This window comes from Streptomyces sp. KLMMK (assembly GCF_036961605.1).
Lineage (GTDB): Bacteria > Actinomycetota > Actinomycetes > Streptomycetales > Streptomycetaceae > Streptomyces > Streptomyces telluris.
On record NZ_JBAMDC010000021.1, the window covers coordinates 1 to 53,184 of the forward strand.

36 protein-coding genes are annotated in these 53,184 nt (G+C 71.8%); 31 read left to right on the forward strand and 5 right to left on the reverse strand.

The window, feature by feature from the left end:
• Positions 1-170: 170 nt before the first annotated feature.
• From V7793_RS06535 to V7793_RS06550, 4 genes are all read right to left on the reverse strand, one after another.
• The gene (locus V7793_RS06535) at positions 171-1,202 is read right to left on the reverse strand and encodes a TauD/TfdA family dioxygenase (protein ID WP_335581948.1); all 1,032 of its coding nucleotides are present in this window, start codon (positions 1,200-1,202) and stop codon (positions 171-173) included.
• Complete coding sequence (ddaH, locus tag V7793_RS06540) at positions 1,199-2,047, reverse strand: dimethylargininase (protein ID WP_335581949.1); 849 nt, start codon at positions 2,045-2,047, stop codon at positions 1,199-1,201. The genes V7793_RS06535 and ddaH overlap by 4 nt, the downstream gene beginning before the upstream one ends.
• Positions 2,048-2,116: 69 nt before the next feature.
• Positions 2,117-2,329: an MbtH family protein gene (locus V7793_RS06545; RefSeq protein WP_335581950.1), complete on the reverse strand. Its 213-nt coding sequence runs from the start codon at positions 2,327-2,329 to the stop codon at positions 2,117-2,119.
• A gap of 121 nt (positions 2,330-2,450) precedes the next feature.
• Positions 2,451-2,732 carry a hypothetical protein gene (locus tag V7793_RS06550; RefSeq protein WP_335581951.1) on the reverse strand — a complete coding sequence of 94 codons (282 nt, stop codon included), beginning with the start codon at positions 2,730-2,732 and terminating at the stop codon, positions 2,451-2,453.
• Positions 2,733-3,115: 383 nt separating this feature from the next.
• Between V7793_RS06550 and V7793_RS06555 the strand changes: the two genes are divergently transcribed.
• The 3 genes from V7793_RS06555 to V7793_RS06565 all read left to right on the forward strand — a co-directional run bounded on the left by V7793_RS06555 (position 3,116) and on the right by V7793_RS06565 (position 4,815).
• Positions 3,116-3,532: a hypothetical protein gene (locus V7793_RS06555; RefSeq protein ID WP_335581952.1), complete on the forward strand. Its 417-nt coding sequence runs from the start codon at positions 3,116-3,118 to the stop codon at positions 3,530-3,532.
• 5 nt (positions 3,533-3,537) lie between these two features.
• Complete coding sequence (locus V7793_RS06560; protein WP_335581953.1) at positions 3,538-4,083, forward strand: helix-turn-helix transcriptional regulator; 546 nt, start codon at positions 3,538-3,540, stop codon at positions 4,081-4,083.
• 108 nt (positions 4,084-4,191) lie between these two features.
• Entirely contained in the window at positions 4,192-4,815 is a 624-nt protein-coding gene (locus tag V7793_RS06565; RefSeq protein WP_335581954.1) for a TetR/AcrR family transcriptional regulator, read from the forward strand.
• A gap of 64 nt (positions 4,816-4,879) precedes the next feature.
• Here the strand turns inward: V7793_RS06565 and V7793_RS06570 are convergent, their stop codons facing one another.
• Positions 4,880-8,116, reverse strand: coding sequence for a bifunctional cytochrome P450/NADPH--P450 reductase (locus V7793_RS06570; RefSeq protein WP_335581955.1), 3,237 nt, complete (start codon positions 8,114-8,116; stop codon positions 4,880-4,882).
• Between the two features lie 613 nt (positions 8,117-8,729).
• On the opposite strand from V7793_RS06570, the gene V7793_RS06575 reads away from it, so the two are divergent.
• The 28 genes from V7793_RS06575 to V7793_RS06710 form a co-directional block, all read left to right on the forward strand.
• Complete coding sequence (locus V7793_RS06575) at positions 8,730-11,333, forward strand: DUF6603 domain-containing protein (protein WP_335581956.1); 2,604 nt, start codon at positions 8,730-8,732, stop codon at positions 11,331-11,333.
• Between the two features lie 7 nt (positions 11,334-11,340).
• Positions 11,341-13,557, forward strand: a complete 2,217-nt coding sequence (locus V7793_RS06580; RefSeq protein ID WP_335581957.1) for a hypothetical protein — start codon at positions 11,341-11,343, stop codon at positions 13,555-13,557.
• Complete coding sequence (locus V7793_RS06585) at positions 13,554-17,039, forward strand: hypothetical protein (RefSeq protein ID WP_335581958.1); 3,486 nt, start codon at positions 13,554-13,556, stop codon at positions 17,037-17,039. The genes V7793_RS06580 and V7793_RS06585 overlap by 4 nt, the downstream gene beginning before the upstream one ends.
• Before the next feature lie 29 nt (positions 17,040-17,068).
• Positions 17,069-18,151: a hypothetical protein gene (locus V7793_RS06590; RefSeq protein ID WP_335581959.1), complete on the forward strand. Its 1,083-nt coding sequence runs from the start codon at positions 17,069-17,071 to the stop codon at positions 18,149-18,151.
• Positions 18,148-19,272, forward strand: a complete 1,125-nt coding sequence (locus V7793_RS06595) for a hypothetical protein (protein WP_335581960.1) — start codon at positions 18,148-18,150, stop codon at positions 19,270-19,272. Before V7793_RS06590 ends, V7793_RS06595 begins: the two co-directional genes overlap by 4 nt.
• Before the next feature lie 151 nt (positions 19,273-19,423).
• On the forward strand, positions 19,424-20,380 hold the full coding sequence (locus V7793_RS06600) for an MBL fold metallo-hydrolase (RefSeq protein ID WP_335581961.1): 957 nt from the start codon (positions 19,424-19,426) through the stop codon (positions 20,378-20,380).
• A gap of 82 nt (positions 20,381-20,462) precedes the next feature.
• On the forward strand, positions 20,463-21,413 hold the full coding sequence (locus tag V7793_RS06605) for a scabin-related ADP-ribosyltransferase (RefSeq protein ID WP_335581962.1): 951 nt from the start codon (positions 20,463-20,465) through the stop codon (positions 21,411-21,413).
• Between the two features lie 101 nt (positions 21,414-21,514).
• Positions 21,515-23,197 carry a hypothetical protein gene (locus V7793_RS06610; RefSeq protein WP_335581963.1) on the forward strand — a complete coding sequence of 561 codons (1,683 nt, stop codon included), beginning with the start codon at positions 21,515-21,517 and terminating at the stop codon, positions 23,195-23,197.
• A gap of 30 nt (positions 23,198-23,227) precedes the next feature.
• Positions 23,228-24,472, forward strand: coding sequence for a M91 family zinc metallopeptidase (locus V7793_RS06615; RefSeq protein WP_335581964.1), 1,245 nt, complete (start codon positions 23,228-23,230; stop codon positions 24,470-24,472).
• Between the two features lie 64 nt (positions 24,473-24,536).
• The gene (locus tag V7793_RS06620) at positions 24,537-26,273 is read left to right on the forward strand and encodes a hypothetical protein (RefSeq protein ID WP_335581965.1); all 1,737 of its coding nucleotides are present in this window, start codon (positions 24,537-24,539) and stop codon (positions 26,271-26,273) included.
• 34 nt (positions 26,274-26,307) lie between these two features.
• Complete coding sequence (locus V7793_RS06625) at positions 26,308-29,193, forward strand: M91 family zinc metallopeptidase (protein WP_335581966.1); 2,886 nt, start codon at positions 26,308-26,310, stop codon at positions 29,191-29,193.
• Between the two features lie 679 nt (positions 29,194-29,872).
• The gene (locus V7793_RS06630; RefSeq protein ID WP_335581967.1) at positions 29,873-31,288 is read left to right on the forward strand and encodes a sugar transferase; all 1,416 of its coding nucleotides are present in this window, start codon (positions 29,873-29,875) and stop codon (positions 31,286-31,288) included.
• Positions 31,289-31,363: 75 nt separating this feature from the next.
• On the forward strand, positions 31,364-32,680 hold the full coding sequence (locus V7793_RS06635) for a nucleotide sugar dehydrogenase (protein ID WP_335581968.1): 1,317 nt from the start codon (positions 31,364-31,366) through the stop codon (positions 32,678-32,680).
• Entirely contained in the window at positions 32,670-33,935 is a 1,266-nt protein-coding gene (locus V7793_RS06640; RefSeq protein ID WP_335581969.1) for a glycosyltransferase family 4 protein, read from the forward strand. The genes V7793_RS06635 and V7793_RS06640 overlap by 11 nt, the downstream gene beginning before the upstream one ends.
• Positions 33,932-35,326: a Wzz/FepE/Etk N-terminal domain-containing protein gene (locus tag V7793_RS06645; protein WP_335581970.1), complete on the forward strand. Its 1,395-nt coding sequence runs from the start codon at positions 33,932-33,934 to the stop codon at positions 35,324-35,326. The genes V7793_RS06640 and V7793_RS06645 overlap by 4 nt, the downstream gene beginning before the upstream one ends.
• Positions 35,323-36,876 (forward strand): Wzz/FepE/Etk N-terminal domain-containing protein, encoded by a 1,554-nt coding sequence (locus V7793_RS06650; RefSeq protein ID WP_335581971.1) that lies wholly within the window; start codon positions 35,323-35,325, stop codon positions 36,874-36,876. Before V7793_RS06645 ends, V7793_RS06650 begins: the two co-directional genes overlap by 4 nt.
• A gap of 3 nt (positions 36,877-36,879) precedes the next feature.
• Positions 36,880-38,844: an asparagine synthase (glutamine-hydrolyzing) gene (asnB, locus tag V7793_RS06655; protein WP_335581972.1), complete on the forward strand. Its 1,965-nt coding sequence runs from the start codon at positions 36,880-36,882 to the stop codon at positions 38,842-38,844.
• Positions 38,841-41,033 carry a bi-domain-containing oxidoreductase gene (locus V7793_RS06660; RefSeq protein ID WP_335581973.1) on the forward strand — a complete coding sequence of 731 codons (2,193 nt, stop codon included), beginning with the start codon at positions 38,841-38,843 and terminating at the stop codon, positions 41,031-41,033. The genes asnB and V7793_RS06660 overlap by 4 nt, the downstream gene beginning before the upstream one ends.
• On the forward strand, positions 41,030-43,018 hold the full coding sequence (locus V7793_RS06665; RefSeq protein ID WP_335581974.1) for an alginate lyase family protein: 1,989 nt from the start codon (positions 41,030-41,032) through the stop codon (positions 43,016-43,018). Before V7793_RS06660 ends, V7793_RS06665 begins: the two co-directional genes overlap by 4 nt.
• Entirely contained in the window at positions 43,012-44,568 is a 1,557-nt protein-coding gene (locus V7793_RS06670) for a right-handed parallel beta-helix repeat-containing protein (protein WP_335581975.1), read from the forward strand. The genes V7793_RS06665 and V7793_RS06670 overlap by 7 nt, the downstream gene beginning before the upstream one ends.
• A 1-nt stretch (position 44,569) precedes the next feature.
• Positions 44,570-45,862 (forward strand): O-antigen ligase domain-containing protein, encoded by a 1,293-nt coding sequence (locus V7793_RS06675; protein WP_335581976.1) that lies wholly within the window; start codon positions 44,570-44,572, stop codon positions 45,860-45,862.
• An 8-nt stretch (positions 45,863-45,870) separates the two neighbouring features.
• Positions 45,871-47,148 carry a glycosyltransferase gene (locus V7793_RS06680; protein ID WP_335581977.1) on the forward strand — a complete coding sequence of 426 codons (1,278 nt, stop codon included), beginning with the start codon at positions 45,871-45,873 and terminating at the stop codon, positions 47,146-47,148.
• Entirely contained in the window at positions 47,145-48,395 is a 1,251-nt protein-coding gene (locus V7793_RS06685) for a class I SAM-dependent methyltransferase (protein ID WP_335581978.1), read from the forward strand. The genes V7793_RS06680 and V7793_RS06685 overlap by 4 nt, the downstream gene beginning before the upstream one ends.
• Entirely contained in the window at positions 48,392-49,186 is a 795-nt protein-coding gene (locus V7793_RS06690; protein WP_335581979.1) for a glucose-1-phosphate cytidylyltransferase, read from the forward strand. The genes V7793_RS06685 and V7793_RS06690 overlap by 4 nt, the downstream gene beginning before the upstream one ends.
• A complete protein-coding gene (locus V7793_RS06695) occupies positions 49,183-49,845 on the forward strand; it encodes a PIG-L deacetylase family protein (RefSeq protein WP_335581980.1) in 663 nt (220 codons plus the stop codon). The genes V7793_RS06690 and V7793_RS06695 overlap by 4 nt, the downstream gene beginning before the upstream one ends.
• Before the next feature lie 3 nt (positions 49,846-49,848).
• A complete protein-coding gene (locus V7793_RS06700; protein ID WP_335581981.1) occupies positions 49,849-50,874 on the forward strand; it encodes an NAD-dependent epimerase/dehydratase family protein in 1,026 nt (341 codons plus the stop codon).
• Positions 50,875-50,891: 17 nt separating this feature from the next.
• On the forward strand, positions 50,892-52,145 hold the full coding sequence (locus V7793_RS06705) for a DUF4910 domain-containing protein (RefSeq protein ID WP_335581982.1): 1,254 nt from the start codon (positions 50,892-50,894) through the stop codon (positions 52,143-52,145).
• Between the two features lie 5 nt (positions 52,146-52,150).
• The coding region (locus V7793_RS06710; RefSeq protein WP_335581983.1) for a hypothetical protein at positions 52,151-53,184 on the forward strand (1,034 nt) is incomplete at its 3' end.

The window sequence follows — 53,184 nt, forward strand, 5'->3', positions numbered from 1 at the left end:
GCCCGATGCCCAGGGCGTGGAGGCGGCCGGCGAGGTCCGCGGTGCGGGCGTCGAGTTCGGCGAAGGTGAGGGTGCCGTCCGGCCCGGTGACGGCCGTGCGGCCGGGCACGGCCCGGACGGTCTGCCGGAACCGGTCCACCGGGTCGGCGGGGAAGAGGAGTTCGCGCGTATCAGCCATGCGAGGGCACCGCCTCCGGGGTCGGGCGGGGAGCGTCGGCGGCGGGCGGGACGGTGGGACGGCAGTCGGCGAGCGCCACGGGGGCGCCCATGGCGACCACGATCCGGCGGTCGCCGCGGAAGGGGTCGCGGCCGTGCGTGCTGAGGATGTTGTCGACGAGCAGCAGGTCGCCCGGTTCCCACGCCCGGCGGACGGTGGCCGCCTCGTAGGCGGCGTTGACGGTGTCGAGCTCGTCCCGGGTGAAGGGCAGGCCGTCGCCGAAGCCGGTGTTGAACGGCAGGCCGTCGTGGCCGAGCTCGTCCACGAGGGTCTCGCGGACCTCCTCGTCCAGCGACCACTCGTTCCAGAAGGCCAGGTGGTTGAACCACACCTCCTCGCCGGTCTCCGGGTGGTGGACGGTGCCGGGGCGCAGCTGGCGGGTGCGGAGGTTGCCGTCCTCGTCCCAGGAGCAGGAGATGAGGTTCTCGGCGCAGTAGCGCTCCACCTCGGCCGGGGAGTCGGTGGCGAACGCCGACCGCCAGTCCAGCGAGAGGTGGTCGGAGTAGGTGCGCCTGAGCAGCCAGCCGTGGGCCCGCATACGCTCCACCAGGTGCGGGGGGAGGTTGCGCAGCACTGTCCGGCAGTCGGCGACGGGGGTGGCGCCGCCCTGCTCGGGCGCGGTGAGGCAGCCGAAGAGCAGCAGCCCGGGGAAGGTGAGGGTGTAGCTGTTCTCGTTGTGCATCCTGATCGGCTGGGCGGCCGGCAGGTCCGTGGAGGAGTAGACGTCGCCGCCGAAGTCGCTGCGGGGCGTGGCCTTCTCCCGGTAGGGGGTGCGCTGCGGTATGAGCACGTCCCGGACCCGCGCGAAGGTCTCCACGCTGTGCACGGGCAGGCCGCGTACGTACACGGCTCCGTACGCCTGCAGGCCGGCGCGCAGTTCGGCGTGCGTGTACTCCAGCCAGGCGAGCGCCTCCTCGACACCGGCCGGGCGGGGGGCCACGAGAGTGGCGGGCCCGCCGCGCTCGACGGTCCAGTGGGCGGTCACCGGTGGCCGCCCGTGGTGCGGTGGCGGATCTCCAGGGTGCAGCACTTGACGCTGCCGCCGCCCTTGAGGAGCTCGGAGAGGTCGACGCCCACGGGCCGGAAGCCGCGGGCGGCGAGCTTGTCGGCGAGGCCGGTCGCGGCCTGCGGCAGGAGGACGTTGAGCCCGTCGGAGACGGCGTTCAGGCCGAACACCCCGGCGTCCGCCTCGTCGGCGAGGATCGCGTCGGGGAACAGCTCCCGCAGCGTCCGCCGGCTGTCCTCGGAGAAGGCGGCCGGGTAGTACATGATCTCGTCGTCGTCGAGGACGGCGAGCGCGGTGTCGAGGTGGTAGAAGCGCGGGTCGACGAGCGTCAGGCTGATGACGGGGACGCCGAACAGCTCCCGGGCCTCGGCGTGCGCGGCGGGGTCGGTGCGGAAGCCCGTGCCGGCCAGCACGCGGCCACCGGCCACCAGGTAGTCGCCCTCGCCCTCGTTGGTGTGCTCGGCGGCCTTCACCTCGGTGTGGCCGGCCTTCTCGAACCATGCGTGGTAGGCGGGGGCCTCGGCGGCCCGCTGCGCGTACCGGAAGTTGGCCACCAGGACGCGGTCGTCGTGGACGGTGGCGCCGTTCGCGGAGTACACCATGTCGGGCAGGCCGGGGACCGGCTCGATCAGCTCCACGGTGTGGCCGAGCTCCTGGTAGAGGTCGTACAGCCGCTCCCACTGGAGCACGGCCAGCGCGGTGTCGACCGGCTTGGCGGGGTCCATCCAGGGGTTGATGCAGTAGTCGACGGCGAAGTACGTCGGACGGCACATCAGGTAGTGCCGGGGCCGTGCCGTACGGGCCGGCTGGCGCTGTTGGTGCATGGAGGGTCTCCGGTCGGGCGGATCGGGTGCGGGGGAAGGGGTGGGGAGGACCAGGAAGGGGAGCCCCGGCTACGGCTCGCGGGTGAGGGCGACCAGGGAGGCCGGGCGCATGTCGGTCCAGGTCCGCTCGATGTAGTCGAGGCAGGCGGCCCTGGTGTCCTTGCCGTGGACGGTGGTCCATCCGGCGGGCACGTCGATGCCCGCGGGCCAGAGCGAGTGCTGGTTCTCCTCGTTCACCAGAACCAGGTACTCGCCGTCGTCGCCTTCGAAGGGGTTGGTCATGGGGAATCCCTCTCTGCATGGGATGGGGGTGGTACGGGTCCGGGGTACGGCGGCGCACCGGCGCGGCGTGCATGCCCATGCCGGTGACCGGCGGGCCGTTACGGGTGGGCGGATGCCGGCCCTACGTGGTGCGGACGGCGCGGACGCTCCAGTCGCGCAGGAGCGGGGACATGGCCAGCGCGCGTCGGCAGATGCCGGAGGCCGCGGCCTCCGCGGCGGCCTCGGAGCGTGCAGTGGTGAAGATCCCCAGGTGGAGACGGCCGGGAGCACAGCGCGTGCTGATGTGCTCCAAGCGGTCCTCGGCGGTTGCCGCCACCCACAGCACGGCGGCCACCTGCGCTCCGTCGAGTACCTGGCGGGCGCCGGCCCCGGTGGCGGACAGAGTGATGACGGTCAGTCGCATCGCCGGGGGTACGTCAGTCCCAGATCACAGCGGCCGCACCGCCTGAGAGGTCGCGGCCCGCCGGGCTGCGGTGGCCCGGACGGCCGGGGGTGCGGGGGTGCGGATACGGACTGCCATGGGAAGCGCCTTGTCTGATCGAGCGGTTCGGGCATCTGCTCCTGCTGGAGCCGGTCGGGCGGCCGGTCGTTGCACGCCGTCCCGCCGGACACCATCCTGCTCGGCCGGCCACGGGCCCGGGAACCGGTTCGGGCCGGTCTAAAGCGTCCAGGCCGGTTTATGCCACGGGGCAGCAGAAACGGCCCCGGACGGACGTTGACTCACTGGTTACCGGCTGAGCCCAGACTGTCCGGCACGGGGCACCCACCGCACGGAAAGGGGAACTCATGTTCACAGTGCTCGGCCTGGAGACGAAGGACGAGGCGGTCTACCGGGAGATGCTGGAGTCCCCCGCCCTGGGAGTCGAGGAGATCGCGGCCCGCCTGTCCACCTCCCCGGACCGCGTCCGTGCCTGCCTGGACAAACTGTTCGAGCTCCAGCTGATCCAGGAGTCCTTCGAGGCGCCCGGCCGTTTCCTGGCGGTCGAGCCGGCCGTGGGCATCCAGCAGTTACTGGCCCGGCAGCACGACGAACTGATCGAGCGGCAGCGGCAGATAGCCGAGAGCCACGCCTCGTTCATCCGCATGCTCGCCGGTACGGGGGCCCACTCCTCCCGCGGCAGCGGCGTCGAGCGGCTGGAGGGCATGGACTCGGTGCAGCAGCGGCTTCGGGAGTGGCCCTCGACGCGGCCCGCGAGGTGCTGACGTTCATGCCCGGCGGACCCCAGTCGGCGGCGGCCCTGCAGGCGGCGCGGCACAACGACGCACACGTCCTCGGGCGCGGGGTGACGATCCGCACGATCGGCCTGGACGGGGTCCGCGACGACACCGCGACGCTGGACTACGCGCGGTGGCTGACCGAACAGCGCGGCGAGTTCCGCACCGCGGCGAGCCTGCCGCCACGGATGGTCCTCGTCGACGGGGCGGCGGCGCTGATCCCCCTCGACCCGGACAACACCCGCAGAGGTGCCCTGTGCCTGTCCGACCCGGCCCTGCTGGCCCCCTTGCTCGCCCTCTTCGAGCAGACCTGGGAACGGTCCGCTCCCCTCGGCGCCGCACACCACCACACGCTGTCCGACCGCGAACGCGCCCTGCTCGCCTGCATCGCCCAGGGGCACACGGACGAGTCCGCCGCCAGACAACTCCACCTCTCACCGCGCACCACCCGCCGCATGATGGCCTCCCTCATGGACCAGCTCGGCGCCCGCAGCCGCTTCGAGGCGGGCCTGAAGGCGGCGCGGCTGGGCTGGCTGTGAATCGGCAGGCGCCGGCATCCGTCCCCCGCCGTACGCGGCTGAGGTGACGGCTCGGCGCTGACTTGGTCTGCCGACTTGTTCGTAGGACCAAGTCGATACAATCCGCATATGGCTCATGTTTCCGCGGTCGAGCGCCGCCCCCAGCTCATCAAGGCGGCCATCGACCTCATGGCCAGGAAGGGCGTGGCTGCCGGAAGCACGCGTGCCATCGCTGCCGAGCTCGGCGTCGCACAGGCCACGGTCCACTACACCTTCGGCACGAAGGAGGACCTGTACCGGGCGGTCATGGACCGGCTGACCGAGGACCTGATCGCGCAGGTCGAGCAGGCGGTGCCCGAGGACGCCGGTTTCGAGGAGGCGATCGCCGCCCTGGCCGGCGCGCTGTGGCGCTCGGTGAGCGGGGAGTCGACCAGCTATCACCTGCTCACGGAGCTGTCGTTGCTGGCGCTGCGTACCCCCGGGCTGAGTGAGGCCCGCCAGGCCCATTATCGCGGAGTCATCGAAGTGACGGCACAGCTGGTGCGCGAGGCGGCGAAGCGCGCCGGACGCGAGCTCGCCCAGCCCCCGGAGACGATCGCTCGTTTCTTCCTCGCCGGCTTCGACGGGCTGACGATACAGCGCCTCTACACACCGGACGAGACCGCCGAGACCCTGGGTCTGAGGGGCCTCGTTTCCGCGACCACGGCTCTGGCCACGGGACAGTTGAGCCTCGCGGACGTACCGACGGACTGAATCGCCGCAACGGCCGAGGCCACGGGCACGCTGTGCGCCCGTGGCCCTGCCGTAGCAGCTGTGGTCAGCCGGCCCAGACGTCCTCGGCGTAGTGACCGGACTCGGTGAGGGCGGTCAGCCAGGCGGCGGCCTCCTCGTCGGACGCCCCGGTGTTGTCGCGGTAGATCGCCATGAAGGCCTCGCGTACCGCGGGGGCCATGCGGCGGCCGTCGCCGCAGATGTAGACCCGGCCGCCGGCTTCCAGCACGGCCCAGACCTCAGCGCTCTCGCGCGCGATACGGTCCTGGACGAATCGGACGCCGTCCGCGGGCGCGTGCATGAAGGTGGGGCGCATGCTGACGGCCCCGGCCGCCTCGGCTCCTTCGAACTCCTCTCGGTGGAGGTAGTCGACGTCGGGGTGGTCGCAGCCGAAGTAGCACAGCAGCGTTCCGGTCGACCGGGCGTGCAGCCGGTCGAGGACGGCGCCGCGGAAGGGTGCCAGCCCGGTTCCCGCACTGACCAGGATGACCGGCACCGCCGGGTCCTCGGGGAGGCGGAAGGAGTCGCTGCAGGGCAGCACCCGTGCTGGGAGGGTGTCGCCGGCCGTCACGGTCCGGACGTAGTGCGAGGCGATGCCGCGGAAGGTGCCCTCGCCGCCGCGGTGCGGGGCCGCGAGCAGCGACACCATCAGGTCCACCTCGCCGGGAGAGGCCGCGGCGGAGGAAGAGATCGAGTAGTGGCGCGGGCGCAGGACCGGCAGCAGCTCCAGGAAGCGTTCGAAGGTCAGCTCGCAGGCGCGGTGGTCCTCCAGCAGGTCCAGGACACTGCGTCCGGCGGCTGTCACCTGCTCGCGGAAGGTCTCGGGGTCCGCAGCGGCCAGTGCGGCCAGGGGCTGCTTCTCGGGCGGGCATGCGGTGTGCTCGGCGAGCACGGCGACGTGCTCCCGGGTGGCGGGGTCCTGCAGTTCCACGAAGTCCGTCAGGAGCCGGCGCAGGGTCAGCGGGCGGTCGACGGGCAGGGTGTTCCGGCTGCGGCGGCGTGCCCGCAGGCGGACGGTACGGTCCAGGTCGAGGCCGAAGCGGTCGGCGACCCGCTGGACGAGAGCCTCCGGGTTGCCGGGCAGGACGGCCAGGTGGTCGGCAGTGCGGTAGGTGACGCCGTCGGGCAGCCGCAGCTTCAGGAAGCGCTTGGGGCGGCCGAGCTCGTGGGCCGTGTCGACGAGTTCGTACGCCTCCAGCACCTCCATCGGCTCGACTCCGTGCCGTTCCGCGAGTGCGTCGATGACCGAGCCGGTGGTGTCCTGGATCTCGTACAGGCCCCGGCTCTCCTCCGGCTCCACGGCCGGAGCCGTCCCGGCCCCTGTCCCGACCGCTGTCCCGGCCACCGCGTCGCCGTAGCGCTCCAGCAAGGCGGTCCACAGGTCGCCCGTCCAGCGGTCCACCGTGCCCGCGAAGTCTCCGGAGGCGTCGGCCATGCCTCGCTCCAGCAGTGGCGTGGCACCGGCCGCGGCCAGGCGCTCGTCGATGAGGGAGGGGACACGCTGATAGGTGGCCGCCCAGGTGCGGTCGCCGACACCGAGCATGGCGTACCGGACGCCATCCAGCGAGCCGTGCTCGAGGCCCTCCAGCGACGCGACGAACTCGGCCGCGTCATCGGTGGGCTTGCCGTTGTAGGAGGCGGCCACGATCACCACCGGGCCCTCGGCGGAACGCAGCTTGCCGACGTAGTCGTCGAGGGGCGCCACGGACGGGGCGAACCCGTACGCGTCGCCGTCCGCCGCCAGGTCGCGGGCGATGCCCGCGCAGGTGCCCAGATTGGAGCCGTGCAGAAGGGTCAGCACGGTGCCGCCGGCCCGTCGGCCCGCGGATCCGTCCTGGCAGGCGGGGGTGTTGCTCGCGGCAACGGCGGGCAGCCGGCGCTCGCCACCGGCGCGCCGGGCCAGCCCGAGGGTGAACCCGTCGGGCTTGATGGTGAGCGACTGCTTGATCTTCAGTTGGTAGTCGGTGTGGTCGATCAGCCGGTAGCGGTGCACCAGCAGACCGAGCAGCAGGGTGGCTTCATGCAGGGCGAACTGGCGTCCTATGCAGGCACGTTCACCGTTGCCGAACGGCTTGAAGAGGTGAACGGAGCGCTTCTCTTCCTGCGCCTGCGTGAAGCGCTCGGGGTCGAACAGCTCGACGTTCTCACCCCAGGCGGGGTCGCGGTGCAGGGCCGGGGTGAGCACCGTCAGCGCCTCCCCCTTGCGCACGGCGTATTTGCCGCCGATGACGGTGTCCTCGACGGGCTCCACGGCGAAGCCGGGCGCGGTCGGCCACAGCCGCAGGCTCTCGTTGAGCACTTGGCGGATGTAGGTCAGCTTGCCGATGTCCCCGTAGCCGGGATCCGGGGCGTCCTCGTCCCCCCACAAGGCGTCCACCTCGGCCTGAGCCCGCGCGAGCACCTCGGGGTGCTTGGTCAAGTAGTACAGGGCGAAGGACAGGGCACCGCTGGTGGTCTCGTGCCCGGCGATGAGGAACGTGATGACCTGGTTGCGCACGTTCGTGTCGTCCAGCGGCTCGCCCGTCACCGCGTCCCGGGTGTGCAGCATCCGGCCCAGCAGGTCGTCCGTGCTCGTGTCGCCCGACGCCCTGCGCTGCCGGACGACCTCGTCGACGAGATCCGTCATCAGCTCGGTGTCCTGGCGGAACTGCTCGGCCTGCTTGCGCTTGAACAGTTCCGAACCCGGCATGGACTCGACCTTGTCCTGGGTGAAGGCCAGCGCGCGTGCCATCGCGTCGACGAACGGGTGCGCGCCGTCGCGGCGGAACGACTCGAAGTCGAAGCCGAAGCCGCACAGCCCGATCGTGTCGAAGGTCAGCCGGGTCATGTCCTCGGGGACGTCCACGGGCCGGTCCGCCCCGGCCCGGTCCCACTTGGCGATCAGGGAGCGGGCGACCCGGAGCATGGTCGCGTGATAGTCGCGCATCGCGCCGAGCGAAAAGGCCGGCATCAGGATGTCGTGCGCCTTGCGCCAGTTCGGCTCGTGGCCGAAGGCGGTGAACAGACCGTCCCCGGCGATCTCGCGGACCTCGAGCAGGTCCCGGTTCACGCTCTTGCGGAACCTGGTCTCGTCCGACAGCTCCGTCACCAGATCCAGACCGGCGACGACGGTGATCTCGGATCCGAAGACGCGTAGCCGGAAGACCGGCCCCAGCTCCTTGACCTCCTTCATCAGGTGGACGAGCCCGTCGGCGCCACGGGGCAGGCCGAGGGCGTGGCCGATCAGGGGCAGGGCCCGGCGCTCGGGTATCGACTGGGCCATGGCAACGGACGCATGAGTCATCGGCATGCCTTTCGTTCCGCGTCATCGGTCGCTTCCAGACCAACGTACAGGCGACATTGTCACTCGACCAAGTCTGTCGATTGTGTCGAGTGACGCAACCATGCGACGGAACTGCGGACAGGCGGAAAACGTTGACCCGCCGCCGACTTGACATCCGGCTTCGACTTTGCCGCCGAACCGATTCCGGAGCGAGATCGACGAGTGGATGTGAAGCACACCACACGCCGTCAATTGGCTTGCGGATCACGTGTATGCGTAGATTTAAGAGGGTTACGTCATCGCCTGCGTGGCGCGCAGTCGGCCGCCGACATTCAGTCAACTATTGAACAAAACAATTCGGTTGATTCTTAAACACAATTGAGAGTCCACCGCGCGGCCGGCGACTCGCATCGCTCGGCCATGCCGCCCGGCTCCCGCCCGCCGGGCGGCGTGCCGTAACCAACGGAAGAAATATCGAGGAGGGGAAACGGCGGGGCCGAACTCACCGAGTAAATCGGCCTGGTGCCGGACGGCTTCTGCCCCCGGGACGAGAAACCTTCCAGGTTTCCCGAGCGCAGCAATCTCTCCTTTCGACTCCCCTCCGTTTCCCCGTTCCCGGCCCGGAAGGTGCCTCTTGTTCGCCCTGCTCGTCGATGCGCGACTCGCCGCAAAACTCAGCGACCTCCCCCTGGTCGGCGACCGCATCTCCCCTGACCATGACCTCGGCATCACCGGTGTGAAAGCCGTCATCGCCTCCGAGGCCCTCACCGCCGATCAGGTGAAAGCACTCAACGAACAGATTTCCCGCCTGGACGGCGCCCACCCGACGTTTCCCGAGGAGACCCGCGGGCGCGCTCTGGTGGCCCTGGACTACGAGTGGGGAGGCGAAAAGCGCACCCCTCTGATGTTCCGTCTCTCCGGCGCGAAACCCACCGAGGGCCACGAGCAGGAAGCCACCGCCCCGAAGCTGCTCAACGCCGCACCGACCGCCGGGCCGTGGGCGGCACCGGCCGCATCCGACGCCCCGGCCGCACCCGCCGGCCCGGCAGCACCCGCCGCCCCGTCGGCTCCCGCCGCCGCATGGGTCACCCTCGACCGCTCCTTCGGCCCGCTGCTCCTGCGGCGCCTGGGTGCGAGCTACCAGGACGAGAAGATCTGGGTCCTCTGCGACGCCGCGGTGCACGCCGGCCCCTTGGAACTCGGCGTGGACGGGCTGGGGCTGGGCATTCCCCTGGACGGCAAGGACTTCACGCCCTCCGGCCGGCTCGACGGGCTGAGTCTGTCCTTCCGCAAGCCTCCGCTGGAGATATCCGGCGCGTTCGTGAACAAGCCGGTCACCCCCGACTCGCCCTACGACCGGCTGATCGAGGGCAGCGCCCTGATCAAGACTCCGAGCGCAAGCTTCGGGGCGATCGGCGCCTACGAGCACCTCAAGAGCGGAACCCATTCGCTTTTCCTGTACGCGGAGTTGGGGGCCGCATTCGGCGGTCCTCCGGCCTTCAGGGTCACCGCGGTGAAGGCGGGCTTCGGCTACAACAGCGCTCTGCGAGTGCCCGCCATCGACCAGGTCGCCGGCTTCCCCCTGCTGCGCGGGCTCGCCGAGGCAGGCGGGGACGGCACGCCGCCCGAACCCCTGGACGTGCTCAAGGAGCTGACCGAGGGGACCGACGACGCCCCCGCCTGGGTGACCCCCGACGAGGGCCGGATATGGCTGGCCCTCGGGCTGAACGCGGACGTCTTCGAAATCGTCCACTGCAAGGCCCTGGCATTCGCCGAATTCGGCCCGGACGACCTGGTGGTGGGGCTGCTGGGCTCGGCCAAGGCCCAGTTCCCCGACCCGGAGAAGAAGATGGGAGAGCCGTACGCAAGTGTCGAACTGGACATCTCCGCGGTCTACCGGCGCTCCGCGGACATGCTGGCCGTCGACGCCCGGCTCGCCCCCGACAGCTTCCTGCTCGACCGCTCCGTGCACCTGACCGGCGGGGCGGCACTGCGCCTGTGGTTCGGGAACAGCGACCATCCCGGCGACTTCGTCTTCACTCTCGGCGGCTATCACCCGCACTATGCCGCGCCCGCCCACTATCCGAAGGCGGAGCCGGTCGGCGTCAACTGGACCTCCGGCTCCGAGCTGACGGTGAAGGGCACCAGCTACTTCGCCCTCACCCCCTCGGCCGCGATGGCCGGGGGCCGGCTGGACCTGCGGTACGACGGCGCGTGGGCCAAGGCCCGGGTCGACGTCGGGTTCGACGCCCTGGTGCAGTGGGCGCCGTTCCACTACGAGGTGGATGTGTGGGCGGAGGTCACCGCCCAGGTGTGGCTGCTGTTCGGCTGGAGCGGCGAGGCGTCGCTGGGCGCACGGCTGTCGGTGTGGGGCCCGCCGTTCGGCGGCACCGCGCACGTGAAGGTCCTCGGCATCTCCATCCCGATCGACTTCGGCGAGCCCAGGACCGGGCCCGCGCCCATCGGCTGGGACCAGTTCCGCACGCTGCTGCCGCAGCGCCCGCTGACGCTCGCCCCCGTCGACGGCCTCCACCCCGACCACGCCGCTCAGGCACCACAGGCCGGGCCGTCCGGCGACGGCTCCGGCGTGTGGACGGCCACCGCCGACGGCTTCGCCTTCACCGTCGGCACCGCGTTCCCCGCATCGGCACTGAAGGTCAACGGAGTGGCCAGGACGGGGGACAGCCCCGCCAAGGTCCACATCCGCCCGATGGCCAAGGCCGGCCTCGACGTCACGCTCTCGGTCACGGTCGAGGAGGAAACACCCGACGGCGGCTGGCGGCAGCTGCCCGCCGACCGCTTCCAGGACTGGACGGTCACCGCGCAGCGCGCCCCGCAGCCGACGGCGCTGTGGGGCGCGGGGAAGGCCGACGACGCACTGAAGACGGACCCCTTCGTCCAGGGCCTGGTCAGCGGAGCGCGCATCGACGTACCGGCCCCGCGCCTGCCCGAGGCGGCCGCGTCCAGCCGGAGCGGCCGTCTCGACCACGCCCCGCTGCCCGGCGGAATCCTGCCGCTCAACCCGGGCGCAGACCCTTCCGGGGTCCGCGGGGAGCCGGAGGAGAGCGCCGGCACCGGCGCGCTGCGGGTCGGCACGCCCGAGCAGACCGCGCTGCGGCGCGCCGCTCTCGACGCCCTGTCCGCCGCCGGCTACGCGCTCGACGCCGCCCCGGAGCTCGACCGCTACGCCCGCGAAGCGGCCTTCTCCTCCGCGCCCCTGCGACTCGCCCACTCGTGAGGACCTCATGACCACGCACCCGACCGAGCAGTCCGCACCGGCGGACGACACCCCCGTCACCTTCCACGACCATCTGCTGCCCGGCATCGAGGCCGGCCGCTACCGGATCACCGTCGACCAGCAGCTCCCCGCCGAGGACCTGCCGGGAGCCCGCCTCGACCCGGTGGAACAGATCGTCGACGTACGGGCCGCGCAGTTCCGCCTCGACCCCTCGTGGGTGCACGCCGTGTACCCGGCCGCGTACAGCCAGGGCCCCTTCGACGGCCTGCTTCCGCACATCACGCTCAACCCGGCGGCCCTGCCGTGGGAGCGCGAACCCTTCACCGGCGGTGTCGGGAGCCCCGCCCGGGCCCCCTGGCTGGCTCTGCTGCTGTTCGGCGAGGGCGAGCTGCCCGGCGATCCCAACGCGCTGGGCACCACCGCCTCGGTGACCGTACGCGCACTCCTCGACGGCGACACCGCGGTGTCCGGGCCCGCCCTGGACCCGGACGCCGTCGACCACGCCCTGCTCGACACCCCCTGCCAGGTCATCGACGTACCGCGGGTCCTGCTGGCGCAGCTGCTCCCGGAGCCGTCCGACCTCGCGTTCCTCGCCCACGTCCGCTCGGGCGGAGAGGACGCCGCGCCCGCGGAAGGCCACGACGGGCGGCGGAGCCAGGACATGCACGCGGTCATCACCACCGGCCGGTTCCCGGGTACGGGCCAGGGGCGGTATGCGGCCCACCTGGTCTCGCTGGAGGGCCACGTACCGCCCGGAGCGCAGGCCGGCGACAAGCCCGTACGCCTGGTGTCCCTGCACAGCTGGACGTTCACCTCCTGCCCCGAATCCGGGGACGGCTTCGGCCGGCTGGCCGGGCGCTTCGCCCCGGGGAACGGCGAGCACAGCGCGGCCCCGCTGCGTCCGGCCCCCGCCGCGGGCAGCGGGCTGCCGGACGAGCTGGGCACCCTGCTGGAGCAGGGCATGGTCCCGATGACCCACATCACCGAGTCGGGCGAGCGCGCCCTCGCCTGGTACAGCGGCCCGTTCCTCCCTCGCGTCGCACCCGGGCTGCCCCGCCCGGAGCACGGCCACTTCCCCGACGCCGACGGGCTGTTGCTCCACGAACCCCGCACCGGCACCTTCGCCACCGGATACGCCTGCGCCTGGAACGTGGGCCGTGCCCTGGCCCTGGCCGACCCCGGCTTCGCCACGACCCTGGTCCGCCTGCGTCACCAGGGCAGGCTGCGCCGGGCGACCGAGCGCCAGTACACGACGTACCGTCGGCAGCTCTCTCACAGCGCCCCGTCCGCCGGACCGTCCGGACCGGCCCCCCGCGCAGCCGCCCGCGCGGCCGCCCCGACGCCGCGCGAGCAGTTCGAGGAGCTGCTGCGCGGCGACGCCCTCGACGCGCTGGCCGCGTCCTTCGGCACCCCCGGCGATGACGATGCCGTGCCGCGCCCCCGGACCGTACCCGCGGCCCCTGCCGCCTACCGTCTCCACGCCCCGCAGCGCTCCGCAGCGCCGCCGCCGCCGTCGTCGGACGCACGGGAGACGGCGGCATGGCTGGCCAGGCTGCGCACGCTCAGCGGAGTGCCGTTCGACTGCCTCGTACCGGACCGGCGGATGCTGCCGCCCGAGAGCCTGCGCCTGTTCCACGTCGACCGCGGCTGGCTCGATGCCCTCCTCGACGGCGCGCGCAGCCTGGACCGGCACCCCGGTGCCGATGCCACGACCGACGCCGAGCTGGACGACCTGCTCGACGGCCAGGGGTCCGTGCCGGCCGCCGGTCTGCTGCTCCGCTCGGCCCTCGTCCCGGGCTGGCCGACGCTGCGCGTCGAGGCCCGCGCCGCATCAGGGACCACCCCGGTCACGGTGATCCGCCGCGAGCCCCTGGGCGGCGACGTCCTGCTGATGCTCTTCGACCGCATGCCCGACCGCCTGACGATCAGCGAACCGCACCAGGGGCTGCACTTCGGCGTGGACGACCAGGGGAACGTGGCCCTGCGCAGCCTGGCCCCCGGCGAGGTCGGCCGCCCCCTCGGGCGCTCGGTGCCCGTCGGCACGGACCCGGCCCTGACCGTCACCACACCCGCCGGGGCGCGCGTACTGGACATCGGCAGGCTCGCAGCCCGCCTCGCCGAGGACGTCAAGCCCCGGTCCCCGCTCTCCCCGGCGGAATTCGCCGTGCAGCTGGTGCGCGCCCCCGAGCAGCTGACCCTCTCCTTCGAAGGAACCACCCGATGAACACCGACCTCCTGGTCCCCGTAAGGCTCCGGGCCCTGGTCGTCAACGACCAGGTGCGGGCCAGGGACACCTTCCTCCGCTGGGTGCCCAACTACCACCTGCTCGGCGTTCACCGGTCCCCGGAGCCGTCGCCCTACGCGAGCACGGACACGGAGTTCTCCCAGGAGGCGGGCCACGACGGCGTCCACCTGCACTGGGAGCTTCCTGCGGCGCTGCGCCGGGCGACCACGCCCGGTGGCGAGGTCACGCTTCCGCCCGCGCCGAACCGCTGGCTGGTCGTCCGGCACGCCTTCGCGGCCGCAGGCGAGTACGCCACCGCCGCGTGGGTCGTCGAGAGCGACTTCCTCGACAAGCGCACGGGCACCGTGCCCTATCTGCGCCCCGGCCGGGGTCACGTCACACCGACCCGGATCGGACGCCACACCGAGGCCGCGCAGTGGACGGAATCCGCGGCGGACCGGCCCACCTTCCTCACCGCGACCGGCCCGGGGTCCCTGGCGTTCGCCGCGTTCCAGCCGCACTGCCAGGACGTCTTCTCCTTCCACGACCCCCTGGCGCAACTGCCCCGCCAGTTCGACCGCCTGGGCTACCAGGTCATCGGCTGGCACGCGACGGGCTCCGACGACCCGCTCGCCGACCCGAAGGTACGCGAGGCGCTGGAAAGCTCCCTGGGCTGGCAGACGGACCGCACCCCGCCCGCGGACGCCCGTACCGTCTACACCGGCCGCGTCCACGGCGTGCTGCCCCACTACGACCCCTCGGGTGAGGAGCGGCCCGACCCGACGGTGTCCGTCGCCGACAGCGCCCGGTCCGCCTTCACCGCCCTGACCACGAACAAGGCGGCCGCCACCCCGGCCCTCGCCCTCGCGCCGGCGCTGTTCGACCAGCTCCAGTCCAACACTCTCACCCGGGCGAACGACCCGGACAATACGCACCGCCTCGCCGACATCCTGCTCGGCGCAGGCTTCGGCGAGGGCACCGCCTCGTACGCCTGGCACGCGGTACCGCCCAGCACCTCGGACGAGCCCGCTTCCCCCGAGGACGAGCGCCGGGCCCGGTCCGTCGAGGCCGCCTTGAACGCCGCGCAGCACGCCTATGACCGGGCGGACCGCGAACTGGCCGGGTTGCGCCGGCGGCTGTACGGCATGTGGCGCCTCCAGGGTCTGCCCGTACTGCCGCGCGGCTATCACCACCAGCAGCTGACGCAGGAGCTCGACGCCGGGCGCGAGGGCAGCCTCGCAGCGCGCGTACGCGCCGACCGGGAGGCGGTCGAACGCCTGCGGGCCGCCCTCCCCGCCGGAGACACGCCCGCACAACTGGCGGAATCGGTCCGCCGGTACGCCGAGGAGCACGGCCTGCCCACCGGCTGGGACCTCAAGCGCGTGGCCCCTGCCCCCTTCCAGCGGGCTCTGGACCCCGCCGTCGTCCTGCAGGGCGCCGGCGCCCTGCCCGTCTCGGACGACACGACGGTGCCCTGCCGGTTCGGCGACCAGATCGTGACTTCCGTTCACCTGCAAGGCACCGACGGGGTGCTCACGGCGGAACGGCCGGACCTCGCGTGCAACACGCTCGGCCTCGGCGCGGGCGAGCATTCCGCCATGCCGGGTTCCGCCCGAGCCCTGCTGCGCGAGGCGTTCCTGCTCGACCCGAACGGCGCCGCCGTGCAGTTGCGTCCGACGGGCGGCCCGGCGGACACGGGAGCGGCGACTCCGCGCACCGGCACCGCCCCGGCCTTCGGCGGCGAACCCTGGGAACAGCCGTGGCACCCCCTCCACCTGCTCTGGGAGGTCGAGTACCACCCCCTCCCCCACGACCAGTGGGAGTTCGACGGCGACCGCTACACCTGCCCGCGGCCCCGCCCCGAGGCCGCGCGCACCTACACCGGCCGGACACTGCTCAGCGACCACCTGCCGCGGAGCCTGGCCGACCAGCTCCGGCAGTACGCGCCCGAGGACCCCGAACTCGCCCCGTACTGCGATGCACTGGCCGACCGGGTGACCCGCGGGGACGTGCTGTCCAGCTCGCTGGCGGGGCTGCGCGACATGCTCATCGGCCAGGACCCCGGCCAGGGCGTCCCGCCGCTGGGCGCACCGCCGGAGCTGGCGGAGCTGATCGGTGACGCCTACCGCACCAGCCCCGACCCGGGCCCCCTGCCCGTGCCGTTCGAAGGCTGGCCGGACTCCGGCTTCCAGCAGCTGCGCGCGGGCCAGTTCCGCTTCCTGCGGCTGACCCTGGTGGACTCCTTCGGGCGCGCCCTGGACGTCATCACCCCGGCGGGCACCGGCGGGGCGAGCAGCCTCCGCCACCCCGTGGTCGCCGACGCACTGCGCCCGCAGCACGTCGCCGATGCCCTGGGCACGGCCCCGGAGCACGTCGTCCAGCTGCCGCCGCGCCTGCCGCAGGCCGCGCGCCTGGGGCTGGACCTCATGGACGCCGACCGCGGCGCGCACCCGGCCGCGCACCTGGACGACGGCAGCCCGCTCGCCGGCTGGATCGTCCCCAACCTGGTCGACGGCTCTCTCACGGTGTACGCGCCCGACGGCACCGCCCTGGGCCTGCTGCGCTGGGCGTACCGGATCGGCCGGCCGTCCAGGGAAGTGGTGTGGACGCCGCTGCCCGGTGACGCTCCCGCCGGCCTCGACACCCTGCGCACGGCCTTCCCCCACCTGCACGCACTCGTCACCTGGCTCCAGGGCACCGGTGGGGACGGCAGCCCGATGCCCGCCGCGATGGATCTCCTGGAGACCTCGCTGGTGGACATCGTGCCCACCGCGGGCGCCGCCTCGGCCGCGCTCGCCGGACGTCCGCTGGCGCTCGTCCGCTGCCGCGTCCACCTGGACCTGGACGGACCGCCGCCCACGGACCCGGGCTGGCAGCACATCTTCGACCACGACCCGCCGCACCCCGAGTTCACCGGCTACTCCTGGCCGGTGCGCCTGGGCGAGCGACGGCGCATCGGCGACGGGCTGGTGGGCTACTTCGCCGACACCGACCCCGGCGTGCTGCGCACCGTGGTCGCGCCGTCCGACGTGCATCCGCGCATCGCCGCCATCGGCGACGGAACCCACCTGCGCGTCACGGCCGGCACACCCCAGCACCTGACTCTGCTGGTCGACCCGCACGCCCCCGTGCACGCCACCACCAACCTGCTGCCCACCACGACGCTGGAGATCCCGCACCGCTTCACCGACGGACCGCTGAACCGCATGCGCACCGTCCTGCGCACCGGGCCGCTGCTCACCCCGGCGACCGCCCTCCCGGAGGACACCGTCGCACTGCCGGTGCGCACCGTCGACGACCAGACGTGGACATGGGCGGAGCGCGCCACCGACGGCACCTGGGCCCGCTTCGCCACCTCGGCCGCGAGCACCACCCCGCGGTGGGACGGCCGGGCCCCCGTGCTCCGCTCCGGCCTGCTCACCTCCCGCGGCCCGCTCCCGCAGGGCGACGCCGCCACATCCGGCGCCGCCACATCCGAGTAACTCCCGCAAGCATCCAAGGAAACACCACCATGAGCACCCACCTCGGCGGCACCAGCCGCCTGACCTACAGCCTGGCCACCGTCCCGGCACCGCTGGCCACCGGCCGGCCGGCCCACATCGACGTCGTCGTGTCCAACTCGGGCACCGAGGCCGTCCTGTGCAAGCAGATCCTCCTCGTGCTCCCCACCGGCGACCTCGCCCAGGACCTCGTACCCGCCGGCCATCGCGTCGTCGCCACCGTCGAACCGAGTGACCAGTGGACCACTGACGAGATCGAGAGCGGGGTCCTCCTCACCCTGCCCCAGGACGACATGGCGGCCTTCGCCCCGGGCGGCACACCCGTCACGGTCCGCCCCGCCACCGGCGAGTCCGTCTCCCTCACCACGCACGGACTCCTCCTGCGCCTCAAGGACTTCAAGGCCAACGCCCTCGCGGGCACGGCCCTGCTGCGCATCCGGGAGACCGTGAGCGTCGACAACGGCCGGACCTGGGAGACCCACCAGGTGACCCTCCCGCTCGCCAAGTACCCGCCGGCCGAGGCCCTCACGCCCGACGTGGTCGGCGATCTCGTCGTCCGCCTTGCCGACGTCAACGGCAACCCCGGCTCCACCCCTGTCACCCTGCTCAAGCGGGGCCAGGGTGCCGTCCTCACCTGGACGGCACCGCCCGATGCCACTTGCGTGGTCCACTACGACGGCAGTTCCAGCGAACTGCCGAGTGGCCGAGAGAAGTGGGAGTTCCCCGTCCGGACCCTCACCCGCGACACCCACTTCCTCGTCCAGGTGACGCTGAAGCGCTCCGGCGAGACGATCACACATCACCTCTCGACGACCGTCGCCGTCGAGGAGCCCGCTTTCCCCAGTCTGACCGTCAAGAGCATCAAGGCGAACGGCGAGAAGAACGGGGACGGGCACGAGCTCCTCACCATCGAGGGTGCGGTGCGGGTGAATCAGGAGTGCCACGTCTTCGGCACCCTGTACGGCGTGGACGGCACGCTCACCGTGGGCGACGGCCTCGTCGTGCGGAAGGACATGACCGTCACCGGCGACGTCACGACCGACGCGCAGTTCCTCGACCCCAAGGGCACGCCGTTGCGGGGGAAGCCGGCATGACAGGCGAAATCACCACCGGCGCGCGCCTCAGGGTCATGGGAAACATCACGGTCGGCGGACGCCTGAGGATCCGCAACCCTGAGGGTCACAGCCAGGACTTCACCTATGACGGCACGGAGACACAAAAGACGTTCATCGTCCCCGACCACGTCACCATCCTCTCGCTGCACCTCCAGGGCGCCGGGGGCAATGATGCCGACGGGGTGCGCGGAGGCAAGGGTGCCGGCATCCGAGCCCTGCTCTACGTCACTCCCGGGGACGTCATCGGCGTCCGCGTCGCCCGCGACGGAGGAACGGCGGCCTCGGCGCAGGTCTTCCACCGCGACACGCTGATCGCGGGGGCGGGGAGCGGCGGGGACGCGGGCGCGGCGGGCAGCTGGGGCAGCACCGGAGGGGCAGGCGGCGACGGCGGCCAGGGCACGAACGACGGCTTCGCACACGGCGGTTCCGGTGGTTCCGGAGGGAAGGGGGGCCGGGGTGGCGCCGGTGGGGACGCCGGGGACATCACCGCCGCCGACGCTCCCGTCGCTTCCGGCCGACCGGGCAGCCCGGGGTCGGCCGGAAGCGACGGCGACGGTGGCGAACGCGGCGGCAACGGCTGGAAGTGGGGCGCGTACAACCCTGGTCTCGGCGGAAGCGGAGGAGGCGGGGGAACGGCCTCCAGCGGCGGCAAAGGCAGCACCGGGGAAGCCGACGCCGGCAATGGAAGCAACGGAAGCGGACAGCAGGGTGGTGCCGGGGGATCCGGGACATCGGGCTACGCCCCCGGCGGCGCCGGTGGCTCGGGTGGCTCCGGTGGCGCCGGTGGCCGGGGAGGCCGTTCCGGTGCCAACGGGAGCGCGCAGGCCCGGGCAGCCGACGGAGGCACGGGGCAGGCCGGTTTCGGTGGCGGCGGCGGTGGCGGCGGAAGCTGGGGTGGGGGCGCCAAAATTTTCGGGCACTCCGGAGGCGGTGCGGGCGGCGGTGGCGGCGGAGGTGCCGGCGGCCGGGGCGGCCACGGCGGTGCCGGCGGCGACAGCTACTTCAACGCCGGCAAGGCCACGCTCATCTCCTCCGACGTGAGCAACACCGAAGCCGCGAAGGTCACCATCACCTGGGGAAACCACGTGTTCCCCGCGTGAGCCCGTCGGCCGGGCACAGCGTGCGCCACGCCGTGCCCGGCCGAGGAGCGGCCCCGTAACTCCGCGCCCCGCGCACAGCCCTGCGCGCCTCCTGTCCCCTGCCCGAGAAATCCGGCCCCACCCCGACCGTGTGCCCCCGAAGGAGAACAACTTGAGCCCCCATCACGGGCCGCTGATGGATGGAAACCCCGCCCGTAAGCCGGCCAAGATCGTGCTCACGGACGCCAAGGACACGACCTGCGCCGTCATCACCTTCCCGGAATCGGGCGACCAGCACGCCGGTGCACCGCCTACCGTGATGATCGACTGCGGAAGTTCCCGCGGGACGCAGGAGACCGCCGAGAAGATGCGGGCCACCGTGCTGCGGGCCCTCGCCGGGCGCAAACGCATCGATCACGTGTTCCTCACGCACCCCGACTCCTCCCATTGCAACGCCTTGCTCCCGGTGACCCGGGGGCTGGAGATCGGGCAGGTTTCCTGCGGTGGAGACCTGCGGCAGTACGCCGGCCTCCAAGGAGGAGGAGAACTTCACCGGTGGCTGGTCGGCAATAGCGCGCGCACTTTTCCCCCGTCCTTCCGGGGGCTGAGCACACCGGTCGTCTCTTTCGCGGGGATGCGCCTCTATGTGCTCGCGGCGAACTCGACCGGCAATACGGGATCGTCCGACGCGGACGCGAACGGGTGCGTCCTCCTGCTGGTTTACGGTTCCCTGCGCGTCGTCTTCCTCGGCGATGTTCCGGGATCCGTCGCGACCGGCCTTCAGGCGGAGGCGTTCCCGGCCGATGCCGCGGACGGCCACGCAGGTCGTCCCCTCGCATCCCGGGGGCAGATGCTCGTGCTCGGCCATCCCTCGGCCGACGGCGCCTACGGGTGGCCCTGGGGCCCGGAAGGGAACCACCGGTACACCCTCGTGCGGGAGCACAACCCGTCCGCCTCGGAGGGTGGCTCGGCCACCGGACACGCCCACGCCGCGGTGCTGCTGGCGGACCCGTCGGCGGAAGGGGCGTCCGCCGCCGAGGCGGAGGAGAAGGACCGGTTCACCTTCACCTCCGTCGATTCATGGACCGCCGGTCCTCAGCCGTCGCCGACGGCGGGCCTCTCCGCCTGACTCCCGGCGAGGAATCGGTCCACCGGTTCGTCCCGCTCCCCGAAGCGAATCTGTTCACCTTCTTCCCGAATCAGGATCACAGATGCCGAACGGCAGTCAGAAGAAGCTGCTCCCCATTTTCCCGTACGTGCTGAAGAGGGTGCCGGACTGGGTGTACCGGATCGACAGCCGGGGCCCGGAGGAGATATTCAAGGACGGATTCACGGGCTGGGACACGTACTACGACATCCCGGGCCACCTCGCGGACTGGAAGCACTTCAGCAAAAAGAGCGGATTCGTCAGTGTGGCACGGGACATCGACACCGCCATGAAGATGTTCGTCCGATGGGAGCTCGGCCCGCTGCTCAAGGAGATGAGGGAAACCGACCTCAACGCCGGACTGGCCGTCCAGGAGCTCGTGAAGAAGGGGTACGGGAACGAGACGGAGTTCTCCAGGCTGCGGAGGATAGCGCGGGAGCTGGCCGAGGACCGGGACGGCACCTACTTGAAGAAGTGGCTGTACGTGATCAAGCCGTCCAGGTACTTGGTCAGCATGGAAGGCAATGTGCTCGATCCCGGACGGATTCGCCACTCCGGGGGTCGGGCCCGGAAACTGGTGAAGGAAGCCACCGAGTGGGACGCGCCGTGGCACATCCCCCCGCAGCGGATCCTTCAGGCGTACCAGGTGGACATCACTCTGCGCTTCACCTTCTCCGAACGGCCCGACGGCCGTCTCCCGGTCAAGCAGCACGCGTGGTCCTCGGCAACGGACTTCATCAAGCACGAGCGGGACCGGAGAAAGGGATTCCCGGGATTCGACAAGGACTTCCGGTACAACCCGTTCGAGGACGAAGCGGCCCGCTGGACAGGGCTTGTCGGATATTGGACGAAACTTGACGAAGCGCCCTGGACCCCCGGATCCGGGAAGTTCACCGCTCCCCGGGGGTGGCGCGGGGAGAAGGAGTTCTGGCCGGATCAGGGGCAGGCGAGCCCCGGCCATCCCTTCGGCACTCCGGCAGAGGTGACCCCGATCGTCCCCCAATGGGCCCGTTGACGGCCGTGCAGGGCGCGGAAGAGTACGCAGAAGCGAAAGGCGAAGTGGTGTCCCTGTCGATGGCGCAGGCCCGAACGATCCTCGGTGAAGCAGAAGGAGAATTGACGCTCACTCCGCAGCAGTTGGTGCACGAGAACGCGCTGGAACTCTTCGACGACTACCTCTTCACGGACTCGCTGACTGTCCGTGACCCCGACGTGGACCTCGAAGCGCTGACCGTCACCGGCCGGTTGACCCTGGCCGGCCATGGCGCCGACCTGCCCTGCGTCCTGCGGTTCCTCGGTGATACCCGGGGAGTGGACGTGAGCGCCGTCGTCCTGGACGTGCAGTTGCCGGACTGGCGGTTCCGACTGGGCGATCTCGACCTCGACCTGGGGATTCTGGGCACCATGCAGAGCACCGGACGGCTGCACGCCGTCCTCACCCTCGGCCTGTCCGAGGACGGGGGCACGGCCGTCGTGCCACGCTGCCTGGTCCGCCTGCCGGGAATCGGCGCAGGCCATCAGGAGTGGGAGTTCGACGTCACCCCTTCCGGGGCGTCGACGGTCACCGCGTCGCCGGTGCTGGGAGAGGGACTGCCCTTGTCCGGCCTCGCCGATCTCGCTCAGTTGCCGTTCGGTTCGGGCGCCGATTTCACCCTTCCGGCAGAGATACCCGTCGGCACTCCTCGGATTCGGCAGATCCAGGTGGTCGTCGACACCGGCCGGAAGCGCCTGCGCAGCGTCTGGTTGCGGGTGAGCCTGGCCGATCACGTGCCGGTGGTCCCGGGCACGGCGGAGCTCACCGCTGTCGAGGCGGAGTTCACCCTGACCTTCCCGGAGGGCGGCCCCGTACGGACCCGGGCCGCTCTGCGCGCCGACATCGGCGTGCGCGGCTGCACCCTCAGCGGAACCGTCACGGTTCCGGAGCTGGAGGTGACGGCCGAGGCGGCCGGCCCCTTCCCGGAGACCGGCGCACCGGCCGAATTCGCCTCCGGGAGCGGTCTGGAGAGTCTCCCCATCGCCCGTGCCACGGTCAGGGCCGATCTACGGGAGGGGAGTTATGCCCTCGCGCTCGGCTATGCGGCACCCGCCCTGCCCGCGGCATCCGGTGCGGACTTCGCCCTGGAGAACGCCTCCCTCGAAATAGCCGGCCACGGGAGCGGGGCTCCGGATGTACGGATCCTCGGCGAGCTGGCCGTCGGCTCCGCCCGGGTCCGCGCCGTCGCCTCCCGTACGACGGACGGCCGGTGGGAACTGGCCGGCTCGATACGCCATGTGGACTTCGCTTCGGTCGCCGACTGGCTGTCGGAACGCATGGGCGTGACCGTGCCGGACTTCCTGCGCGGCGTCGTCCTCGACGACCTGTCCGTGGCCCGGAGGGCCGATGGTTCCTTCGAGTTCTCCGCCGGCAGCCTGTTCTCTCTCGGCAGCCGCAGGACGGAGCTCATCATCACCGCCGCCAGTGGCAGCGGTTCGAGCGCCGGGCAACTGAAGGCCATGCTGTCCATCGATCCGCCGGCGGCCGAGCCCATGGTTCTGGAGCTCCAGGCTCAGGCGGGGGGCCGCGTGCGGGCTTCCTGGCACGGCGACGCCGCGGCATCCGTGGCGGACCTCGTCGAATGGCTCGGGGGGACGGTGGACGATTCCGTGCGGAAGCTCCTGCCCGAGGTCACCGAACTCGACCTCGTGACGGGGGACGGCGGTCTCGTCGTCGCCGCGGACGCCGGGACCGTGCGAGCCGTATTCGCCGTGACGCCGTCCGGAGGGACGCCCGCCCCGCTCGCGGACACCCGCCTCGGCTGACCGACCACCTCCTCACATTCGGAGCCCCCAGTGACTCACTCCTCCACCCCCGGGACGCCCCCCGCGCGCATGCGGATCACGATGGGCAAGCGGGGTTCCTGCACGGCCGTGGAACTCCGCCCGGGAATCGCCGTCACTTCCGTGGACCGCACGGCCATGCTGTCGCACCCGGCGTCCCCTCCCGACCAGGCGTTCCTGGACCATGTGGACGACCTCCTGACCCGGCTGGAGGCCATTCCCTCCGGAAAGCGCTTGGTGGAATTCTTCGGGCAGGCCACTCCGCTGCCCGGCCCCCACGGGTTCGGCGAATCCGCCTTCACGGCCGAGTACGCATCAGGGGATTCCCGGCCGAGCATCACCACGGTGATCCTCTCCCGAGGGGCCAGGCTGTCCGCGGACACCCGCACCCTGACCGACGAGACACCCACCGCCCGCAGCGGCCTCGGCTACTTCTCGTACATCGAGTTCAATCCGCGTTTCGCCGTGGTCCAGGACAGGGTTGTTCTGGCGCCCGAGATCGTCCTCGGCCATGAACTGATCCACGCTGCCCACATCGTCGCCGGATCGATGGAGACGAACGAGGAGGTGCAGCCCTACGTGGCGGGATCCCTCAACGACGCTCTCGCCTTCGACACCAGCCCGCTCGAAGAGATCGTGACCCACGGCAACCCCATCGCTCTGGAGTGGCTGTTCGGCACGACAACCGACGCCGGAACGGGACGGAGAGTCCTGCGCAACACCCCCGGACAACTCCGCAGCATCGAAGCGGTCGACCGTCATCTGGCCAACCCCCTTGACGCCGCCGAGGCCGCGCGAGCGCAGCGCATACGCGCACAACGCATGCTGCTTCTCGACATCAGCGAACGGCGGCTGGCCGAAGAACTCGGATTCGCCGCCCGCCCCTCCTACGGCCCGTTGGCGAAGGGAGACCAGGCCGCGGGCATCTGGAAACGGGGCTGGAAGCGACCCGAGGGGGACGCGGTATTCAGAGGTCCCCTCCTCAACGACCCGGTCAGCAAGGCGAAGAGGAACCTCACCGCGAAGCACTTCGACCGCTTCGTCAACGAGCCGGACGGCTTTCTCGCGGATCGCGCGACAGCCGAGCCCCACGTGCGGCAGGAACTCGTCCCCGAGCACACCGAACGGGCCAGGCGCATCATCGCGGACCACAACGGCCCCGCCACCGCACTGGACTTCGCACGCCCGCGGCCGACCCCGGCCGACCCCGGCAACGGCCCCGCCGTCGTCGTGATCAACGAAGAGATCTACGTCTGACCTCGGCACCATCCCACCACCCGAAATCGATGGAGAATTGAACATCACAGGGAATTCATCCACATTGTCCGTTGCGGAAATCGCCGGGAGGGCACGGAACGGAAGTCTGCGGCTCACGGCCGAGGAGTTCGCCGACCCCGCGGTCCGTGACGCGTTCTCCACGTATCTCGACGCCACCGAACTGAACTTCTCGGACGCGGAATTCACCGCGGAGAGCATGACGGTCCGGGGCCACTGCGCCGTGCCGGCCCTCGGACCGGAGCCGTGCCCGGCCGTGGCGGAGTTCCTGGCCGACGCCTCGGGCAGGGCGGTCGTGGGGTTCGTCCTGGTCGTGGACGCCCCGGAGTGGCGCCTGCCCGAGCCCTTCCCCGCACACGACCTGAGCCCGCTCCAGGCCCTGGGGGCGCAGGCGCCCGTCGTCGTACTCGACGCCACTCCCCGTTCGGAGAAGGAAACGGCGCAGGAGCGGACACCGGTCGTCGCGGGAGCCCGGTGGGAGCTGCCCGGCTTCGACGAGCCGGTGCTGTTCCTCGCCTCGGTGCACGAGGGCGCGTTCACGGTGTCCGCCCGCTTTCCCGACGGGCTCTCCCTGCCGTCCTTGCGACACGTGGCGGACCTGCCGGGGTGCACGGGCGCCGACGCCGTCACCGACCACTTCCCCGCGGAGTGGCAGGGGCTCCTCGCCTCGGCGCTGCCCGCGCTCCGTGAAGTCACCGTCTCGTACGCCCCCGGGGAAGGACGAGTGACCGGAGAACTCGAGGTCGGCCTGGCCGACGAATGGCCGCTGCCGGCAGGAGTGACGCTCAGCCAGGTCCGTGCGCGGATCGCCTTGGACTCCACCGCCCGGCAGAGCGGCCGGGGAGGGCTGTCGGTCGAGCTGAACGCACACCTGTCCGTGGGCGGGCTGGAAAGCGCCGTCACGGTCGACCTGCCCGCCTTGACGGCGCACGGCGAACTCGCCGACGGCAGTGGCCTCTTCGAGCGCGCCGCCCCGGATCTCGGCAAGAACGGCTGGGGACGGCTCTCCTTCCTGTGCGACCTCCGGGAAGGCGCCTTCGTCGTCGCGGGAGAGCTCCTGAGCCCCTTGGAGATCGCGGGCGTACGGATCGAGGACCAGACGGTCCTGGTGTCCGGCGGCGGGGACCGGGCTCTCGAAGTGGCCTTGGCGGGGACGCTCGTCGTGGGCGGGACCCGGATCGGGGTGAAGGCCGCCAGGAGCGCCCAGGGCTGGGGGCTCGCCGTGGAGGCGGACCGCATCGCCTTCCGCGACATCAGCGCCTGGACCGAGCAGGCCATGGGCAGCGGCCTGCCCGCCTCCCTGGCGGAGCTGACGCTGCAGGAGCTGTGCTTCGAGGTCGTCCCCACACCCTCCGGACGGCTGTTCGCCGCGACCGGATCCGCCGAGTTCCCCCTGCCCGCCGGACTGCGGGCCCGCGCCCACCTCACGACGCGGATCAGCACCGGGGACGGCCCGTCCGGCGTCGAGGCCACCGGATCCCTTCTCCTCGGCGGCCCGGAGTCGTCGCTGATGGAGCTGGACCTCATGGCGGACAAGGATCCGGACGCGACGAGCTGGACCGCGACCTGGGCCGCCCAGGAAGGCCTCACGCTCGCGGAGGCGCTCGCCCCCCTGCTGCCTGCGACGGGCTCGCCGGCGTCGGGGCTGCCGAACCTGCTGCCCGCCGTCGAGAAGATCTCGCTGCGGTACACCGCGCCGACGGCGGCCGGCGCCGCCCCCTCCCTGGTCCTGACCACCGGCACCCGCCAGCAGGCGCGGGCCGTCCTGGTCGTCACGGACTGAATCCCCCGGACTCCCCGAAAGGAACACCCCCGTCATGCGTCGCCTCACAGGGCTCGACCCTGCCCGTCTGACACCACCGCAGCCGGTCCGGGCGGCCGCGGAATCGCCCATCGAGATCGCCTGGCTCGGCGGCAAGCCGCTCCCCCTCACCGTGATACGGCCCGGCATCGCCGTGTGCCCCGACGCAGACGCGCTCGACGTACGCGACGACACCTCCAACCCCGAGCCCGGCCTCGAGCTTGACGCCGAGGACTACGCAGGGGAGATCGACTTCCTGCTCCGGCGGATCGAGTCCTCCGAAGCAGGCAAGCGCCTCGTCGAGTTCCTGGGCCACGCCCGGCCGCTGCCCGACCCGGACGGCACCTACGGCGGGCCGGAGGACTGGGACACGGGCATCAGCACGCGGGTCCTGTGCCGCCACGGCGGCTCCCGGAAGAACGGTCCGGCGCCGAAGCAGCCGAAGCAGCGGGACCTCGCGGGGATCAACGTCATCATCACGCAGGCCACGGACGGCAAGCCCGCCCAGTGGTCGCTGAACTCAAGGCTCAAGGGACCGCTCTACAACGGCCTGGGCGTGTACTCCATCGTGTCCTTCCACCCCCGGGTGCTGTTGCTTTCCGACGACGTCGCCACGGCCCCCGAGATGGTCCTCGCGCACGAGCTGATCCACGCCGCGCACGCCCTGGCAGGGACCATGGACGACACGGGTCACGACGACGACGAACGCGCCAGGGTCCGGCAGGCCGCGCTGGCCGAGACCGAGCGGCTGTTCCGCGAGAGGTACGGCACCGGCCGCGCGGTCAGCATGGAGGACCCGGGCCCGGTGACCGTACGCGGCACCGGGAAGTCCGAGACGCGCCAGGAGCGCGAAGCGTTCTACAGAGCGACACTCGGCGAGCTGTCCTTGAGATACCTCTACCCGCTCCCGGTCGCGGAGACGGAACAAGGGCTGGTCGTGCTGCGCGGCATGAACTGGGAGGAGATCCGCACCCACGGCAGCGACGTGGCCCTGGAGTGGATCGACGGCGTGGTGGAGCGGCACAAGGGCCGTCGGATCTCGCCCTCCCCGGCCGAAGTACGAGCCGAGCGGGTGGCCTTCGACCACCACGCCCGCGCGGTCGTACGCGCCGGCCGGCGGGACGCCGACGGTCTCGCCGCCCTGCGCGACGCCGCCGCCACCTGGCAGCAGCGCACGCGCGTGCGCGGGGTCACCGAGGTCGCCATCGCCCGCGACCTGGGATTCCGGCACCGCATCGCCTACGTCGCGCTGACGAGGGTGGAGCGCGTGCACCACTTGGCCGTGCCCCGCAAACGGATCCCCCACCACCTCTTCGCCGGCGCAAGCAGCTTCGTATACAGACGCGACGTCTCCTCCCTGAACGCGCTGGCAACGTTCCTGAGTACTGTCGACCGGGCCGCCGCCTTCCAGGTCTGGGATCACCGGGACAAGATCGGCGTCGCCCGCCTGGAGCAGGGCTACCTGGTCGAGCAGCGCGTGTGCCATCGCAGCCCGGGCACTCCGGTCGAGATCTCCCGGCCTCGGTGGACGAGCCCCGACAGCCTGCCCGAGGAGCAGCGGAAGCAGGCCGGGGTGATCGTCAACCGGGCCCGGCCCAAAACCCCCGCCACCGGCAGGACACCCTGGGAGCCGGTCACCGACGTGTACGCCGGACAGGCGGTCGGCGCTCCCCAGCCCCTCAAGGGGAGCGTGGGCTTCGTCGCCATGGTCCCGGCCAAGGTCGACGACCATCGAAAGCTGCTCACCCTGGCGCGCCGCTACCGCGACGAGGCCACCGCGACCCGGCAGGGGTGCGCGCTCGTCATCGGGCTCAACGAGGGCTACCCCTACGGCGAGAGCGACGCCAAACGCGCGGAACGCGTCGCACGGCAGCGGCGGATCACCGACGAATTCACCAACGCCTGGCGGCGGGAGAAGTCCGATTTCCCGGTCGCCGTCCTTTCCTTCCTGTGGTGCGCGCCCAAGGGCAGGACGAGTCTCGGCGATCAGAAGACCATCCCCTACGGCGCCATACGGCAGGCCATCGCCGGGAGCGACCGGACGCAGGAGTTCGTGAAGGCGCTGTACGCCGGCGGCAAGGGATACGAGCAGATCTACTTCCACACCGGCGACGCCGATGTGATCTCGCTCAGGACTCCCGGGGGCACCCCGCTGTTCGACGCGGTGGCGGACCGGCTGCAGAAGGGAAACTGGCCCGACCTCTTCAGCGGGGGCTACCGTCTCCCCGAGGGCGGCGATCCGCGCGTGGACATCGCCACCGCGATGGACCGGGACGTCCGCGTCGCGATGGCGAACGCCGACCCCAGGACCGTCTACTTCCCGGAGCCCAACACGTTCATCAAGCTCCTGGACGGCCTCACCCGCTTGGAGGACGGCGTCACCTTCGGCACGGGTGACCAGGAAGGAGAGGCCCTGGCGAAGTCTCTCGGGAATTTCCGCGGCGAGGACAAGGACAACAGGGTGTTCGCCCCCGACTGCTCCGTCGTCACCGACGGCGAGAGGCTCGTCAAGGCGATCCTGGCCACGCCCGAAACAGGCCCCGTCAGCAATCGCATCGTCGCGCTCCGCCAGTCCTACACCCAGAGCCATGCCCGCCGCGAGGAATGGCGCAAGCGCGTCCTCGACTTCTACCGGGTGGCACCTGATGCGGCGCTGGGCCTGTCGGATCTCGTCTTCGACGTTCCGGACGACACCAAGCTGGCAGAACTCGCCGGAATGGACCGGGCATCGTTCGAACAATACGTCACCGAGAGCAGAAGGGCGGAGCTCGTGAAGCGCATCAAGGAGAAGAGCCTCGGCGCCCCTTTCCGGGCCCAGCCCTTGCTCGGCAAAATCATCAACGGCACCCACGAGGCCCTGCTGCGCAACTACGTCGACGCGTATCGCCGACTCCCGCACTGAGCGCGGAACGACCGGGGGCCTGATTCCGGTGACCGGAATCAGGCCCCCGGCCTGCTGCCCGGGCCGTGATCTCGCAACCGAAGCCGATGATCCGGATCATGGGAAGGGCAGCCCGGCGACAGTGATCCAATAATCACCGCGCGCCGCCGCAACCGAGGAGACGCCGGCAAGCGGTCCCTCCGGTACGGGATTGGTCGAACAGCCGTGCCGACAGCCGGAGATCTCCCGTCATCACAGGTCACAAGGCACGTCTTCGTCGTCAAGGCGCCTGCCGGCGATCACCGTCCGGTAGATCCGGTTTCAAAAGCTGAGCACAAGTTGCACACACACCCCTCTCCAGACGGGCCCCAATGGTCTACATTGACCCTCGCTTCGCACGTTTGGACACGAGCCGATCAATAGTGATCCACAGGTCCGGCTTCTCAAGTAGCACTGCACTAGCCGGTATGCCATTCGCGGAAGGCGGGGCCTCCCGGGGGGAAGAACAGCGCGGCGCGGGGGGCGGGGGCCTCCCGAGGGGAGGAACAGTGCGGGGGGCGCGGGCTTCCCGGGGGGAGGAACAGTGTGGAGCGAACACGTCGAGCCCACTGGCGACCTGGAAGGGGCTGTGCAGGAGGGGGAATTAGGGGAATTAGTCAACCCGTTCCCACCGGCGCGCGGGCGTCGGGTGAACGGGGCAATGAGTCGGCCCGCGATCGACTGGGAGCAGCGGTACCGCCGTGCCGTGATCACCAGCGATGCCGTGGCCACCGCCTTCGTGGTGGCGGCGATCGGCGGCTTCTTCGGGGTCCGGGACGCGGCCGACTGGCACGAGAAATGGAGAATCCTCGCCTTCGGCACCGAATTGCTGGTGCTGGGGGCCCTTGCGGTGAGCCGGTCATGGGCTCCGGCCGTGCTCGGCCAGGGCGCCGAGGAATTCCGCCGGCTCGGACGCTCGCTGTTCACGGCAGCCGTCGTACTGGCGCTCAGTGGGATCGCCCTCACCTCGCACAACATCAAGCTCTGGATCTTCGTCGCGATCCCGGCGATCGCGCTCACCACCATGACCGAGCGGTATCTGCTGCGCCTCTGGCTGCACAAACAGCGCAATGAAGGACGGTGCCTGCGCCCGGTGCTCGCTGCCGGGAGCCCGGCCACCGTGCACGACCTGATCATCCGGACCCGCAGGTCCCCGCACCTCGGCTGGCGGGTGGAGGCGGTGTGCACGCCGGACGGCCTCGGGCTCGACGGTGACCAACTGGACGGGGTGCCCGTCGTCGGCCGGCTGACGGACGTCGCGGGCCACGTCCGCCGCGACGGCTACCGTGTCGTCGCGATCACATCGGACCCGCACTGGTCTCCGGACCGGCTGCAACGGCTGGCCTGGAACCTCGAAGGCAGCGATGCCGAGATGGTCGTGGCCCCCGTGCTGATGGAGGTGGCCGGCCCACGGCTGCACGTCGACGCGGTGCTCGGGATTCCGCTGCTGCGGGTCAGCATGCCGACCTTCACCGGGGGCCGCCGGGCGGTCAAGGGCGTCGTCGACCGGATGGGCGCGGCGATCCTGCTGGTCCTGTTCGCTCCGCTGATGGTGCTCGTCGGGCTCCTCGTGCTGGCGGACAGCCGGGGTGGAGCGTTCTACCGCCAGCGCAGAGTCGGCAAGGACGGCCGGGAGTTCACCATTTTCAAGTTCCGCACCATGACCGCCGGGGCCGACCGGGCACGTGCTGAACTGGCCGGCCTCAACGAGGGTGCCGGCCTGCTGTTCAAGCTCCGCCGGGATCCGCGGGTGACCCGGGTGGGAACGGTGCTGCGCAGGTACTCGATCGACGAGCTCCCGCAGCTCTTCAACGTGCTCACCGGATCGATGTCGCTCGTCGGTCCGCGGCCTCCGCTACCGGAGGAGTGCGCCGCGTACGACCCGGACATCCGGCGGCGGCTCCTCGTCAAGCCCGGGCTCACCGGCCTGTGGCAGATCAGCGGACGCAGCGACCTGCCGTGGGAGGAGGCGATCCGCCTCGACCTGCGGTACGTGGAGGACTGGTCGCTCGCCCTCGACACAGTGATCTTGTGGAAGACGCTGCGTGCGGTGCTTCAGGGTCAGGGGGCCTACTGACGCGCGGGTGGGGCGTCGTCCGGTCGGTGCACGGACGGCAGGCCGCAAAGGGCCTGCCAGGGGGAGGAACGGATCATGAGAGTCAGCGTCTTGGGGCTCGGCTACGTGGGCTGCGTGTCGGCCGCGTGCCTGGCCAGCCTCGGTCATGAGGTCATCGGGGTGGACGTGAGCCAGGTGAAGGTCGACCTGGTCAACGACGGCAAGGCCCCGGTGGTCGAGGAGCGGATCGGTGAGCTCATCGCCGAGGTCGTGCGGGCGGGGGCGTTACGCGCCACCGCCGACGTCCGCGAGGCGATCACGGGCAGCGAGGTGTCACTGGTCTGCGTGGGCACGCCGTCGGAGCCCAACGGCAGCCTGTGCACCACGTACTTGGAGCGGGTCACCGAAGAGATCGGCGCCGCGGTGGCCGAGCGGGGCGGGCGGCAGACCGTCGTGTTCCGCAGCACCATGCTCCCGGGCACCTGCCTGAACCTGCTCGTACCGATCCTGGAGAAGTACGCCGGCGGCACTGCCGGGGTGGACTTCGGAGTCGCGGTCAACCCGGAGTTCCTGCGCGAGGGCACGAGCGTGCGGGACTTCTTCGACCCGCCCAAGACCGTCATCGGCGAGCTCGACCCGGCGAGCGGCGACGTGGTGGCGGCGCTGTACGACGGCTTGCCCGGCCAGGTGTTCCGGGTGCCGGTCCCGACGGCCGAGGCGATCAAGTATGCGGACAACGCGTTCCACAGCCTCAAGATCGGCTTCGCGAACGAGCTGGGCGCGGTGTGCCGGGCGCTCGGGGTGGACTCGCACCAGGTGATGGACGTGTTCCTGGCCGATCGCAAGCTGAACATCAGCCCGGCCTACCTGCGGCCCGGCTTCGCCTTCGGCGGCTCCTGCCTGCCCAAGGACTTGCGCAGCCTGGTCCACGCGGCGCAACGGGCCGACGTCTCGGTGCCCATCCTCGCCCACGTGCTGCCCTCCAACTCCGAGCATCTGCAGCGCGCGGTGGAGCTGGTCGAGCGCACCGGCAAGCGCCGGGTGGGCCTGTTCGGGCTGTCCTTCAAACCCGGCACCGACGACCTGCGCGAGAGCCCGCTCGTCGAGCTGGCGGAGAGGCTCTTCGGCAAGGGTTACGACCTGCGGATCTACGACCCAAACGTGAACCTCTCCCGGCTGCTGGGCGCGAACCGCGTGTACATCGAGACCCGGCTGCCGCACCTCGCGCATCTCCTCACGGACTCCGTCGGCGAGGTGTTCGAGCACGCCGAGGTGTGCGTGGTCGGGACCAGGGACCCGGCCGTGCTGTCGGTGCTGCCCCATGGCGAAGGGCCGGCGATCGTCGACCTCATCCGTCTTCCCGACGCCGAGGCGCGCCGGACCGAGCCGGGGTACACGGGCCTTGCCTGGTGACGCGACGAGCGGCGACCGGCCGGGCCGGCGCGCGCTGATCCTGGTGGAGAACCTCTCGGTGCCGTTCGACCGGCGGGTGTGGCAGGAGTGCACAACGCTGCGCGACGCGGGCTGGACGGTGCACGTCATCTGTCCCCGGGGGGAGAAGCGGGACACGGAACCGGAGGCGGAGATCGACGGGGTGCGCATCCACCGCTACCCGTTGCGCGCGGCCACCGGAGGGCCGGCCGGTTACCTGCGGGAGTACGGATCGGCGTTGTGGCATACGGTCCGGCTGGCCCGCAAGGTCGGCCCGGTCGACGTGGTCCACGCCTGCAACCCGCCCGACCTGCTGTTCCTGCCGGCCCTGTGGCTGAAGCGGCGCGGCGCGCGGTTCGTCTTCGACCAGCACGACCTGGTGCCCGAGCTGTACCTCTCCCGGTTCGGCCGCGGCGAGGACCTGCTCTACCGCGCCGTGTGCGCGCTGGAGCGGCGGACCTACCGGGCCGCGGACGTCGTGCTCGCCACGAACGAGAGCTACCGGGACGTCGCGCTGCGCCGTGGGAACCGGCGGCCGGAGGACGTATTCGTGGTGCGCAGCGCGCCCGACACCGACCGGTTCCGGCCGGTGCCGCCCGAGCCGGAGCTGAAGCGCGGCAAGCGTCATCTGCTGTGCTACCTCGGCGTCATGGGCCCGCAGGACGGCGTCGACTACGCCTTGCGGGCCCTGGCGAAGCTGCGCGACGCGTTCGGGCGGACCGACTGGCATGCGGTGTTCGTCGGCGCCGGCGACGCCTACGACGCGATGGTGGAGCTGTCCCGGCGGCTCGGGCTCTCGGAGCAGGTGCAGTTCACCGGGCGCATTCCGGACGCCGACCTGGTGCGCTACCTGTCCACCGCGGACGTATGTCTCTCGCCCGACCCGCGCAATCCGCTCAACGACGTGTCGACCATGAACAAGGTCCTGGAGTACATGGTGATGGGCCGGCCGATCGTCTCGTTCGACCTCCGGGAGGCGCGGGTCTCCGCCGGCGACGCCGCCGTCTACGCGCACGCCAACGACGAGGCCGAGTTCGCCGAGCTCATCACGCTGCTCCTCGACGATCCGGAGAAGCGGGCCCGGATGGGCAGGATCGGCCAGGAGCGGATCAGCGGGCCGCTCTCCTGGCGGAACTCCCAGAGATCGCTGCTCGCCGCCTACGCCGCTGCCTGCGGTGACGACGCTCCGCTGCCGGCGGGCGGCCGGGACCGGGCGGGGAGGTGGCCGCAGCGTTGAGCGATGACACGATACGCCTGGTCACCATCGGCCGGATCATCCGTCGGCGCCGTCGGCTTCTCACCGTCCTTGCCGTGGTGGGTGCGCTCGTCGGCTACGGCACCTCTTTGCTGTTTCCGCCGCGCTACACGACCTCGGCATCGGTACTGCTGCCGGGGGCGTGGCAGGAGCGCGAACTGCTGACCCAGGCGGAGATCGCGGCCAGTTCGGTGGTGGTCGACCGCGCGGCCGCCACGCTCCGCTGGACCGGGATCAGCGGCAGCGAGCTGCGGGAGCGGGTGAGCGCCAAGGCCGCCGACGGGAACATCATCAAGATCTCGGGTACGGCCGACACCCCGGAGCGCGCGCAGCGGCTCTCCGACCAGGTGGCCAAGGAGTTCGTCTCATTCGCCGCGCGGATCGCAGGCGACGGCACCGACCCCGGAGCGGCAGGGCCCGAGGCGCTGCGGCAGTTGGTGGCGCAGACCAGCCGCCGCATCACCGAGCTGGCCGATGCGGCGAATCCGGGGCGGACCGTCGAGAGCGTGCAGGGCCGCACCGAGCTCACGAAGCTGCGCACCGTGCTGCAGGAGGCCATGAAGAAGCTGGACCAGGCCGGCCCTGCTGCCGGCAAGGCCACCATGGTCGTCATGGGGCCGGCGGCCCGGCCGGCCGGCGAAGCACCGCCGACGAGGATGCAGCTCACCGCCGCCGGGGCGCTGCTGTTCTTCCTGCTCGCGGTCATCGGCCATCTCACGGCCGCACGGACGAGTCGCCGGCTGCGCACCGAAGCGGAGATCGCCGCTGCGCTGGGCTCGGCGCTGCTCGGCACCGTCGACGTACCTGGTGAACGCCCCGTGCACCGGCCGGAAGCCCGTGGCCCACGGGCCCGCATCCGCCGGCTGCTCGGCACCGACATCCCGTGGGACATGCCGGCCCCGCAGGCCTCCGGCGACGAGGCCGGCAGACAGATCCGCTACCGGCGGGTGTGCGCACGCCTCCGGGACCGGCTGCCGGCCCCCCGGCGGCTGCTGGTCGTCGTCCCGGACGGCGACGGGATCGCCCGCCGGGCCGCCGGGCAGCTCGTCGCCGAGGCCGGGAACGATCCTTCCTCAAGCTCTTCGAGCAGGGGATACCCCATGCTGCGGGTGGTGGGGGTTTCGGTGTCCCGGCCGCTGGTACCGGACCGTGACGCCGAGTCCGGCGCCCTGGTCGTGCTCAGCGCGGGCAGCTGGACCGCGGAGGAGCTCGCCGGCATCGCCGGGGCGTGCGCGGACGCCGGGCACGAGGTCGTCGGCGTTGTCGTCGCCGGCCCGGTCCGGGCCCGTCCGACGCGGTCCGCCGGCGATCCTGCGGACGGCGCCACGCCGGCGATCGCGGTGGGGCTTACCGCGCGGGGAGGGTCAGGGTGACGACGAGTACGGCTTCGGAGTCGTCGTCCGCTGCTCCGCTCCTCGACTTGCAGGCTCTGGTGGTCGCGGTGCGCAGGCGCCGCCGCCTCTGGTCCTCCATGGCGCTGCTCGGGCTGCTCATCGGCGCGGCGGTGGCGGTCCTGATGCCGCCGCGGCCGACCGCGGTGACCGCGGTACTGGTCGCGCACCAGGCGGATCAGCCGAACGACTCCGGAACGCTGATCCGCACCGACGTCGCGCTGCTGCAAACCTCGGGGATCGCCAGGAAGGCCCTGCAGTCCCTGGGGTCCCAGGAAGAGCCGGAGGACTTCCTGCGGGACTACGGGGGGACCGGCTTGACCAACAACCTGCTGCAGATCCATGTGACGGGTGACAGCGACGCGAAGGCGGTGGCGCGGGCCGAGGCGCTGGCCGAGGCGTTCGTCGCGGACCATGTGAGGCGTATACAGGAAGCCGCGAACGCCCAGGCCAAGGCTCTGCTCGACCAGCGTGACCGCATGCGCGACGAACTCGCCCAGGTCGACAAGGCGATCGGGGACGGACCGCCGCAGAGCAGGCCGAAGGCGTCGGCGAACATGGAGTCGCTCTTCGCCCGCCGGGCCGAGCTCACCTCGCGGATCACCGATTTCGGCCGGCGCGCCGCGGAGGCGCGCGTCGGCACCCCGCAGCTCATCGCCGGCACCCAGGTCGTGGACGCCCCGCGCGCGGTGCGGCACTCCCTGCCCAGGGCCGCTGTCACCGACGCCGGGATCGGAGCCGTCCTCGGGCTCGTCCTCGGGCTCGCGGTGGCCGCGGTCGGCACGGTGGTGGCGGACCGCCCCGTGCTGCGCCGGGACATCGCGGCGAACCTAGGCGCCTCGGTCATCGCGGAGCTGCCCCGCCGGTCGCCCGGGCCGTGGCGGCGCCGGCGGGCCCGGGCGGCACGCGAACGGCTCACCACGACCCTGGCCCGCACCGTGCGCGGCTCCGCGGAACCGGTGTCGCTGCTCGAACTGGGCTGTGCGCGCAGCACGATGGCCATGGCCCTGGACCTCGCCGGTGCGCTGGCGGAGGAGGGGCCGGTGGTCGTCGTCGACGGCCTGCCCGGCGAGCAGCTCGCCGACCGCCGCCCGAGGCCGGGAGACCCGGCCGTGGTCAGGGGCGAGCGTGCCGCGGCCGCGTCGCATCAGGAGCGCCGGCTCGGCGTCGGCTCGGTGGCGCCCGGCACGGCGTGGACCGACCTCCAGTACCTCGGCACCCGGACCGTGCTCGTCGTGCGTGCCGGGCACGGCAGCGCCGCATGGCTGCACACGGTGGCGCGGCAGCTCGCGGACCAGCACATCCCGGTGATCGGTGTGGTGCTGATCGACCCCGATCCGCGTGACCGGACCGACGGCACGCTGTGGGACGGGCTGCACACCGCGCTGCGCGGCCGGAGCGAGCGGACGGCCCGGCAGAACGGTGGGGGTACCTCCCACGCCGTTCAGGCAGTGGGGGATGGCCGGCGGCGAACCGAGCGGCTGCCCCTGTGGACCGCACCGGTCCCGGACAGCGACCAGGAGGCGCGGTAAGACGTGTGTGGCATCGCAGGCACCTACCGATGGCCGGACGGGAAGTCCGTGACCGACCGGCTCACCGATATCCTCGCCCACCGCGGCCCGGACGGGGCGGGCCGGTACAGCCACCCCGCCGGTGACGGCGAAGTGCACCTCGGGCACCGCCGGCTGGCGATCATCGACCTGTCCGGGACCGGCGCCCAGCCGATGGCCTCGGGCGGCCTGGTTCTGACGTACAACGGCGAGCTGTACAACGCGCCCGAGCTGCGTGCCGAACTGGCGGCCGCCGGGGTGCGCTTCCGCGGTACCTCCGACACCGAGGTGCTGCTGGAGGCCTGGCGGCGCTGGGGCACGGACTGCCTGCCCCGGCTGCGCGGGATGTTCGCGTTCGGGATCTTCGACGAGCGAACCGGTGAACTGGTGCTCGCCCGCGACCAGCTCGGCATCAAGCCGCTCTTCCTGCTCCGGCGCGGTGAGGGCCTGGTGTTCGCCTCCGAGCTCAAGGCGCTCGCCGCCGCCGGCGGGTCGTTGCAGGTGGACCATGCCGCGCTGGTGGCCTCGCTCCTGTACTACTGGGTGCCGGACTCGCGGTGCGCGTTCCGCGAGGCGGAGAAGCTGCCGCCGGGGACCTGGCTGCGCATCGGGCCCGACGGCCGGGTGGAACGCGGCCGGTACTGGCACCTCAAGGACGTCGCCGCCGAGGGCCGGGAGCGGGCACGGCGCGGCGAGAGGCCCGACCTGGCCGCCATCGTCGAGGAGTCCACTCGACGCCACCTGCTCTCCGACGTACCCGTGGCGACCTTCCTCTCCGGCGGTCTCGACTCCAGCTATCTGACCGCGCTGGCGGCCCGAGGAAAGCCCGGGATCTCCGCTTATACGATCGGGTTCCGCGCCGAGGACGCGAAGTTCGAGGCGATGCCGGACGACCTCCGCCATGCCCGGCGGGTGGCCGAGCGGTTCGGCGTCGAACTGCATGAGATCGAGATCGCTCCGGACGTGCTCGACCTGCTGCCGCGGATGACGTACCACCTGGACGAGCCGATCGGTGACCCCGCCGCGATCAACACCTTCCTGATCTGCTCGGCCGCCCGGGAGGCCGGGGTCAAGGTGATGCTCTCGGGGATGGGTGCCGACGAGCTGTTCGCCGGTTACCGCAAGCACCTGGCCAACCTGATCGCGCTGCGCTACCAGCGCGTCCCGCGGCCCCTGCGGCGCGGACTGTCCAGGGCCGTGGACCGGCTGCCGGTCGCCACGGCCCGCCGGGGGTTCCGGTCGGTGCGGTTCGCGAAGCGCTTCCTCTCCTTCGCCGAACTGCCGGAGGAGACCGCGTTCCGGCGCAGTTACACCATGTACGGCCAGGACGAACTGCTCGCCCTGATCAATCCGGACCTGGCCGGGACCGTCGAGGAGGTGCTGACCGAGCACGCGGACGTCTACCAGGACAACGACCTCGACGACTTCGTCAACCGCATGTGCCTGGGCGATGCCCGGATGTTCCTGCCGGGCCTGAACCTCGCCTACACGGACCGGTCGAGCATGGCCGCGTCGACCGAGGTGCGGGTGCCGTACGTGGACGTCGAGGTGGTCAAGGCGGCGTTCGCCGTGCCCGGCGATCGGAAGATCGTCGGACGGCAGGGCAAGGCCGTCCTCAAGGAGGCGGCCTCCTCGATCCTGCCCCGGGAGATCGTGTACCGGCCCAAGGGCCTGTTCAGCGCCCCGCTGCGCGCCTGGATGAGCCGGGATCTGGCACCGCTGGTGCGCGAGGTGGTGCACGACGGCGTACTCGTCGGTTCCGGGTTCCTGCGCCGTGACGCGCTGGCGCGCATGGTCGCCGAGGACGCTGCCGGGCAGCGGGACTTCTCCAAGCATCTGTGGCACGTGCTGACCCTCGAGTACTGGTACCGCGACGCGACCTCCGGGTCCGGCCGGGACGCTCGTCCGGCGGCGTGGAAGACGGCTGAGAATCAAGGGGACTTCGGGTGAAACAGGTCGTGCAGAACTACAAGAGCGGCGAGCTGGCGGTGCTCGACGTGCCGGTGCCGGGGTGCAAGCCGGGCGGTGTGCTGGTCCGCACCGCCTATTCGCTGATCTCCACCGGGACCGAGCTCATGAAGGTGTCCGAGGCCGGCATGTCGATGCTGGGCAAGGCCCGCTCCCGGCCGGACCAGGTGGCCAAGGTCGTGCAGAGCGTGGCCGCCAACGGGGTGCCCGCCACCTACCGCAAGGTGATGGGCAAGCTGGACTCCTACACACCGCTCGGCTACTCGCTGTGCGGGGTGGTCGAGCAGGTCGGCACGGGGATCGACGACGTGAAGGCCGGCGACCTCGTGGCCTGCGCCGGCAACGAGCACGCGCTGCACGCCGAACTGAACTGGGTGCCGAAGAACCTCTACACCCGGGTGCCCGACGGCCTCGCGCCGCGGCACGCCGCCTTCGGCACCGTCGGGTCGATCGCGATGCAGGGCGTCCGCCGCGGCGAGCCGCAACTCGGCGACGTGGCGCTGGTCATCGGCCTCGGGCTGATCGGGCAGCTGGTGGTGCAGCTCCTGGCCGCCTCGGGGGTCCGCGTCGTCGGGGCCGACCCCGACCCGGTGCGCTGCGAACTCGCCGAACGCCTGGGCGCCGCGGCCTGCGGCGACCCCGCGTCCACGGCCGTGGAGGCCGCCGTCGCCGAGCTCACCGGCGGTCACGGTGCGGACCAGGTGTACCTGGCCGCCGGCGGCGGCAGCAACCAGCCGGTCGAGCTGGCCGCCCGGCTCTGCCGGGACCGCGGCCGGGTCGTCGACATCGGCAAGTGCCGCCTGGACCTGCCGTGGAACGCGTACTACGAGAAGGAGCTCGACGTCCGGTTCTCCCGCAGCTACGGCCCCGGGCGCTACGACCCGGAGTACGAGCTCGACGGGCGCGACTACCCGATCGGCTACGTGCGCTGGACCGAGCGCCGCAACCTGGCGTGCTTCCTCGATCTCGTCGCCCACGGCCGCGTCGACGTGGAGCCCTTGGTCTCCCATATCGCCGACTTCGATGACGCCGTCGAGACGTACCGGCGTCTGAAGGACGGCGAACTGAAGGCCGTGGCCGTGCTGTTCCGGTACCCCGATCACGTGGGGGAAGGCGAAGCGGAGGCCCCGGCGGTGGCGGTTCCCGCGGTGCGACGCGACGGCAGAGCGCCCGCTCCGACCCGGCCCGTCAAGACGCCGGTACGGCTGGCGTTCGTCGGCGCAGGGAACTACGCGACGTCGATGCTGCTGCCTCACCTGGCGCAGCGCGAGGGCGTCGCGCTGTCGGCGGTCGTCACCACGACGGCGCTGTCCGCGGCCAATGCGAAGCGGAAGTTCGGCTTCGCCGAGGCGACCACCGATCTCGACGCCGTGCTCGGCGACCCGTCCATCGACGCGGTGTTCGTGGTCACCCGCCACAGCTCGCACGCCGAACTGACCCGAAGGGCGCTGCTCGCCGGCAAGGCGGTGTTCGTGGAGAAGCCGCTGGCGCTCACCGAGGACGAGCTGGCCGGCGTGCTCGCGGCGGTGGAGGAGTCCGGCAACGACCGGCTGCAGGTGGGCTTCAACCGCCGGTTCGCGCCGCTGCTGCAGGAGGCCAGGAAGCGGTTCGGCGCCCGGACCGGGCCGGCGAGCCTGCGCTACCTGGTCAACGCGGGCCGGCTGCAGCACGGCAGCTGGTACCTCCAGCAGGGCACCGAGGGCTCGCGGTTCGCCGGCGAGGGCGGGCACTTCATCGACACGGCGAGCTGGCTGCTGGGGGCCGACCCGGTATCGGTGTACGCGGTCGCCACGTCCGGCAACGAGGACCTGCAGGCCGTGCTCCGCTACCCGGACGGGTCCACCGCCACCATCAGCTACGTCACCACCGGCGCGCCCGGCTTCCCCAAGGAGACGCTGGACCTCGTCGCGGACGGCAAGGTGCTGCGGCTCGACGACTTCGTCCGTGCCGCTGTTTACGACGGCCGCCGCAAGCGGTGGGTCGGTTCGCGGCTGCCCAGGGCCCGGGACAAGGGCCAGAACGCCGAGCTGGCCGCGTTCATCAAGGCCGTGCGGACCGGAGGGCCGATGCCGGTGCCGGTGGAGTCGCTGGTCGCCACCACGGCGGCCACCCTCGCCGTGCAGGCCGGCCTGGCCGGCGGCGCGCCGGTGACGTTGGCGAGGGCGCGATGACCATCACCGCGGGCTGGTACCTGCGGCGGTTGTCCCGGATGGGGCCGCGGGAGATCGGCGGCCGGGTGGGCGACACGGTGCGCAGGCGGCGGTGGCGGTCGGCGCTGCCGGACTGCCCGAGCGTGACGGGCGCCCGGTTCACCGCAGTACTGCCCGCGGGGACGATCGCCACTGTGCCGCCGGACGCCGCGAAACGTCTCGTCGCCGAGGCGGACCGGCTGATGGCCGGACACGGCGGGTACTTCGGGGTGGACCGCGACGACCTGGCCGACCCGGACTGGTGGTACGACCCGAAGACCGGGCGGCGGGCTCCGTGGGGGTACGCCTTCGACGTGCCGTACCGGAACGAGGACGCGGTCGGGGACATCAAGCAGATCTGGGAGCCGTCCCGGCACCAGTACCTCACCGTGCTCGCCGCCGCCTACGCGGTCACCGGGAACGAGCGGTACGCCGAGCGAGTGGCGGAGCACCTGCGGTCGTGGTGGGCGGCCAATGCGCCGCTGCGCGGAGTGCACTGGATCAGCGGCATCGAGCTGGGGATCCGGCTGCTGTCCTGGGTGTGGATCCGCCGGCTGCTCGACGGCTGGCCGGGCGCGGCCGGGCTGTTCGAGGGCAACCCGGTGGCGCTGCACCAGATCTGGCACCACCAGCGCTGGCTGGCCGCCTTCCCCAGCCGGGGGTCTTCGGCGAACAACCACGTCATCGCCGAGGCCGCCGGGCAGTTCGCCGCGGCCTGCGCGTTCGCGTGGTTCCCCTCCTCGGCGCGGTGGCGGGCCGGCGCGCTGCGGTCGCTGGAGCGGCATCTGCGCAGCAACACCTTCGGATCCGGCCTCAACCGCGAACTGGCCACGGAGTACCACGGACTGGTGCTGGAGCTCGGCTTGGCCGCGGTGGCCGAGGCGGACGCCGCCGCCGTGCCGGTCCCCGCGTCGGTCCGGCTGGTGCTGCTGCGGATGACCGACGCGCTCGCGGCCGTCGTGGACGGACGGCTACGGCCGCCGCGCCAGGGGGACGCGGACGACGGGCACGGTCTGGTCGTGGACGGCGCGGGCACCGACCGCTGGGCCTCGCTGCTGGCCACCGGAGATGCCGTGTTCGGCCGGCTCGCCTGGTGGCCGGCGGCGACCGGCGACGATGTGCGCACCCCGCTGCTCGCCTCGCTCATCCGGCCCTGCCCGAAGAACGGGACCGCGCCGGCCGTATCCCGTCCGGCGAGCCGGCCGGACCACTTCGCCGACGCGGGCATGACCATCCTGCGCGGCCCGGCGGAGATCTGGTGCCGCTGCGACGGTGGTCCGCACGGGTTCCTGTCCATCGCCGCGCATGCCCACGCGGACGCGCTGTCCGTGGAGGTCCGGCACGACGGGGTCGACGTGCTCGCCGACCCGGGGACGTACTGCTACCACGGGCAGCCCGAGTGGCGGCAGTACTTCCGGTCGACCCTCGGCCACAACACCCTGCAATGGGGCGGCGGTGACCAGTCCGTCTCCGGCGGCCCGTTCCTGTGGACCCGGCATGCCCGCAGCCGCGTCCTGGTCGCGGATACCTCCGGCGGGACGGCCCGCTGGTGCGCCGAGCACGACGGTTACCAGGGCTGCGTGCACCGCCGCCGGGTGGAGCTGACCGCCGCGAGCCGGGAGCTGCGGGTGGTTGACGAGGTGCGGGTGGTTGACGAGGGGCGCGGCCTGCGCCGGGCCGTACACCTGGCGTTCCACCTCGGCCCGGCGATCGCCGCGGACCTGGTGGGGAACCGGGCAGTGCTCACCTGGAGCCGGGACGGCGAGGACCGCTCCGCGGTGCTCGACCTGCCCGGGCAGCTGTGCTGGCGGGCCCATCGCGGCGAGACGGACCCGCCGCTGGGCTGGTACTCCCCCGGCTTCGGGCGCAAGGAACCCTCCACCACGCTGGTCGGCACCGGCTTTGCCGACGGCGCGGAGGGGTTCATCACCGTACTCAGGTTCCGCGGCCGGGGGGACGCGTGGTGATCAAGAGGCGGCACTGGGCGTTCCCGGCGGCAGCGCTGGTGCTGGTCCTGCCTGCGGCGACCGGCTGTACGAGCGCGTCGGACGCCCCGGCGGAGCCGGGCGGTGCGCCATCCACGTCCGGGGCGCCATCCACGTCCGGCGTACCCTCCACGTCCGTGGCCCGGGTGTGCGCCGAGCCCGGGGCCGGGCCTGCGCAAGCGCCGGCGGGCGCGGTGACGGTCGACCCCGCGGTGGTCGGTGACCTGGCCGCGAAGACCAGGAGCAGCCCCCCGAACACCACGTTCTGGCTTCGACCGGGCACGCACAGGCTCGAGCCGGACCGCTACGCCCAGGTCGTCCCCAAGGACGGGGACAGCTACCTGGGCGCGCCGGGTGCGGTGCTCGACGGCCGGAAGACCAACCAGTACGCGTTCGGCGGTACCGCCGGCGACGTCGCCATCCGCTACCTGACCGTGCAGGGTTTCGTCGCGCCCAACAACGAGGGCGTGGTCAACCATGACATGGCCGACGGGTGGGTGATCGAGCACGCGGCGATCCAGTACAACTCCGGCGCCGGGCTGATGGCCGGTGCCCGTCAGCAGGTGCGCGCCAGCTGCCTGCGCAGCAACGGGCAGTACGGAATGAACGCGTACAAGACCGGTGACTCCATCCGCGGCCTGGTGGTCGAGGGCAACGAGATCGTGGGCAACAACACCGACGGCTGGGAGCGGCAGCGGCCGGGCTGCGGCTGCACCGGAGGCATCAAGTTCTGGGCCGTCGACGGCGCCGACGTCCGCGGCAACTGGGTGCACGACAACCGCGGAGCCGGGTTGTGGGCGGACAACAACAACAATGACTTCCGCATCGAGGACAACGTCCTCGAGGCCAACGACGGTGCCGCGCTGATGTACGAGACCAGCTACAACGCGGTCATCCGGAACAATACGATCCGGCGGAACAACTGGGTCGAGGGCCGCAAGCACGCCGACCGCGGCGACACCTTCCCGTACGCGACGGTCTACGTGTCCGAGGCCGGCGGCGAACCACGGATCCGAGCCCGCACGGACAAGATCGAGATCTACCGGAACGTGCTGGAGAACAACTGGAACGGCATCACCCTGTGGGAAAGCGCCGACCGGTTCTGCAACAGCCCGGCCAACACCTCGACCGGCTACTGCACGTTGCTGGTGAAGGACACCGGCCGCTGCACGCGGCCGGCGATCGCCACCGCACCGCTCTACGACGACTGCCGGTGGAAGACCCGGCGGGTGGACATCCACGGCAACCGCTTCGTCCTTGACCCGTCCGTCGTCAAGTGCACGGTGGAGTGCGACCGCATGGCGGTCCTCGCCAACTACGGCACCTTTCCGGACTGGTCGCCGTACAAGGGCAAGCGGGTGGCTGAGGCGATCGTCCACAAGCAGGACAACCACTGGCACGACAACGTCTACCGCGGGCCGTGGAGCTTCGTCGCCGGCGACCCGGGCCGGAAGCTCGACTCCGGGCAGTGGCAGGGCGCGCCGTACCAGCAGGACGTGAGCAGCACCTTCGCCCCACAGGCCGGTGGTTGAGATGGGCCGGGACCTGATGCGCGGCGGACCGCCGGGCGGACCGGACACGGCGGGCACGCAGCCCGGTGCCGGACCACGCCCTGCCGGCACACCGAAGGCGGTCGGGATCGTCTGGGCGTTGCTGGCCCTCAACACGCTCGGGTCCGCGGGGGCGAAGACCATCGTCCCGCTGCCTCGCTCCCTCATCCAGCTGGCCACCATGGGTGCGCTGGTCGCCGCGTTCGCGCTGGCGCTCGTGCTCAATCTCCGGCTGCGCATCCGCGCCGGCGCCTTCGCGTTCCTGCTCACCCTGCTGCTGGTGCCGAGCGTGATCTCCAGCGCGAACCTGGCCGTCGGCTACGGCGCGCTGTTCCGCTGCACCCGGCTGGCCCTCTTCGTCGGCGTACTGTGGCTGCTCAGCCGCTGGTGGGACGGCAGCCTGACGTTCGTCCGGTACCACGTCCGGATGTACTTCGCGGTGCTCGTGCTGGTGGCCGCAGGCCTGGTCGTCTCTCCGGGCACGGCGATGCCCGAGTACTACGGCGGACGCCTCGTCGGCGCGTTGTGGCCGCTCACCCCGCCGCAGATCGGGCAGTACGCCGCGGTGATCACCGGGCTCACCGTGCTGCTCCTGCTGGGCCGCCGGACCACCGGGGGCGGCGCGGCGCTGGTCATCGTGCCGTCACTCGCCCTGCTCGCGATGACCCATACCCGGACGGCCACGCTCGGCCTGATCATCGGGCTGGTACTGGCGATCGGCTCGCTCATCCTGACCAGCGCCGCCGCCCGCCGGTTCTTCGCCTGGACGGTGCTGTGCGCCACGGTGGCCACGGTGGTGTTCAGCTCCGCGCTGCAGGCGTGGTTCCTGCGCGGACAGAGCCAGGAGAACTTCTCCAACCTCACCGGCCGGGCCAAGGTCTGGGACGCCCTGCTGGCAGCGCCCCGCACGACCGGGGAGAAAGCGCTGGGCACGGGCCTGGGCGACAAGTCGTTCGGCGGGCTGCCGATCGACAACAGCTGGCTGGCCGTCTACCACGAGCAGGGTCTGATCGGCGTCACCCTCGTGGCGGCGATCATCATCGTCCTCGGCGGCGTCGCGTTGCTGCGGCCACCGTCGCTGCCGAGGGCCTGCGCGATCTTCCTGATCGGCTACGTCGCGATCTCGTCGTACACCGAGGCCGGTCTCGGCGACGCCTCGCCGTATCTGCTGCACCTGGCCCTGGCTGCCTCGCTGCTTGCGGCACCCGCCGCGGCCACGCCCCTCCCGGCGACCGCGGTCCTTCGACGACGTATCCCGCCATGGGCCCGGAGGTGACGTCAGACATGCACGTCCTTGTGGTGCACAACCGCTACTCCTCGGCGCAGCCGAGCGGGGAGAACAGGGTCGTCGACGAGGAGGTGGGGCTGCTGCGCGCGGCCGGCCACCGGGTCGGCGTGTTCGAGCGGCGCAGCGACGACATCGCCGCCCGGTCCCTCCTCGCCAAGGCCGCGGTGCCGCTCCTCGTGCCGTGGAATCCGGCGGTCCGCGCAGAGCTCGCCACCCGGCTCCGCGCCGAGCGGCCGGACGTGGTGCACGTCCACAACGTCTTCCCGCTCCTGTCGCCCGCGGTCCTTGCCGCCTGCGCCGACGCCGGCGTGCCCGCCGTCGCCACGCTGCACAACTACACCCAGGTCTGCCCGCCCGGCACGCTGCACCGGGACGGCCGGTCGTGCACCGAGTGCGTCGGGTCGGCGGCGGCGCTGCCCGCCGTCCGGCACGGCTGCTACCGGGGCTCCCGGCTCGCGACGGTGCCGCTCGCGGTCGGCCTGTCGGTCAACCGGCGGCGGTGGTGGTCCGGCGTGGAGCGGTTCTTCTGCATCTCGGCGGCGCAGCGCGACGTCCTGGTGCGGTCGGGCATGCCGGCCGAGCGGCTGGCGGTGAAGCACAACTTCGTACCCGACCCGGGCGTCTGCCGGGCGGGCACCGGCGAGCACCTGCTCTTTCTCGGCCGGCTCGCGGAGACCAAGGGCGTGCGGCTGCTCATGGCCGCATGGGACGAGATCGCGGCGAGCGGCGGTGTGGGCGTGCCGCTCGTGATCGCCGGCGCGGGGCCGCTGGAGCGGGAGGTGACCGCCTGGGCGGCGGGCCGGGACGACGTGCGGTACGTCGGCCTGCTGGACCCGGCCCAGTGCCGGCAGGCCGTCGCACGGTCGGTCGCCGTGGTGGCTCCCTCGATGGCCATGGAGACGTTCGGCCTGGTGGTCGCGGAGGCGATGGCGGCCGGGGTCCCGGCCGTCGCCGCCGGCCACGGCGCCTTCGTCGAACTCGTCGAGGACGGGGTGACCGGGCTGCTGCACCGGCCGGGCGATCCCGCCTCGCTCGCGTCCTGCGTGCGCCGGATCGCGACCGGGCCGGCCCGCAATCGGGAGATCGGCCAGGCGGCCCGGCGCCGTTACGAGCAGGGGTTCAGCCCGGCTGTCGGGCTTGAGCGCCTGGTGGAGGGGTACCGGACCGCGATCGCGGGCCGGTCCGGCGGCGGGGACGGCCCGCCGCCGGCAGGGAATGGGAACGCCGGCTCGCGGCGGGGCACCCGCGCGGGCAGGAATGGGGGCAGTAGATGACACGATGCAGACTCTGCGGCTCGGCGGCGATGGGGAGCGTCGTCGATCTGGGGGCGACCCCGCCGTGCGAGAGCTTTCTCGCCGCGGACCAACTGGACCGGCCGGAGCCGGCGTACCCGCTGCACCTGCGGGTCTGCACCGGGTGCTGGCTCGCGCAGATCCCTCCGCTGATCACGCCGGAGGAGACGTTCAAGGAGTACGCCTACTTCTCCTCGTACTCGACCTCCTGGGTGGAGCACGCGCGCGCGTTCGTCGCCGACGCCGCAGCGCGGGTGGGTCTCGGCCCCGACGCCTTCGTGGTCGAGGTGGCGAGCAACGACGGGTACCTGCTGAAGCATGTGGTGGACCGGGGGATCCGCTGCCTGGGCATCGAGCCGTCGGTGAACGTCGGTGCCGCGGCGCGGGACGCGGGTGTGCCCACGCTCACGGAGTTCCTGGACCCGGCCACCGGCGCGGCCGTCCGCGCCGGGCACGGCCCGGCGGACCTGGTCGTGGCCAACAACGTGTACGCGCACATCCCCGACGTGGCCGGGTTCACCCAGGGGCTGCGCGCCCTGGTCGCCGACGACGGCTGGGTCTCCATCGAGGTGCAGCACCTGCTGACCCTGATCGAGAAGAACCAGTACGACACGATCTACCACGAGCACTTCCAGTACTACACGGTCGCGTCCGCGATCCGGGCCCTGGCGAGCGGTGGACTCGCGCTCGTGGACGTCGAGCTGCTGCCCACGCACGGCGGCTCCATCGGGCTGTGGGCCCGGCCGGCCGAGGTGGCCGGCGAGCCGTCCCGGAGGGTGGCCGACGTACTGGCCAAGGAGAAGGCCGCCGGGCTGCAGGAGTTGTCCGGGTACACGGAGTTCTCCGCCCGGGTGGCCAAGGTGCGCCGGGACCTGCTGCGGTTCCTCATCGAGGCGGCCGAGCGCGGCGAGACGGTGGTCGGCTACGGCGCCCCGGGCAAGGGCAACACCCTGCTCAACCACTGCGGCATCCGGCCCGACCTGCTCGCGTACACGGTCGACCGCAACCCCTACAAGCACGGCAGGTTCACCCCGGGCACCCGTATCCCGATCCTGCCGCCCGAGCAGCTGGCCGCCGACAAGCCGGACTACGTGCTCGTCCTCCCGTGGAACCTGCGGGACGAGCTGATCGAGCAGCTGTCCTTCATCCACGAGTGGGGCGGCCGGCTGGTCTTCCCCATCCCGGAACTGAGCATTGCCGAGGTCGCGTCTCGAAAGGTCACAGCATGAAGGTCGTACTGTTCTGCGGCGGTTACGGGATGCGGATGCGCAGCGGTGCCGCGGACGACGTGCCCAAGCCGATGGCGATGGTCGGCCCCAGGCCGCTGATCTGGCACGTCATGCGCTACTACGCACACTTCGGGCACACGGAGTTCATCCTGTGCCTCGGGTACGGGGCACACCACATCAAGGACTTCTTCCTCAACTACGAGGAGACGGCGTCCAACGACTTCGTGCTGCGCGGCGGGCGGACCGAGCTGCTGTCCACCGACATCGCGGACTGGACGATCACGTTCGCGCAGACCGGCATCGAGTCGCCGATCGGGGAGCGGCTGCGCCGGGTGCGGCACCACCTGGACGGCGACGAGATGTTCCTCGCCAACTACGCCGACGTGCTCACCGACGCCCCGCTGGACGAGATGATCGACCGGTTCGCCCGGCGTGACGCCGGGGCGTCGATGATGGTGGTGCCGCCGCAGTCCTCGTTCCACTGCGTGGACCTGGGCGAGGACGGCCTGGTGGGAGGCATCACCGCGGTGAGCGAACTGCCGCTGTGGGAGAACGGCGGCTACTTCGTGCTCCGCCAGGAGGTCTTCGACCACATACCGGAGAACGGGGACCTGGTCACCGACGGATGCGCCCAGCTGGCCAAGCGCGGCCGGCTGGTGGCGCACCAGCACCGCGGCTTCTGGAAGCCGACCGACACCGTGAAGGAGCGGGCCGCGCTCGACGGCGCGTACGCACAGGGCGACCGTCCGTGGGCCGTGTGGGAACGGGACACCGCAGGAGCAAGGGCGTGATCCGGCTCGGAGCCGGGCGCCTGGACCGGATCGTCACGGTGGGCGCGCACTGCGACGACATCGCCATCGGCGCCGGCGGCACGCTGCTGACGCTGTGTCTCGCGCGGCCCGGTATCCGCGTCGACGCGCTGGTGCTCTCCGGCGGTGGCAGCGAGCGGGAGCAGGAGGAGCAGGCCGCGCTCGCCGCCTTCTGCCCGGGCGCCGATCTGCGGCTGACCGTGCTCAAGCTGCCGGACGGCCGGATGCCCGCGCACTGGGAAGAGGCCAAGGCCGCGGTCGAGGAGCTGCGCGAGCGGACCGAGCCGGATCTGGTGCTTGCGCCGCGTACCGACGATGCGCACCAGGACCACTGCGGTCTGGCGAAGCTGATACCCACCGCATTCCGCGACCACCTCGTGCTCGGCTACGAGATCGTCAAGTGGGACGGCGACCTCGGCCGTCCCTCGGCGTACCAGCCGCTGTCGCCGGAGGTCGCCGAACAGAAGGTGCGGCTGTTGCAGGAGCACTACCCCTCGCAGCGGCACCGGCCCTGGTACGACCGGGAGGCCTTCCTCGGCCTCGCACGGATCCGCGGCATCGAATGCCACGCGCGCTACGCCGAGGCGTTCGCCGTCACCAAACTCACGCTCGATCTGGGCGCTTTCCAGCTGGGGGAATGAACCTTGCGCGTACTGCTGACCGGACACCAAGGCTACCTGGGCACCGTGATGGCCCCGGTCCTCGCGGCCGCCGGGCACGAAGTCGTCGGTCTTGACGCCGGCCTGTTCGCCGACTGCCTCCTCGGCCCGCCGCCCGCGGACCCGCCGGGGCACCGGGTGGACCTGCGCGACGTCACGGCCGAGCACGTGGCCGGGGTGGACGCCGTGATCCACCTGGCCGCTCTGTCCAACGACCCGCTGGGGTCACTGGCGCCGGAGCTCACCTACGACATCAACCACCACGCGTCCGTACGGCTGGCCCGGCTGGCCCGCGACGCCGGAGTGCGGCGCTTCCTGTACGCGTCGACGTGCTCGGTCTACGGCGCTGCCGGCGGGGGCGACCTGGTGACCGAGGACGCCCCGCTGCGCCCGGTGACGCCGTACGCGGAGTCCAAGGTACGGGTGGAGGACGACCTGCACGCGCTGTCCGACGGCGACTTCAGCCCGGTGTTCATGCGCAACGCCACCGCCTTCGGCTACTCGCCCCGGCTGCGCGCCGACATCGTGCTGAACAACCTGGTGGGCCACGCGCTCCTGTCCGGCGAGGTGCTCGTGCTCTCGGACGGCACCCCCTGGCGCCCGCTGGTGCACGCCGCCGACATCGCACGGGCCTTCGCGGCCGCGCTGACCGCGCCGCGCGAAGCGGTGCACGACCGGGCGTTCAACATCGGAAGCGAGACCAACAACGTCACGGTCGCCGAGATCGCCGAGCAGGTCGCCGAGGCGGTGTCCGGCGCGAAGGTGGTGATCACCGGGGAGACCGGTGCCGATCCGCGCTCGTACCGGGTGGACTTCTCCCGGTTCCGCGCCGCGATACCCGGCTTCGGCTGCGAGTGGACCGTGCAGCAGGGCGCGCTCGAACTCGCCGATTCCTACAGGAAGTTCGGGCTGGTCCGGGAGGACTTCGAGCAACGCTTCACCCGGCTTGCCGTGCTGCGCGCGGCGTCCGAGGCGGGCGCCGTCGACGACACCCTGCGGCGGCGCCGGTGACCGCAGTCGGCGAGGAGATGCACGCACTGGTGGAGCGGCTGTACCCGCTCTGCCGGAGCATCACCGGCGACGGTGTGCGCGCCACCCTGGAGATCGTCGGCGAGTACGTCCCGCTGCAGGTGCACGAGGTGCCGACCGGGACGCAGGTGCTCGACTGGACGGTCCCGCAGGAGTGGAACATCCGGGACGCGTACGTCGCCGACGGCACCGGCCGCCGGGTCGTCGACTTCGCCGCGTCCAGCCTGCACGTGCTCGGCTACAGCGTGCCGGTATCGGCGACCATGCCGCTGGCCGAGCTCCGCGCGCACCTGCACACCCTGCCGGACCACCCGGCCTGGGTGCCGTACCGCACCAGCTACTACAAGCCGGAATGGGGATTCTGCCTGGCCCAGGAGACCTTGGACGCGCTGCCGGACGGCGAGTACGAGGTGCGCATCGACTCCACACTCGCGGATGGCCACCTCACCTACGCCGAGCACGTCGTCCCCGGGCAGGTCCCCGACGAGGTGATCGTCTCCTGCCACGTCTGCCACCCGTCGCTGGCCAACGACAACCTGGCAGGCATCGCGGTGGCGACGTTCCTGGCCCGCGCGCTGGCGCAGGAAACCCCTTACTACACCTACCGGTTCATCTACGCGCCCGGCACCATCGGGGCGATCACCTGGCTGGCCCGCAACGCCGAGCGGATCGAGCAGGTCAAGCACGGGCTCGTGCTGGCCTGCGCCGGAGACCCGGGACAGCTGACGTACAAGCAGAGCAGGCGCGGCGACGCGGAGATCGACCGGGTGATGCGGCACGTGCTCGCCGCCTCCGAACGCCCGCACAGCGTCAACGAGTTCACTCCGTACGGCTACGACGAGCGGCAGTACTGCTCCCCCGGGTTCGATCTCGGCGTGGGCTCGCTCAGCCGGACCCCGTACGCCGGGTACCCCGAGTACCACACCTCGGCGGACAACCCGGACTTCGTCTCCCCGGAGGCGCTGGCGGACACCCTTGCAGTCTGCCGCGAGGCGTTCGCCCTCCTCGACCGCAACCGGCGGTACGTCAACCTCAGCCCCTACGGCGAACCACAGCTGGGGCGGCGCGGGTTGTACGACTCGCTCGGCGGCCGCAGCGACGCGAAGCAGACCCAGATGGCCATGCTCTGGGTGCTCAGCCTCTCCGACGGCGAGCACAGTCTGCTGGACGTCGCCGAGCGGTCCGGGCTGCCGTTCGACACCGTCGCCGTCGCGGCCGGGGCCCTGCACAGCGCCGGGCTGATCAAGGCATGACGCCGGTGACCACCGAGGGGGAGAAGACGACGGCACCTGCGGACCGGTCCGCCGGCGCCCGGCGGACCGCCAGGCGGGCCGTCGTCGGCCGGTTGTCCTGGGGACTGGCCGACCAGGCGGCCTCCAGCATGACCAACTTCGCGGTGGGGATCTACGTGGCACGCTCGCTGGGGCTGACCGCGTTCGGCGTGTTCAGCCTGGCCTGGCTGACCTACGGCGTGGTGCTCAACGTCGCCCGCGGGCTGGCCACCGACCCGCTCGTGGTGCGCTTCAGCGGTGTGCCGGACGCGTCCTGGCGCGCGGCGACGGCCCGCTCGTCGGGGGCCGCGCTCGGCGTCGGTGCCGCACTCGGCGCAGCGTGCCTGCTGGTCGGTCTCGGCCTCGGCGGCCGCGTGGGGCCCGCGTTCGCCTGCCTCGGCGTCGTACTGCCGGCGCTGCTGCTGCAGGACGCCTGGCGGTTCGCGTTCTTCGCCGCCGGCACCGGGCGAAAGGCGTTCGTCAACGACCTCGTGTGGGGCGTCGCGCTCGTCCCGGCGATGATCGTGGCGGCCCGCGTGGGCAGCGTGGCCGCCTTCGTGCTCGCCTGGGGCGCGGCCGCCGCGGTGGCCGCGGGGTACGGCTGCCTCCAGTCCGGCATCCGGCCCCGGCCGACCCGAGCGCGCGGGTGGCTTCGCGAGCAGCGTGATCTCGGCTACCGGTACCTGGTCGAGAACGTCAGCCTCAGCGGCGCGAGCCAACTGCGGGCGTACGGGCTCGGCGCGATCGCCGGGGTCGGCGCGGTGGGTGCCGTCCGGGGCGCGGAACTCCTGCTCGGCCCGTTCCTCGCCCTGCTGATGGGGTTGTCGCTGGTCACCGTCGCGGAGGCGGCACGGGTGCTGCGACGGGCCCCGCACCGCCTCGCCCCGTTCTGCCTCCTGCTGGGCGGCGGACAGGCCGCCGCCGCGCTGCTCTGGGGCACGGCGCTGCTGCTGATACCGGACCGGGCCGGCGAGCTCGTACTCGGCGGCGTCTGGAACTCCGCCTCGGAGCTCATCGTGCC

Bases quoted from the DNA above. Each gene is read 5' to 3' on its own strand.
- ddaH (WP_335581949.1), bottom strand. From the start codon at position 2,047: ATGCACCAACAGCGCCAGCCGGCCCGTACGGCACGGCCCCGGCACTAC.
- V7793_RS06545 (WP_335581950.1), bottom strand. From the start codon at position 2,329: ATGACCAACCCCTTCGAAGGCGACGACGGCGAGTACCTGGTTCTGGTG.
- V7793_RS06550 (WP_335581951.1), bottom strand. From the start codon at position 2,732: ATGCGACTGACCGTCATCACTCTGTCCGCCACCGGGGCCGGCGCCCGC.
- V7793_RS06555 (WP_335581952.1), top strand. From the start codon at position 3,116: ATGTTCACAGTGCTCGGCCTGGAGACGAAGGACGAGGCGGTCTACCGG.
- V7793_RS06560 (WP_335581953.1), top strand. From the start codon at position 3,538: ATGCCCGGCGGACCCCAGTCGGCGGCGGCCCTGCAGGCGGCGCGGCAC.
- V7793_RS06565 (WP_335581954.1), top strand. From the start codon at position 4,192: ATGGCTCATGTTTCCGCGGTCGAGCGCCGCCCCCAGCTCATCAAGGCG.
- V7793_RS06570 (WP_335581955.1), bottom strand. From the start codon at position 8,116: ATGACTCATGCGTCCGTTGCCATGGCCCAGTCGATACCCGAGCGCCGG.
- V7793_RS06580 (WP_335581957.1), top strand. From the start codon at position 11,341: ATGACCACGCACCCGACCGAGCAGTCCGCACCGGCGGACGACACCCCC.
- V7793_RS06585 (WP_335581958.1), top strand. From the start codon at position 13,554: ATGAACACCGACCTCCTGGTCCCCGTAAGGCTCCGGGCCCTGGTCGTC.
- V7793_RS06590 (WP_335581959.1), top strand. From the start codon at position 17,069: ATGAGCACCCACCTCGGCGGCACCAGCCGCCTGACCTACAGCCTGGCC.
- V7793_RS06595 (WP_335581960.1), top strand. From the start codon at position 18,148: ATGACAGGCGAAATCACCACCGGCGCGCGCCTCAGGGTCATGGGAAAC.
- V7793_RS06605 (WP_335581962.1), top strand. From the start codon at position 20,463: ATGCCGAACGGCAGTCAGAAGAAGCTGCTCCCCATTTTCCCGTACGTG.
- V7793_RS06625 (WP_335581966.1), top strand. From the start codon at position 26,308: ATGCGTCGCCTCACAGGGCTCGACCCTGCCCGTCTGACACCACCGCAG.
- V7793_RS06630 (WP_335581967.1), top strand. From the start codon at position 29,873: ATGAGTCGGCCCGCGATCGACTGGGAGCAGCGGTACCGCCGTGCCGTG.
- V7793_RS06635 (WP_335581968.1), top strand. From the start codon at position 31,364: ATGAGAGTCAGCGTCTTGGGGCTCGGCTACGTGGGCTGCGTGTCGGCC.
- V7793_RS06665 (WP_335581974.1), top strand. From the start codon at position 41,030: ATGACCATCACCGCGGGCTGGTACCTGCGGCGGTTGTCCCGGATGGGG.
- V7793_RS06675 (WP_335581976.1), top strand. From the start codon at position 44,570: ATGGGCCGGGACCTGATGCGCGGCGGACCGCCGGGCGGACCGGACACG.
- V7793_RS06680 (WP_335581977.1), top strand. From the start codon at position 45,871: ATGCACGTCCTTGTGGTGCACAACCGCTACTCCTCGGCGCAGCCGAGC.
- V7793_RS06685 (WP_335581978.1), top strand. From the start codon at position 47,145: ATGACACGATGCAGACTCTGCGGCTCGGCGGCGATGGGGAGCGTCGTC.
- V7793_RS06690 (WP_335581979.1), top strand. From the start codon at position 48,392: ATGAAGGTCGTACTGTTCTGCGGCGGTTACGGGATGCGGATGCGCAGC.
- V7793_RS06705 (WP_335581982.1), top strand. From the start codon at position 50,892: ATGCACGCACTGGTGGAGCGGCTGTACCCGCTCTGCCGGAGCATCACC.